This is a genomic window from Siculibacillus lacustris, from assembly GCF_004328075.1.
GTDB classification, from domain to species: Bacteria; Pseudomonadota; Alphaproteobacteria; order Rhizobiales; family Ancalomicrobiaceae; genus Siculibacillus; species Siculibacillus lacustris.
In genome coordinates, this window is record NZ_SJFN01000003.1 from 56,548 (window position 1) to 113,196 (window position 56,649).

The 56,649-nt window shown below is 69.6% G+C and carries 51 protein-coding genes (2 of these 51 cut by a window edge); 21 read left to right on the plus strand and 30 right to left on the minus strand.

The window, feature by feature from the left end; translation table 11 throughout:
* From EYW49_RS02825 to EYW49_RS02845, 5 genes are all read right to left on the minus strand, one after another.
* Positions 1-464, minus strand: partial view of a Gfo/Idh/MocA family protein gene (locus tag EYW49_RS02825; protein WP_131305841.1) — the start only. It extends 721 nt beyond the left edge of the window; only the first 464 of its 1,185 coding nucleotides appear in the window; its start codon is at positions 462-464; the stop codon falls past the left edge of the window.
* Positions 465-476: 12 nt separating this feature from the next.
* A complete protein-coding gene (locus EYW49_RS02830) occupies positions 477-1,532 on the minus strand; it encodes a sugar phosphate isomerase/epimerase family protein (protein ID WP_131305844.1) in 1,056 nt (351 codons plus the stop codon).
* A 188-nt stretch (positions 1,533-1,720) separates the two neighbouring features.
* Complete coding sequence (locus EYW49_RS02835) at positions 1,721-2,671, minus strand: ABC transporter substrate-binding protein (RefSeq protein WP_131306232.1); 951 nt, start codon at positions 2,669-2,671, stop codon at positions 1,721-1,723.
* Between the two features lie 81 nt (positions 2,672-2,752).
* Entirely contained in the window at positions 2,753-3,760 is a 1,008-nt protein-coding gene (locus tag EYW49_RS02840; protein WP_206365365.1) for an ABC transporter permease, read from the minus strand.
* A complete protein-coding gene (locus tag EYW49_RS02845; RefSeq protein ID WP_131305847.1) occupies positions 3,753-5,261 on the minus strand; it encodes a sugar ABC transporter ATP-binding protein in 1,509 nt (502 codons plus the stop codon). The genes EYW49_RS02840 and EYW49_RS02845 overlap by 8 nt, the downstream gene beginning before the upstream one ends.
* Before the next feature lie 534 nt (positions 5,262-5,795).
* On the opposite strand from EYW49_RS02845, the gene EYW49_RS02850 reads away from it, so the two are divergent.
* Positions 5,796-7,019, plus strand: coding sequence for an ROK family transcriptional regulator (locus EYW49_RS02850; protein WP_131305850.1), 1,224 nt, complete (start codon positions 5,796-5,798; stop codon positions 7,017-7,019).
* Positions 7,020-7,057: 38 nt separating this feature from the next.
* Positions 7,058-7,699, plus strand: coding sequence for a ThuA domain-containing protein (locus tag EYW49_RS02855; protein ID WP_131305853.1), 642 nt, complete (start codon positions 7,058-7,060; stop codon positions 7,697-7,699).
* Positions 7,700-7,771: 72 nt separating this feature from the next.
* Here the strand turns inward: EYW49_RS02855 and EYW49_RS02860 are convergent, their stop codons facing one another.
* From EYW49_RS02860 to EYW49_RS02875, 4 genes are all read right to left on the minus strand, one after another.
* Complete coding sequence (locus tag EYW49_RS02860; protein WP_131305856.1) at positions 7,772-9,091, minus strand: short-chain fatty acid transporter; 1,320 nt, start codon at positions 9,089-9,091, stop codon at positions 7,772-7,774.
* Between the two features lie 73 nt (positions 9,092-9,164).
* Complete coding sequence (locus EYW49_RS02865) at positions 9,165-10,109, minus strand: 3-hydroxyacyl-CoA dehydrogenase family protein (protein WP_131305859.1); 945 nt, start codon at positions 10,107-10,109, stop codon at positions 9,165-9,167.
* Positions 10,106-10,936, minus strand: coding sequence for a BKACE family enzyme (locus EYW49_RS02870; protein WP_131305862.1), 831 nt, complete (start codon positions 10,934-10,936; stop codon positions 10,106-10,108). Before EYW49_RS02870 ends, EYW49_RS02865 begins: the two co-directional genes overlap by 4 nt.
* A 107-nt stretch (positions 10,937-11,043) precedes the next feature.
* Positions 11,044-12,681 carry a sigma-54 interaction domain-containing protein gene (locus EYW49_RS02875; protein WP_131305865.1) on the minus strand — a complete coding sequence of 546 codons (1,638 nt, stop codon included), beginning with the start codon at positions 12,679-12,681 and terminating at the stop codon, positions 11,044-11,046.
* A gap of 260 nt (positions 12,682-12,941) precedes the next feature.
* Here EYW49_RS02875 and EYW49_RS02880 point away from each other — a divergent pair, with 260 nt between their 5' ends.
* On the plus strand, positions 12,942-14,639 hold the full coding sequence (locus EYW49_RS02880) for a thiamine pyrophosphate-binding protein (protein WP_131305868.1): 1,698 nt from the start codon (positions 12,942-12,944) through the stop codon (positions 14,637-14,639).
* 13 nt (positions 14,640-14,652) lie between these two features.
* Here EYW49_RS02880 and EYW49_RS02885 read toward each other — a convergent pair whose 3' ends face one another.
* The 4 genes from EYW49_RS02885 to EYW49_RS02900 form a co-directional block, all read right to left on the minus strand.
* Entirely contained in the window at positions 14,653-15,747 is a 1,095-nt protein-coding gene (locus EYW49_RS02885; protein WP_131305871.1) for a sulfate/molybdate ABC transporter ATP-binding protein, read from the minus strand.
* 11 nt (positions 15,748-15,758) lie between these two features.
* Positions 15,759-16,652: a sulfate ABC transporter permease subunit CysW gene (gene cysW, locus EYW49_RS02890; RefSeq protein ID WP_131305874.1), complete on the minus strand. Its 894-nt coding sequence runs from the start codon at positions 16,650-16,652 to the stop codon at positions 15,759-15,761.
* A gap of 1 nt (position 16,653) precedes the next feature.
* Complete coding sequence (gene cysT / locus EYW49_RS02895; protein ID WP_131305877.1) at positions 16,654-17,514, minus strand: sulfate ABC transporter permease subunit CysT; 861 nt, start codon at positions 17,512-17,514, stop codon at positions 16,654-16,656.
* Positions 17,515-17,635: 121 nt separating this feature from the next.
* Positions 17,636-18,721, minus strand: a complete 1,086-nt coding sequence (locus tag EYW49_RS02900; RefSeq protein WP_131305880.1) for a sulfate ABC transporter substrate-binding protein — start codon at positions 18,719-18,721, stop codon at positions 17,636-17,638.
* A 450-nt stretch (positions 18,722-19,171) separates the two neighbouring features.
* Between EYW49_RS02900 and EYW49_RS02905 the strand changes: the two genes are divergently transcribed.
* From EYW49_RS02905 to EYW49_RS02915, 3 genes are read left to right on the plus strand one after another with little or no spacing between them, the layout of a single operon-like run.
* Positions 19,172-20,176, plus strand: a complete 1,005-nt coding sequence (locus EYW49_RS02905; RefSeq protein WP_407695457.1) for an ABC transporter substrate-binding protein — start codon at positions 19,172-19,174, stop codon at positions 20,174-20,176.
* Positions 20,173-20,934, plus strand: a complete 762-nt coding sequence (locus EYW49_RS02910; protein ID WP_228259432.1) for an ABC transporter permease — start codon at positions 20,173-20,175, stop codon at positions 20,932-20,934. The genes EYW49_RS02905 and EYW49_RS02910 overlap by 4 nt, the downstream gene beginning before the upstream one ends.
* Entirely contained in the window at positions 20,922-21,731 is an 810-nt protein-coding gene (locus tag EYW49_RS02915; protein WP_131305886.1) for an ABC transporter ATP-binding protein, read from the plus strand. Before EYW49_RS02910 ends, EYW49_RS02915 begins: the two co-directional genes overlap by 13 nt.
* 69 nt (positions 21,732-21,800) lie before the next feature.
* Here the strand turns inward: EYW49_RS02915 and EYW49_RS02920 are convergent, their stop codons facing one another.
* Complete coding sequence (locus tag EYW49_RS02920) at positions 21,801-22,583, minus strand: SDR family NAD(P)-dependent oxidoreductase (RefSeq protein WP_206365366.1); 783 nt, start codon at positions 22,581-22,583, stop codon at positions 21,801-21,803.
* 493 nt (positions 22,584-23,076) lie between these two features.
* Between EYW49_RS02920 and EYW49_RS02925 the strand changes: the two genes are divergently transcribed.
* The 9 genes from EYW49_RS02925 to EYW49_RS02965 all read left to right on the plus strand — a co-directional run bounded on the left by EYW49_RS02925 (position 23,077) and on the right by EYW49_RS02965 (position 31,802).
* Positions 23,077-24,402, plus strand: coding sequence for an NAD(P)/FAD-dependent oxidoreductase (locus EYW49_RS02925; protein WP_131305889.1), 1,326 nt, complete (start codon positions 23,077-23,079; stop codon positions 24,400-24,402).
* A gap of 41 nt (positions 24,403-24,443) precedes the next feature.
* A complete protein-coding gene (locus EYW49_RS02930) occupies positions 24,444-24,950 on the plus strand; it encodes an L-2-amino-thiazoline-4-carboxylic acid hydrolase (RefSeq protein ID WP_131305892.1) in 507 nt (168 codons plus the stop codon).
* Positions 24,951-25,043: 93 nt separating this feature from the next.
* Positions 25,044-26,162 carry an ABC transporter substrate-binding protein gene (locus EYW49_RS02935; RefSeq protein WP_131305895.1) on the plus strand — a complete coding sequence of 373 codons (1,119 nt, stop codon included), beginning with the start codon at positions 25,044-25,046 and terminating at the stop codon, positions 26,160-26,162.
* Between the two features lie 61 nt (positions 26,163-26,223).
* Positions 26,224-27,153, plus strand: a complete 930-nt coding sequence (locus EYW49_RS02940) for a branched-chain amino acid ABC transporter permease (RefSeq protein WP_228259434.1) — start codon at positions 26,224-26,226, stop codon at positions 27,151-27,153.
* Positions 27,146-28,150, plus strand: coding sequence for a branched-chain amino acid ABC transporter permease (locus EYW49_RS02945; protein WP_228259441.1), 1,005 nt, complete (start codon positions 27,146-27,148; stop codon positions 28,148-28,150). Before EYW49_RS02940 ends, EYW49_RS02945 begins: the two co-directional genes overlap by 8 nt.
* On the plus strand, positions 28,147-28,902 hold the full coding sequence (locus tag EYW49_RS02950) for an ABC transporter ATP-binding protein (protein ID WP_131305898.1): 756 nt from the start codon (positions 28,147-28,149) through the stop codon (positions 28,900-28,902). The genes EYW49_RS02945 and EYW49_RS02950 overlap by 4 nt, the downstream gene beginning before the upstream one ends.
* On the plus strand, positions 28,899-29,609 hold the full coding sequence (locus EYW49_RS02955; RefSeq protein ID WP_131305901.1) for an ABC transporter ATP-binding protein: 711 nt from the start codon (positions 28,899-28,901) through the stop codon (positions 29,607-29,609). Before EYW49_RS02950 ends, EYW49_RS02955 begins: the two co-directional genes overlap by 4 nt.
* Positions 29,610-29,629: 20 nt before the next feature.
* A complete protein-coding gene (locus EYW49_RS02960; protein ID WP_131305904.1) occupies positions 29,630-30,097 on the plus strand; it encodes an L-2-amino-thiazoline-4-carboxylic acid hydrolase in 468 nt (155 codons plus the stop codon).
* A gap of 532 nt (positions 30,098-30,629) precedes the next feature.
* Positions 30,630-31,802, plus strand: a complete 1,173-nt coding sequence (locus tag EYW49_RS02965; protein WP_131305907.1) for a M20 aminoacylase family protein — start codon at positions 30,630-30,632, stop codon at positions 31,800-31,802.
* Positions 31,803-31,818: 16 nt separating this feature from the next.
* On the opposite strand, the gene EYW49_RS02970 is transcribed toward EYW49_RS02965, so the two are convergent.
* From EYW49_RS02970 to EYW49_RS02990, 5 genes are read right to left on the minus strand one after another with little or no spacing between them, the layout of a single operon-like run.
* Positions 31,819-32,229 carry a DUF2177 family protein gene (locus EYW49_RS02970; RefSeq protein ID WP_131305910.1) on the minus strand — a complete coding sequence of 137 codons (411 nt, stop codon included), beginning with the start codon at positions 32,227-32,229 and terminating at the stop codon, positions 31,819-31,821.
* 26 nt (positions 32,230-32,255) lie between these two features.
* Positions 32,256-32,654 (minus strand): DUF2147 domain-containing protein, encoded by a 399-nt coding sequence (locus tag EYW49_RS02975; RefSeq protein ID WP_131305913.1) that lies wholly within the window; start codon positions 32,652-32,654, stop codon positions 32,256-32,258.
* Positions 32,655-32,686: 32 nt separating this feature from the next.
* Complete coding sequence (locus EYW49_RS02980; protein WP_131305916.1) at positions 32,687-33,940, minus strand: SAM-dependent methyltransferase; 1,254 nt, start codon at positions 33,938-33,940, stop codon at positions 32,687-32,689.
* Complete coding sequence (locus EYW49_RS02985) at positions 33,937-34,746, minus strand: DUF1365 domain-containing protein (RefSeq protein WP_131305920.1); 810 nt, start codon at positions 34,744-34,746, stop codon at positions 33,937-33,939. The genes EYW49_RS02980 and EYW49_RS02985 overlap by 4 nt, the downstream gene beginning before the upstream one ends.
* Positions 34,743-36,113 carry an NAD(P)/FAD-dependent oxidoreductase gene (locus EYW49_RS02990; RefSeq protein ID WP_131305923.1) on the minus strand — a complete coding sequence of 457 codons (1,371 nt, stop codon included), beginning with the start codon at positions 36,111-36,113 and terminating at the stop codon, positions 34,743-34,745. Before EYW49_RS02990 ends, EYW49_RS02985 begins: the two co-directional genes overlap by 4 nt.
* 332 nt (positions 36,114-36,445) lie before the next feature.
* On the opposite strand from EYW49_RS02990, the gene EYW49_RS02995 reads away from it, so the two are divergent.
* Together EYW49_RS02995 and EYW49_RS03000 are read left to right on the plus strand one after the other, a co-directional pair.
* Entirely contained in the window at positions 36,446-37,237 is a 792-nt protein-coding gene (locus EYW49_RS02995) for a DUF1295 domain-containing protein (RefSeq protein WP_131305926.1), read from the plus strand.
* 95 nt (positions 37,238-37,332) lie between these two features.
* Positions 37,333-38,586, plus strand: a complete 1,254-nt coding sequence (locus EYW49_RS03000; RefSeq protein ID WP_131305929.1) for a patatin-like phospholipase family protein — start codon at positions 37,333-37,335, stop codon at positions 38,584-38,586.
* Positions 38,587-38,659: 73 nt separating this feature from the next.
* Here EYW49_RS03000 and pyk read toward each other — a convergent pair whose 3' ends face one another.
* On the minus strand, positions 38,660-40,081 hold the full coding sequence (gene pyk / locus EYW49_RS03005) for a pyruvate kinase (protein ID WP_131305931.1): 1,422 nt from the start codon (positions 40,079-40,081) through the stop codon (positions 38,660-38,662).
* A 459-nt stretch (positions 40,082-40,540) separates the two neighbouring features.
* On the opposite strand from pyk, the gene EYW49_RS03010 reads away from it, so the two are divergent.
* Positions 40,541-41,551, plus strand: a complete 1,011-nt coding sequence (locus EYW49_RS03010; RefSeq protein WP_131305934.1) for an aldose epimerase family protein — start codon at positions 40,541-40,543, stop codon at positions 41,549-41,551.
* 37 nt (positions 41,552-41,588) lie between these two features.
* Here the strand turns inward: EYW49_RS03010 and EYW49_RS03015 are convergent, their stop codons facing one another.
* Entirely contained in the window at positions 41,589-42,356 is a 768-nt protein-coding gene (locus tag EYW49_RS03015; RefSeq protein WP_131305937.1) for a sulfite exporter TauE/SafE family protein, read from the minus strand.
* A 463-nt stretch (positions 42,357-42,819) separates the two neighbouring features.
* Between EYW49_RS03015 and EYW49_RS03020 the strand changes: the two genes are divergently transcribed.
* Positions 42,820-44,598, plus strand: a complete 1,779-nt coding sequence (locus EYW49_RS03020) for an ABC transporter ATP-binding protein (protein ID WP_131305939.1) — start codon at positions 42,820-42,822, stop codon at positions 44,596-44,598.
* Positions 44,599-44,903: 305 nt separating this feature from the next.
* On the opposite strand, the gene EYW49_RS03025 is transcribed toward EYW49_RS03020, so the two are convergent.
* The 3 genes from EYW49_RS03025 to EYW49_RS03035 all read right to left on the minus strand — a co-directional run bounded on the left by EYW49_RS03025 (position 44,904) and on the right by EYW49_RS03035 (position 47,891).
* Entirely contained in the window at positions 44,904-45,440 is a 537-nt protein-coding gene (locus EYW49_RS03025) for a TRAP transporter small permease (RefSeq protein WP_165498104.1), read from the minus strand.
* Entirely contained in the window at positions 45,437-46,726 is a 1,290-nt protein-coding gene (locus EYW49_RS03030; RefSeq protein ID WP_131305945.1) for a TRAP transporter large permease, read from the minus strand. The genes EYW49_RS03025 and EYW49_RS03030 overlap by 4 nt, the downstream gene beginning before the upstream one ends.
* A gap of 190 nt (positions 46,727-46,916) precedes the next feature.
* A complete protein-coding gene (locus tag EYW49_RS03035) occupies positions 46,917-47,891 on the minus strand; it encodes a TRAP transporter substrate-binding protein (RefSeq protein WP_131305948.1) in 975 nt (324 codons plus the stop codon).
* Between the two features lie 338 nt (positions 47,892-48,229).
* On the opposite strand from EYW49_RS03035, the gene EYW49_RS03040 reads away from it, so the two are divergent.
* Both EYW49_RS03040 and yccS read left to right on the plus strand, forming a co-directional pair.
* Positions 48,230-49,285: a class I SAM-dependent methyltransferase gene (locus tag EYW49_RS03040; protein ID WP_165498105.1), complete on the plus strand. Its 1,056-nt coding sequence runs from the start codon at positions 48,230-48,232 to the stop codon at positions 49,283-49,285.
* A gap of 209 nt (positions 49,286-49,494) precedes the next feature.
* Positions 49,495-51,690: a YccS family putative transporter gene (gene yccS / locus EYW49_RS03045; protein ID WP_131305954.1), complete on the plus strand. Its 2,196-nt coding sequence runs from the start codon at positions 49,495-49,497 to the stop codon at positions 51,688-51,690.
* 43 nt (positions 51,691-51,733) lie between these two features.
* Here yccS and EYW49_RS03050 read toward each other — a convergent pair whose 3' ends face one another.
* The 6 genes from EYW49_RS03050 to EYW49_RS03075 all read right to left on the minus strand — a co-directional run.
* Entirely contained in the window at positions 51,734-52,432 is a 699-nt protein-coding gene (locus EYW49_RS03050; protein ID WP_131305957.1) for an amino acid ABC transporter permease, read from the minus strand.
* An 11-nt stretch (positions 52,433-52,443) separates the two neighbouring features.
* Positions 52,444-53,199 carry an amino acid ABC transporter ATP-binding protein gene (locus EYW49_RS03055; protein ID WP_131305960.1) on the minus strand — a complete coding sequence of 252 codons (756 nt, stop codon included), beginning with the start codon at positions 53,197-53,199 and terminating at the stop codon, positions 52,444-52,446.
* Positions 53,200-53,511: 312 nt separating this feature from the next.
* Entirely contained in the window at positions 53,512-54,354 is an 843-nt protein-coding gene (locus EYW49_RS03060; RefSeq protein ID WP_228259455.1) for a transporter substrate-binding domain-containing protein, read from the minus strand.
* 5 nt (positions 54,355-54,359) lie between these two features.
* A complete protein-coding gene (locus EYW49_RS03065; protein WP_131305966.1) occupies positions 54,360-55,163 on the minus strand; it encodes an aspartate/glutamate racemase family protein in 804 nt (267 codons plus the stop codon).
* Between the two features lie 105 nt (positions 55,164-55,268).
* On the minus strand, positions 55,269-56,150 hold the full coding sequence (locus EYW49_RS03070; RefSeq protein ID WP_131305969.1) for a polysaccharide deacetylase family protein: 882 nt from the start codon (positions 56,148-56,150) through the stop codon (positions 55,269-55,271).
* Positions 56,151-56,192: 42 nt separating this feature from the next.
* A protein-coding gene (locus EYW49_RS03075; RefSeq protein ID WP_131305971.1) for an amidohydrolase family protein crosses the window boundary here: on the minus strand, positions 56,193-56,649 show its 3' portion. Its footprint extends 1,061 nt past the window's final position; 457 of the gene's 1,518 nt are visible here — the last part of the coding sequence; its start codon lies beyond the right edge, outside the window — the gene reads right to left on this strand; the stop codon is at positions 56,193-56,195.

Here is a 56,649-nt window from a genome sequence, read left to right on the forward strand (position 1 = left end):
TGCCGGACCATCGGATAGCCGGTGTAGTTGTGGGTCAGGACGAAGACCTGGCCGGTCTTGTCGACCAGCGCCGCCAGCGCCTCGGCTTCCGCGACGGTCATGGTCATCGGCTTGTCGCAGATGACGGCGATGCCGGCCTCGAGGAAGGCCTTGGCGGCGGGGAAGTGGACGTTGTTGGGGGTGACGATCGCCACCGCGTCGATGCCGTCGGGCCGCGCGGCTTCGGTCTTCGCCATGACGGCGAAGTCGGTGTAGGCGCGGTCCGGGGCGAGGCGCAGGTCGGCGGCGGAGGCGAGCGCGCGGGCCGGGTCGGCGGAGAGCGCGGCGGCGACCAGTTCGTAGCGATCGTCGATGCGGGCGGCGATGCGATGGACGGCGCCGATGAAGGCGCCGCGGCCGCCGCCGACCATGCCGAGCCGCAGACGGCGGCCGACCGAGGCGTCGGAAGATCCTTCGATGGTCATGGTCGGGTCCTCTCAGGCGATGCCGAGAATGCGGCGATTGGCGGCGAGGTCGGTGCCGGCGCCGGCGAAGTCGTCGAAGGCCTTCTCGGTGACGCGGATGATGTGGTCGTGGATGAAGGGGGCACCTTCGGCGGCGCCCTGTTCGGGATGCTTGAGGCAGCATTCCCACTCCAGCACCGCCCAGCCGTCGAAGCCGTGGCGGGTCAGGCGCGAGAAGATCGCCGCGAAATCGACCTGGCCGTCGCCGAGCGAGCGGAAGCGGCCGGCGCGATCGACCCACGGCTGGTAGCCGGAATAGACGCCCTGGCGGCCGGTCGGATTGAACTCGGCGTCCTTGACGTGGAACATCCGGATGCGCTGGTGATAGATGTCGATGTAGTCGAGATAGTCGAGCTGCTGCAGCACGAAGTGACTGGGATCGTAGAGGATGTTGCAGCGCGGATGATTGCCGACGCGCTCCAGGAACATCTCGAAGGTGCGGCCGTCGAACAGATCCTCGCCGGGGTGGATCTCGTAGCAGACGTCGACGCCGGCCTCGTCGAAGGCGTCGAGGATCGGCCGCCAGCGGCGCGCCAACTCGTCGAAGGCGGTCTCGATCAGGCCGGCGGGACGCTGCGGCCAGGGGTAGAGATAGGGCCAGGCGAGCGAGCCGGAGAAGGTGGCATGCGCCGTCAGCCCGAGGTTCTGCGAGGCCTTGGCGACCTTCATCATCTGGTCGACCGCCCAGGCCTGACGGGCGGCGGGATTGCCGCGCACCGCCGGCGGGGCGAAGCCGTCGTACATCTCGTCATAGGCGGGATGGGCGGCGACCAATTGGCCCTGAAGATGGGTGGCGAGTTCGGTGACGACGAGGCCGGCATCGGCGAGGACGCCGCGGATCTCGTCGCAATAGGTGCGGCTCTCGGCGGCGCGGGCGAGGTCGATCAGGCGTCCGTCCCAGGCGGGGATCTGGATGCCGACGTAACCGAGCTCGGCGGCCCAGGCCGCGATGTTCGGCAGGCTGTCGAACGGTGCGGCGTCTCCCGCGAACTGGGCGAGGAAGATCGCCGGCCCCTTGATGGTCTTCATGGCCGTACTCCGATCGGGAAAGGCGGCGGCGGCTCGCAGCCCGCGACGGGGGAGCCTGCCGGGTGGACGAGGTCGAGCGGCGGGGCGCCGGCGGCGGCCGCCGTCCGCTCGTCGCCGGGCCGGGCGGCCGGCGGCGGCGAGCGGCAGGTCGGGCCGTCCCGCCGCGACGCGGGACGGCGGGGCCGAGATCAGAACGGCGAGTCGGGATAGTAGAACTTCGCGGCATTCTCCGGGGTCACCAGGGTCGCGTCGACGATGTATTCCTTCTTGAGCTGCGCGTTCTCCATCAGCTTGGAGGCGGTCAGCTCCATGGCGTCGGCGATCATCTTCGGGGGATAGAGCACGTCGGCGGGCACGAAGGTGTCCTTGTCCATCACGCGCTTGATCATCTCCTTCATGCCGGCGCCGCCGAGGATCCACATTTCCTTCTCGCGATTGGCCTGCTTGACGGCTTCGATGACGCCGAGGGTGATGTCGTCGTCCTGGGCCCACACCGCGTCGATCTTCGGGAAGCGGGCGAGGAAGTCCTGCATCACCTTGAAGCCGTCGTCACGGTTCCAGTTGGCGTATTTCATGTCGAGGACCTTGATGTCGGTCTTCTTGATGATCTCCATGAAGGCGTCGACGCGCTGGTTGTCGATCACCGTCGGAATGCCGCGCAACACCACGATGTTGCCCTTGCCGCCCAGCTTGTCCTTCATGTAGTTGGCCGAATTGGCGCCCATCTGCGGGTTGTTGCCGGCGACGTAGAGGTCCTGGATCGTCGGATCGGTGAGGCCGCGGTCGACGATGGTCACCCACTTGCCGGCCTTCTTGACCTGGCGCACCGGCTCGGTCAGCGGATCGGACTCGAAGGGCAGGATCACCAGGGCGTCGATGGCGCGGGCGGAGACCAGATCCTCGAGATCGTTGGCCTGGCGGGTGGCGCTGCCGGCGGTGACCAGGGCGATGGTCAGGTCGGGATACTTCTTCTCCAGCGCCGCCTTGGCCTGCTGGGCGTGCCAGTTGAGGCCGCCGGCCCAGCCGTGGGTGGCGGCGGGGATCGAGACGCCCATGGTCTTCTTGGCGGCCGCGTCGGCGGAGCCGGCGAGGCACAGCATGCCGATGGCGAGGGCGGCGATGCCGAGGGTCCACTTCATGGTCTTCACTCCCTGTTCTTCGTTTCTCTATGGGGCGGTTTCGTCGTGTCCCCTCCGCCCGGGGGTGGCCGTCGGGAGAGCTCAGCGCCGCCCCTTGGCGTCACGCTGCACCAGCACCGCGATGATGATGATGCAGCCCTGGATCGCCGCGTTGAGGTAGACGCTGATCGCTCCCGTCAGATTCAGGATGTTGTCGATGAGGGCGAGCATGATCGCCCCGGCGACGGTGCCCCAGATGCGGCCGGCGCCGCCCTTGAGGATGGTGCCGCCGATGATCACCGCGGCGATCGCCTCGAGTTCCCACAGGAGGCCGGTGGTGGCCGAGGCCGAGCCGAGACGCGGCACGTAGAGCACCACGGCGAGCGCCACGCAGGCGCCCTGCAGCGCGTAGGCCGCGAGCTTGATGCGGTCGACCTTGATCGCCGAATAGCGCGCCACTTCCTCGTTCGAGCCGGTGGCGGTGACGTAGCGGCCGTAGCGGGTGCGGTAGAGCACCACCGCGCCGACGGTGGCCACCAGCGCATAGACCAGGATCGGATAGGTCACCCCGAACAGGTCGCCGTAATAGACCGGGCGGTAGAAGCCGCGGGTGCCCATGTTGAGCGACAGGGTGCCGCCGTTGGCGAGATAGGTGACCAGCGAGCGGAAGATGCCCATGGTGCCGAGGGTGACGATGAAGGGCTCGATGCGGCCCTTGGTGACCAGCAGGCCGTTGATGAGGCCCGCGCCGACCCCCAGCGCCAGCGCCGCCACCATGCCGATCGCCACCACCGACAGCGGCGCCATCCCCGCCGGCTGCAGCGCGTTCATCACCATGATCATCACCCCGGCGATGAAGGCGGCGAGCGAGCCGACCGACAGATCGATGCCGCCGGTGGTGATCACGAAGGTGGCGCCGATCGCGATGATCCCGGTGAAGGCGGTGCGGGTCAGCACGTTGACGAGGTTGTTGGGGGTCAGGAACACCGGATTGACCAGCGTGCCGAGGATCACCAGGATTCCCAGGGCGATGAACGGGCCCCAGGTCTTGAGCTCGAAGCGGCGGGTGCGCGACGGGCGAGGGGCGTCGGGGCCGGACGGGTCAGGCATCGGCGTGGGCTCCCTTGAGGCCGGTGGCATGACGGACAACCTCGTTCTCCTCGATGTCGGCGCCGCTGAGGGTGCCGGTGATGCGGCCGTCGCGCATGACGACGACGCGGTGCGCCAGGCCGATCAGTTCCGGCAGTTCGGACGAGATGATCACCACCGAGCCGCCGGCGGCGACGAAGGCGGCGAGGAACAGATAGATCTGGTGCTTGGTGCCGACGTCGATGCCGCGGGTCGGCTCGTCGACGATCAGGATCTTCGGTTCGACCTGCATGGTCTTGGCGATCAACAGCTTCTGCTGGTTGCCGCCGGACAGCGAGGCGACGCGGGCGTCGAGGTCGGCGGTCTTGATGCGGTGCTCGGCGATCGCCGCGACCAGGGCGCGGCGCTCGGCGGCGCGGTCGACGAAGATGCGTCCGTAGCGGGCCAGCGCCAGCAGGGTCAGGTTGGGGGTCAGGGGCTTGTCGACCAGCAGGCCCTTGCCCTTGCGATCCTCGGTCAGGTAGGCGATGCCGGCGGCGACAGCCTGGTCGATGGTGCGGATCGGCTCGGCGACGCCCGTTGCGCGGACCTCGCCCGCGGTGCGGCGGCGCAGGCCCACGAGGCCTTCCATCAGTTCGGTGCGGCCGGCCCCGACCAGCCCGGCGAAGCCGAGGATCTCGCCGCGACGCAGGGTGAACGAGGCGTCGCGGACCCAGCCGGGAATGCTCAGGTGGTCGACCGCGAGGACGGTCGGCGCGTCGTCGGGCGGGGGCAGCCGCGGCGGGTACATGTCGGAGATCTCGCGGCCGACCATCAGCCGGGCGATGTCGTCGGGCGAGAGTTCGGCGGTCGGCCGGGTCTCGACCCAACGGCCGTCGCGCAGCACGGTGACGCGATCGGAGATCGCCTTCACCTCGGTCAGCTTGTGGGAGATGTAGGCGACGCCGACCCCTTGGGCGGTCAGGCGGCGGATCAGGCGGAACAGGATCTCGGTCTCGGCGCCGGTCAGCACCGCGGTCGGTTCGTCCATGATCAGCACGCGGACGTCGCGCGACACCGCCTTGGCGATCTCGACCATCTGCTTTTCGGACACCGACAGGCCGCCGACCCGGGCGTCGGGATCGACCGGGCATTCGAGCTCGGCGAGCACCTTGCGGGTGCCCTCGCGCATGGTGGCGCGGTCGAGGAAACCGTGGCGGACGACTTCGCGGCCGAGATAGATGTTCTCCTCGACGGTCATCGTCTCGGCGAGAGAAAACTCCTGGTGGATCATGACGATGCCGAGGCGCTCGGCGTCGCCGCTGTCGCGCAGCACGGTCGCCGCGCCGTCGACCTCGACGGTGCCGGCGGAGGCCGGCTGGTAGCCGCCGAGGATCTTCATCAGGGTCGACTTGCCGGCGCCGTTCTCGCCCATCAGGGCATGGATCTCGCCGCGACGGATCGCGAAATCGACCCCGAACAGCACCTGGACCTGGCCGAAGCTCTTGGAGATCGCGCGTCCGGCCAGAACGACGTCAGGCATGCGGTCGTCTCCACGGCAGATCCACGGCGTCCCGACGCGCCGCGAGCGGAGCGGGGACGAGGGAGACCGCGGCGAGGCGCGGTCCGGCGGCGGTGACGTCCCGTCCGCGGGGCGCCGATCGACAGGGTCGTGAGGAGGGGGTGCGCCGGTTCCTGGTGGCGAGCGGCGAACGACGGCGGTCCGGGCTCGGGGCACCGGTGCGACGTGGTTCCGCAGGCCGTGCGACGGCGACGAGCGGCGGCGTGACACCCTCCCTGGGTTTCCTTGGCGGCCGCCCCTTCAGCGAGGCGTGCCGATTTCTTTATTTCGTGTCACAAATTAAAGCTGTCACTGCCGCCTTTGATTGTCAAGGGAAAAGGCGTAGGTTACTGGGGGTCTCGCAGCGCCGGAGTCCGGAGCATTTCCGGGTGCATCGCGGCGGGTCCGGTGGGGCCGCGCGCGTCCGACGTCCTCCTTACAGGCGCCGAGGCCGACATTTAAAGTGCAGGATCAAAAAAAAGGCACGTCAACGCCCGTCAGCCGGAGACGTCCGCGATGAAGACCGCCGATCCTGAATTGATGCGGGCCATCAATCGCTTCCACGTGGTCGACGCGATCCGCCGGTTCGGGCCGATCGCCCGGGTCGAGATCTGCGAGCGCACCGAGCTCAGCCCGACCACGGTCTCGGCGATCACCGCCGCGCTGATCGACGATCGGCTGATCATGCCGATCGCCATCGGCGGGGTGCGCGACGAGACCGCGCGCGGCCGGCCGCGGGTGCAGCTGACGCTCAATCCCGATGCGGCCTATGTGGTCGGGGTCAAGCTCGCCCCCGATCAGATCACCGTGGCGACCACCAATTTCCGCGCCGACGTGTTGGAGAGCCTGACCGTGCCGGTGCGGCTCGCGCGTCAATCGGCGGCGGTGATCGCCGATCTGGTCGAGGACGGGGTGCGCCGCTCGGTCGCCGACGCCGGGCTGACCATGGCCCAGGTCGCCGGGGTCTGCGTCGGGCTGCCGGGGATCGTCGCCCGCGACGCCGGGGTGTGTCGGCGCAGCCCGATCTTCGGCGAGCGCGACGTGCCCTTCGCGGCGGCGCTGGCGGCGCGTCTGGCGGTGCCGGTGACCCTCGACAACGACGTCAACCTGGTCACCCTCGCCGAGCACTGGTTCGGCCGCGGCCGCGGCCTCGACGACTTCCTGGTGGTGTCGGTGGAACAGTCGCTGGGCCTCGGGATCATCCATCGCGGCGAGGTGTTCCGCGCCCCCAACGGGCTCGGGCCGGATCTCGGCGACCTCCTGGTCCGGACCCCGACCGGCGCCGACGTGCGGCTCGGCGAGGTCGCTTCGGGCGCGGCGATCCTGGCCGAGATCGCGGCGCGCTCGGAGCCGGAGCGGGCCGAGCTGTTGACCGGATCGGGGCGCGGCATCATCGTGGCCCGCGACCTCGCGGAAGCCGGAGATGCCGACGTGACGGCGGTGCTGGCGCAGGCCGGCGTCGCGCTCGGGCTGGTGGTGGCCAATCTGATCGCCCTGTTCGCGCCGCCGCGGATCATCCTGGTCGGGGCGGTGGTCGACTTCGGGCCGCCGTTCCTCGGGCCCTTGACCCGGACGGTCGAGGCCTGGACGCCGGGCGGGCTCGGCGACGTCACCGAGATCGTCCACCAGCGCTGGGGCGACGACATCTGGGCGCGCGGCGCGGCGGCGATGACGCTGCGCAATCTCTACGGGTCGCCCTGGAACACCACGGGACCGGTCACACGCCGGCCGCCGCGATGAACCGATCGCCGGCGGATCGCCAACAAGGGGAGTACACCATGCGCGAGGCGCTCATCGTCTGGGGCGGTTGGGCCGGCCATCAGCCGGAGGAATGCGCCCGCCTCGTCGCGCAGCGGCTCGAGGCGGAAGGCTTCAAGGTCTATGTCGAGGACACCACCGAGGCCTTCGCCGACCCGGCGATCCGCGACATGAGCCTGATCGTGCCGATGTGCACGATGTGGCGGATCGAGAAGGAGGAACTCGACAATCTGGTCGGCGCGGTGGTCGGCGGGGTCGGGCTCGGCGGGTTCCACGGCGGCATGGGCGACGGGTTCCGCGAGAGCATCGAGTACCAGTTCATGTGCGGCGGTCAGTTGGTCGCCCATCCCGGCGACATGATCGACTACCGGGTGACGATCACCCGCCCGGACGATCCGATCATGGCCGGGCTCGGCGATTTCGATCACCATTCCGAGCAGTATTACATGCACGTCGATCCGGCGGTGGAGGTGCTGGCGACCACCACATTCTCGGGCGCCCACGCGCCGTGGACCAAGGGCGTCGTGATGCCGGTGGTGTGGAAGAAGCGTCACGGCGCGGGCCGGGTGTTCTATTCCTCGCTCGGTCACGACGCCGGCGAGTTGGAGCGGCCGGAGGTGCGGACGATCCTGACCCGCGGGCTGCTGTGGGCGGCGCGCTGACGGCGCGCGACCTTCGCGAGAGACGACGAGGGCCCCGAACGGGGCCCTCGCGCTGTTCGGACGGACGATCGGTCACTGGATGAACCACAGGCACCCGATCGCCACGACGTTGCCGACCAGGAACAGCAGCACCGAGAAGCCGATCAGGTCGCGCAGGCCGACCTTGGCGATGGCCAGCACCGGCAGGGCCCAGAACGGGCAGACGATGTTCCAGATGCTCTCGCCCCAGGCGACGCCCATGGCGACCTTCCACGGCTCGACCCCGAGCTTGGCGGCGGCGGGCAGCATGAAGGGGGCCTGGACCACCCAGTGGCCGCCGGCCGACGGCACGAAGATCGAGATCACCACCGACGACAGGTAGCAGTAGATCTGGAAGGTGCTCGCCGTCGACAGGCTGAGCAGCCAGTCGGAGATGATGAACACCAGACCCGAGCCCTTCATGATGCCCATGATGCCGGCATAGAAGGGGAACTGCAGGATGATGCCGCCGCAGCTCAGCGCCCCCTTGGTCACCGCCTTGGTGTAGCCGAGCAGCGAGCCGTGGGCGATGATCCCGAGGATCAGGAACAGCATGATCAGGATGTTGAGGTTGATCCCCTTTTCCCAGATCTGCATGGCGAGATAGGCGAGGCCGAACAGGCCGAGCGACCATTTGAGGATAACGCTGTCGTCGAGCCTGTCGGCGAGGGTGTTGCTGGTGCGCGGCGTCTCGCGGATCGCCTCTTCCTCCTCGAACACCGAGGGGTCGACCAGCACCATGTTCTCCTTCTTGGGGAACAGCAGGGTGCAGGCGAGCGGGATGATGATCGCCAGCAGGATGGTGAGAGTCAGCGACTGGGCGCCGAAGATGGTCTGCGACAGCGGGACGAGGCCGATCTCCTTCTCCAGGAAGTGACCCTTGGTGGAGATCAGCAGCGGGATCGACGCCGACAGACCGCCGTGGGTGATGATGATGCCGGAGAAGGCGGCGGTGACGATCAGGCGGAAGTCGACGTCCGCATGATGCTTGCCGGCCTCCTTGGCCAGCAGCGCGCCGGCGATCAGGCCGAGGCCCCAGTTGAGGTAGTAGAGGACCATCGACACCAGGGCGATGAACAGCACGGTCTGCACCGGCGTCTTGGGGATCAGGACGATGCGCTTCAGGAACTCGTGCACCGGTCGCGAGACGGCGAGCGCATAGCCGGTGACCACCACCAGCGCCATCTGCATGGCGAAGGACAGGATGTCGAAGAAGCTCTGTCCCCAGTAGTTGATGATCTGGACCGGCGAGGTGTGGGTGATGCCGAGGGCCATCGCCACCACCACCAGCGTGATCAGCCAGGCGATGGTGAAGGGATCGGGCAGGTATTTCTGCATCAGATTGACGAAGAACATCAGGAGCTTGTTGATCATCGGTTCCTCCCGACGCGGACCGCGCGTGGCGCTGGTCGCGTCCTTTGGTGGGTTTCTCGTTGTCGGGGGATCGTCAGACGTAGAAGGCGGAGGCCTTCAACTGGTGGATCAGCTTGCGCATGAACTTGCGGCGCACCGCCGCGGCCTCCTCGGGGGGATAGCGGAAGAAGCCCTCGCCGGACTTCAGTCCGAGCTTGCCCTCGGCCACGGCGGTCCGCAGAACGGGATTGGCCTCCTTGGAATTGTCCATGTCCTTCAGGAGGTTGTCCCCGACCACACACCAGATGTCGAGACCGCCGAAGTCGGCCACCTCGAGCTGGCCGGTGGTGGCGTAGCGGAAGGCGGGGCCGAACTTCAGGGCCTTGTCGATGTCGGCGGGCGAGGCGATGCCGCGCTCGATCAACGAGAACACCTCGCGGGCGACCCCCTGCTGGATGCGGTTGGCGACGAGGCCGGGCACGTCCTTGAGGACCTTGACGGTCTGCTTGCCGACGCGGCCGTAGAGCGCCTCGACCTCGGCATAGAGCTCGGCCGACATGTTGCCGAAGAACGACAGTTCGACGATCGGCATCAGGTGGCCGGGGTTGTACCAGTGGCAGACCATGAAGCGGCTCTTGCGCTCGGGCCCGAACACCGTGGCCATCGCCTCGAGCGGCAGGCTCGAGGTGTTGGAGGCGATGATCGCGTGGGCCGGGGCGAGGGCGTCGAGGCGGGCGAGCAGGTCGTGCTTCAGCTCGATCTTCTCCGGCGCGGCTTCGATCACGTAGTCGCAGTTGGCGACGGTGGCGGCGAGGTCGGTCGAAGTGGCGATGCGGGCGAGCGTCGCGGCGACCCGATCAGGGGCGATGTAGGCCTCGTCGGCGAGCAGTTGCAACTCGTCGGCGATCAGGGCGCGGGCCTTGGCCAGCGCTTCGTCGTTCACGTCGTAGAGGCGGACGTCGAGGCCGGCGAGGGCGAAGGATTCGGCGATGCCGTGACCCATGGTCCCGGCGCCGATGACGGCGATGGTCTGGATCACGACGCGGCCCCCTTCAGCGACAGGATCGACCGGGCGTCGGCGGGGGTGGCCGGCTCGTTGTTGGCTTCGCGGATCAGGCGGGCGGCGCGGGCGACGAATTCGGCGTTGTTGGCGGCCAGACGACCCTTGGCGTAGAAGACGTTGTCCTCCATGCCGACCCGGACGTGACCGCCGAGGCCGATGGTGGCGAACAGGATCGGCAGATGCGCCGCGCCGATGCCGAAGGCCGACCAGATCGCGTCCGGCGGCAGCAGGCTCTTCAGATAGACCAGGTTCTCGACGGTGGCGGCGGTGCCGCCGGGCGCGCCGAGCACGAACTGGAACCAGCCCGGGGCCTTGATCACGCCCTGCTTCATGTAATAGGCGGCGTTGTAATACATGCCGGCGTCGAAGACCTCGATCTCCGGGCGGATGCCGTGCTCGACCATCGTCCGCCCGAGCTTCTCGAGAAACAGCGGATGATTGACGAACAGGGTCGAGTGACCCCAGTTCATCGTGCCGGCGTCATAGGAGGCGAGCTCCGGCTCGATCTCGATGATGTGCGCCATGCGGGTCTCGTCGGTGGCGGCGAGGTCTCCCGAGGTGGTCAGGTTGAGGACGATGTCGCATTTCTCGCGGATGCGGCCGACGGTCTCGACGAAACGGGCCTTGTCCATGGTGCCCTTGCCCTGCGCGTCGCGCATGTGCAGATGGGCGATGGCGGCGCCCGCCTGCCAGCATTCGAAGACGTCGTCGGCGATCTCACGGGGGGTCAGGGGAACTGCCGGATTGTGCTCCTTGGTCGGGAACGCTCCGGTGGTGGCGACGGTGATGATGGTCCTGCTCATGGCGAACTCTCGCTCTTTCGTTTCCTACGCCAGGAAAAGAGCAAGTCGCGTGCCAGTAAAATTCGCTTGAATACGCTCGATTTTACGTGAACGTCCGATGACGGACGTCATCGCAATTCGAGGACCGGCGGTGAAAACGCGGCCGATGCGGCGGAATCGTCGCGATGACGAATTTCATCGGCCTGATGACGAACGTCATCGCAGATCCGGAGGCCGAGGCGCTTGGCCTTCTTGACGATGGTCGACTGATCGATGCCCAGCGCGGTGGCGGCGCGACGGGTCGAGCCGTGGCGTTCCAGGGCGCGGGCGATGGCGCGGCGCTCGAGGTCGTCGACCTGGGTCTTGAGGCTGCGGGCGTCGTCGCTCGGGTCGTCGCCGTCGCGGTCGAGGGCGAGGAGAGGGGCGAGCTGTTCGCGGCCGATGATCGCATAGGGGTCGGAGATCAGGACGATGCGTTCGACGACGTTCTGCAACTCGCGCACGTTGCCCGGCCACGGGTAGTGGGCGAGCAGGTCGAGGCCTTCGCGGCCGATGCGGATCGCCTTGCCGTATTTGCGGTTGTGGGCTTCGAAGCAGTGGCGGGCGAGGACCGCGACGTCGTCGGGGCGGTCGCGCAACGGCGGGATCTCGATCGGGAAGACGTTCAGGCGGTAATAGAGATCCTCGCGGAAACGGCCCTGCTGCAGCGAGCGGCGCAGGTCGCGGTTGGTGGCGGCGAGAATGCGGACGTCGATGCGGATCGGTTTCGAGCCACCGATCCGGGTCATCTCCTTGTGCTGGATGACCCGCAGCAGCTTGCCCTGGAGCTCCAGCGGCATGTCGCCGATCTCGTCGAGCAGGATCGAACCCTTGTCGGCGAGTTCGAACAGCCCGAGCTTGCCGCCCGGCGCGGCACCGGTGAAGGCGCCCTTCTCGTAACCGAACAGTTCGGCCTCCAGCAGGCCGGCCGGCAGGGCGGCGCAGTTGACCTTGACGAAGGGCTTGCCGCGGCGATTGCTGGTGGTGTGGATCTCGTTGGCGACCACTTCCTTGCCGACCCCGGTTTCGCCGGAGATCAGCACGGTGACGTCGAAGTCGGCGACGCGGCGCACCAGTTCCAGGACCTTGTCGATGGCGCTGCTGACTCCGACCAGATCGGCGCCCATCACCTGCTGGCGCAGGTGCTCGACCTCGCGCCGCGCCCGGATCTCGCCGGCCTCGACGGCGTGGATCTTCTCCTGGGTCGCCTCGAGTTCGATCTGCATCTCCAGGAGGTCGGTGATCTCGCGTTCGATCACCGCGACCAGCTTGATCTCGCCGTCGGCGCCGAAGATCGGGTTGCCGGTGATCAGCATCTTGGCGCCGTTGCGCCGGCTGAGCCCGACCGAATTGACCTGTTTCTTCAGCCGCAGAACTTCCGGCGTCACGGCGTTGGTGTAGAGGCCGTCGGCTTCCAGTTCCTGGACGGTGCGGCCGATCACCTCGGCGGCGTCGATGCCGGTGATGCGCTGATAGGACTTGTTGACGTAGAGGGTGCGGCCGGTGCCGTCGGCGACGTAGACGCCGTCGTAGAGGTGGTCGCCGATCTCCTCGAAGTCGAGGACGCGGTCGGCGGCGATGCTGACGCCCGGTCCCGGCTCGCTCGGACCGGGGGCGGCGTCGCCGAACGCATCGCGCGGCTTCTCGGCGATCAGCAGCCCGGGTCCTTCGGGCAGACCATCGAGGCCGGTGGGTCTCTTCGAGGTGACTGTCGTCGCTTCGTGCATCTTCGACGTCCGGACGGGGGCAGGACAGCCTACGCCGTTCCCGGCCGGCGACCAGTCGGGAGTAGCGCGTGGGGACCGGCCCGTAGGAACCGACCGGGCGGGCCGCCGGGGGGAAGAGTTTTGCAGGAAGAGGCCCGATGGCGCCGGGCTGTTCCGCTCTGCGACGATTCCGCGGCGAGATCGGAATGCCGTCACCGGGCGGAGGGGTTAGACTGCGGTCACCGCCCGCCCGTACCCGCTTGCCGCCGAGGACCCTGCCGATGCCGATCTCTCCCATCGTCCCGATCGAGACCGTGGCGGCGCGCCGCGGCGCCGACATCCTGCTCGAGATCCTGAAGAGCGAGGGCGTCGACTACATCTTCGGCAATCCCGGTACCACCGAGCTGCCGCTGATGGACGCCCTGCTGGAGACCCCGGAGATCGCCTACGTCCTGGCGCTGCAGGAGGCGAGCGCGGTGGCGATGGCCGACGGCTATGCCCAGGCGGCGCGCAAGCCGGGGTTCCTCAATCTCCACACCGCCGGCGGTCTCGGCCACGGGCTCGGCAATCTGCTCAACGCCTCGGTGTCGCAGACGCCGCTGGTGGTCACCGCCGGCCAGCAGGACTCGCGGCACACCATCACCGATCCGCTGCTGTTCGGCGACCTCGTCCAGATCGCGCGCCCGGCGGTCAAATGGGCGCAGGAAGTGGTCCACGCGGCGCAGTTGCCGGTGCTGATCCGCCGCGCCTTCAACGACGCCACCGCGGCGCCGAGCGGGCCGGTGTTCCTGTCGCTGCCGATGGACGTGATGGAGGAGATGAGCACGGTGGCGATCGACGAGCCGTCGTTCGTCGACCGGCGGGCGGTCGCCGGTTCGCTCGACGTGCTGGCGGCGCGGCTCGCGGCGATCCCGCCGGGGCGGGTGCTGATCATCGCCGGCGACGAGGTGCGGGCGAGCGACGCGGCGGCGGAAGTGGCGGCGGTCGCCGAGCTGCTCGGCGCGCCGGTCTATGGGGCGTCGTGGCCGTCGTGCATTCCCTTCCCGACCGCCCATCCCTTGTGGAGCGGCAACATGCCGACCAAGGCCAACGAGATCGCCACGCATCTTTCCGACTACGACGCGATCTTCGCGCTCGGCGGCAAGTCGCTGATCACCATCCTCTACAGCGAGGGGCGGCTGATTCCGGCGGGCTGCGCGGTGCTGCAGATCTCCTCCGACGTGCGCGATCTCGGCCGCACCTATCAGACGCCGCTGTCGCTGGTCGGCGACATCAAGGCGTCGCTCGCCGCCCTGATGCCGCTGCTCGCGGCGGCGACCGAGCCGAAGCGGGCGGCCCATGATGCGCTGATCGCGCGGTCGGCGGCCGATCGGGTGGCGCGGCGGACGCAGTGGAGCCGGCGGGCGGCGGACGAATGGGACGCGCCGGTGATCACGCCGCTGGTGGCGGCGCGCGAGACGGCTCGGGCGATCGGCCCGGACGTGGCGATCGTCGACGAAGCGATCGCCACCTACGTCCAGATGCGGGCCTTCCTGAACAGCCCGTCGCCGCGGCAGTATTCGTTCCTGCGTGGCGGCGCGCTCGGTTGGGGCATGCCGGCGGCGGTCGGCTGTTCGCTCGGGCTCGGGCGCGAGCCGGTGGTGTCGCTGGTCGGCGACGGCGCGGCGCTCTATTCGCCGCAGGCGCTGTGGACGGCGGCACACGAGCGGCTGCCGATCACCTTCGTGGTGATGAACAACCGCGAATACAACATCCTGAAGAACTTCATGAAGGGTCAGGCCGGCTATGCCTCGGCGCGGGCCAACCGCTTCATCGCCATGGAAGTTTCCGACCCGTGGGTCGATTTCCAGGCGCTCGCCCGATCGATGGGCGTGCCGGCGCGGCGGATCGAACGGCCGGGCGACATCGCCCCGGCGATCGAGGCGGGCATCGCCTCGCGAATGCCCAATCTGATCGAGATCGTGATCGCGCCGACCTGAGGCCGATGCCGGCTCACGAGGCGGCGACGCGGCCGGGATCGCGCACCGGCGCCACCGCCGCGGCGGCACCGTCGGCGAAGAACAGCCGCCAGCGGGTGGGCAGCAGCGACAGACGATCGCCGGCGGCGACGCGGGTCTCCGGCGGCACGTCGATCTCGACCGCCCGGCCGTCGCCGAGCGTCGTGTCGAGGCGGCGCGAGACGCCGTGACGGCGGGTGCCGGCGACCGTGGCGGCCAGCGCCCCGGGGGCGTCGGGCGCACCGATCGTCCAATGCTGCGGCCGCACGTAGAGGGTCGCGGCACCCTGGCCGAGGACCTCGACGGGGAGCGCGAGGCGCCGTCCGTCGACCACCACGCCGCCGTGCTCGACGGTGACCGGGATGCGGCTGGCGTCGCCGATGAAATCGAACACGAAGGGCGAGGCGGGGGCGTCGTAGATCTCGTCGGGGGTGCCGATCTGTTCGATGCGGCCCTTGTTGAGGACCACGACGCGATCGGCGAGCTCGAGCGCCTCGTCCTGGTCGTGGGTGACGAACACCGTGGTGTAGCCGGTGCGGTCGTGGATCTCGCGCAGCCACTTGCGCAGGTCCTTGCGGACCTGGGCGTCGAGGGCGCCGAAGGGCTCGTCGAGGAACAACACCCGCGGCTCGACGGCGAGGGCCCGGGCGAGGGCGACGCGCTGGCGCTGGCCGCCGGACAGTTGCGACGGGTAACGCCGGGCGAGATCGGGCAGTTGCACCAGATCGAGCAGTTCCTGGACGCGGCGGGCGATCTCGGCGCGGCTCGGCCGCTCGGCCTTCGGCCGCACGGTGAGACCGAAGGCGATGTTGTCGGCGACCGTCATGTGGCGGAACAGGGCGTAGTGCTGGAACACGAAGCCGACGCGGCGCTCGCGCACCGAGGTCGCCGAGGCGTCCTCGTCACCGAAGAACACCCGGCCCCAGGTCGGGGCCTCGAGGCCGGCGAGGATCCGCAACAAGGTGGTCTTGCCCGAGCCGGAGGGCCCGAGCAGCGCGAGCAGCTCGCCGGAGCGGATGTCGAGATCGACGCCGAACAGCGCGGGGAAGTCGCCGAAGTCCTTGGCGAGGTCGCGGATGCGGATCTCCATGGGGGGCTCCTTCAGTGACGACGGTTGGCGGCGAGTTCGTCGCCGAACCGCCATTCGAGGAAGGTTTTCAGGACCAGGGTGATCAGCGCCAGCCCGGCCAGGATCGAGGCCATCGCGAAGGCGCCGACGAAGTCGTATTCGTTGTAGAGGATCTCGACCTGCAGCGGCATGGTGTTGGTCAGGCCGCGGATGTGGCCGGAGACCACCGACACCGCCCCGAACTCGCCCATGGCGCGGGCGTTGCAGAGCAGCACGCCATAGAGCAGGCCCCATTTGATGTTGGGCAGGGTCACCCGGCGGAAGATCGTCCAGCCGGAGGCGCCGAGCGTCAGTGCCGCCTCTTCGTCGGCCGCGCCCTGCGCTTCCATCAGCGGGATCAACTCGCGGGCGACGAAGGGGAAGGTGACGAAGATCGTCGCCAGCACCAGGCCGGGGACGGCGAAGATCACCTTGAGCCCATGGGCGGCGAGGAACGGCCCGAACAGGCCTTGCGCGCCGAACAGCAGCACGAAGACCAGACCCGAGACCACCGGCGACACCGAGAACGGCAGATCGATCAGGGTGATCAGGAGGCTCTTGCCGGGAAAGTCGAACTTGGTGATCGCCCAGGAGGCGGCGACGCCGAACACCAGGTTGGCGGGCACCGAGATCACCGCGACCAGCAGGGTCAACTGGATCGAGGCGAGCGCATCGGGATCGCCGAAGCTCTTGAAATAGGCCCAGATTCCCTTGCGCAGGCCTTCGGTGAAGACCCCGGCGATCGGCAGCACCAGGACCAGGGCGAGGAACAGGCCGGCGATCGCCACCAGGGTCCAGCGCGCCACGACGGTCTCGCCGATCGGCGGCGGCACGGGCAGGGCGCGCGGGCGCGGCGGATCGAGCGGGAAGGTCTGATCGGTCGCCATCTCACGATCTCCGGTTGGCGTGGGCCTGGATCAGATTGATCACCAGGAGCAGCGAGAAGGAGATGGCGAGCATGACGCAGGCGATGCCGGTGGCGCCGACCCAGTCGAACTCCTCGAGTTTGATGACGATCAGCAGCGGCGCGATCTCGGTCAGATAGGGCATGTTGCCGGCGATGAAGACGATCGAGCCGTATTCGCCGACGCCGCGGGCGAAGGCCAGGGTGAAGCCGGTGAGGATCGACGGGACCAGGGGCGGGAGCAGCACCCGGAACACCGTGGTCAGCCGCGAGGCGCCGAGGGTGGCGGCCGCCTCCTCGACCTCGCGATCGAGATCGGCGAGCAGCGGCTGGACGGTGCGCACCACGAAGGGCAGCCCGACGAAGATCAGCGCCACCACCACGCCGAGGCGGGTATAGGCGACCTCGATGCCGAGGGGGGCGAGGAGGCCGCCGATCCAGCCGGTCTTGGCGAACAGGGCGGCCAGCGTGATGCCGGCCACCGCGGTCGGCAGGGCGAAGGGCAGATCGACGGCGGCGTCGATCAGGGCGCGGCCGGGGAAGCGGTAGCGGGTCAGCACCCAGGCGACCAGCACCCCGAAGACGGCGTTGACCAGCGCGGCGATCAGGGCGGCGCCGAAGGACAGTTCGAGGGCGGCCTGGACGCGAGCGTCCTGCAGCAGCTTGACGAAACCGCCGAAGCCGAGACCGGAGGCCTTGACCGCCAGGGCGACCAGCGGGAACAGCACGATCAGCGACAGCCAGACCACGGTCCAGCCCATCGCCAGACCGAAACCGGGCAACACGCCGTGGACGAGGCGACGGCGTCCTGCGCCTCCCCGCCCGCTGCTCGTGGCGATGCTCATGTCCGCTCCTCGTCGATGCCGTCGCGTCGGCCCGACGCGGTCGCCGGCCAGTCTCGCCCTTTTCCCGCCGAGGGAGAAGGGAAGCCGCCGCGCCGCGCCGCCGTCACGCCCCGCTCGGTCATCACTTCGGCTTGTAGAGCTGGTCGAAGGTGCCGCCGTCGCCGAAGTGGAAGGGCTGCGCCTTGGCCCAGCCGCCGAACACCGGATCGTCGATGGTCACCAGTTCGAGCTTGGGGAAGCGGTCGAGCAGCGCCTTGTCGACGCCGGCCGGTTCGGCCGGGCGATAGTGGTGCTTGGCGGCGAGCGTCTGGCCGGCCTTGGAATAGAGGAAGGCGAGATAGGCTTCGGCCTGTTTGCGCGTGCCCTTGGTGTCGACGTTGCCGTCGACCAGCGACACCGGCGGTTCGGCGAGGATCGAATAGGGCGGCACGACGATGTCGAACTTGTCGGCGCCGAATTCGTCGAACACCAGGTAAGCCTCGTTCTCCCAGGCGAGCAGCACGTCGCCCAAGCCGCGCTGGGCGAAGGTGGTGGTGGCGCCGCGGGCGCCGGTGTCGAGGACCGGCACATGCTTGAACAGGTCGGCGATATAGGCGCGGATCTTGGCGTCGTCGCCCTTGTATTCCTTGGCCGCCCAGGCCCAGGCGCCGAGGTAGTTCCAGCGTGCTCCGCCCGAGGTCTTGGGGTTCGGTGTGATCACCTCGACACCGGGCTTGATCAGATCGTCCCAGTTCTTGATACCCTTGGGATTGCCCTTCTTGACCAGGAACAGGATGGTCGAGGTGTAGGGCGAAGAATTGTGGGCGAGGCGCTTCTGCCAGTCGGCGGGGATCTTCTTGGTCTCGCGGGCGATGGCGTCGATGTCGGCGGCCAGCGCCAGGGTCACCACGTCGGCGTCGAGACCGTCGATCACCGAGCGCGCCTGCTTGCCCGAGCCGCCGTGCGAGGCCCGGATCACCACGGTCTCGCCGGTCGCGGCCTTCCACTCGGCGGCGAAGGCCTGATTGACGTCCTTGTAGAACTCGCGGGTCGGATCGTAGCTGACGTTGAGCAGAGCGGTATCGGCGCGGGCCAGCAGGGTCGTGCCGAGGATCGCGCCGAAGGCACCGGCGACCAGAGCGACGTCGCGCAGGCGGACGAACAGGGCCCGGCGCCCGGGACGGGCAGGGGCGGACGGGCGGGCGGCGGCCGACGGGGTCGACGTCATGACGGGCAAGCTCCTTGCTGGGTCGGTCAGTGGGCTTAACCTATAGAAACCATCGACTGGGTCCATTCCATAGTTTGTCGCGTCCGGGAAGTCGATACTCGAGAATGGCGTCGCGGAGGAACGCCTTACTCCCGGAAGCGGTCGGAGGCCGCTCGAACGATGAGTTCGTTGCGCGCGCGGCGGTCGCGCGGAACGCCGGCGAAGCCGCCCGGGGCGGTTGGGCGCAAGTTGCGCGACTTCGCCGGCGACTCTTCGTCACAGGTAGACGCGACCCGGAATGCGGCATCCGACGAAATGAAATTGCGCGCGAGCCCGACAATTTGGATGCGCCTGCCCCGGCGCGCGCCACCGCCGGTCTCTATGATGGCCCGATCGCTCGTCCGCGCTCGCCACCGCCCTCGCAACGCCTTCGGAGGAACCGCCTTGGTCCGAACCGTCCCCCGCCGTGCCCTGATCGCCGCCCTGTCGCTCGCCGTCGTCCTGCCGGGGATCGGCGGACGGGTCGCCGCCGCCGAACCGGTGATCGGGCGGGTCGGCACCATTCCGGTGATCGGGGCGGCGCCGATCTTCGTCGCCGACCGCGAGGGGCGGCTGGAGAAGGCCGGGCTGAAGCTCACCTACACCACCTTCGAATCCGGCCCCAACGCCATCCAGGCGCTGGCCTCGGGCACCATCGACATCTATGTCGCCGGCGTCGCGCCGCTCGCCGTGGCGCGCTCCAAGGGCATCGACATCCGGGTGGTGGCGGCGACCGCGGTGGCCGAGAACGTGTTCGTGGCCGGGCCGAAGCTCGCCGCCGAGTTCCGCGCGGGGGTGGCACCGGCCGCGGCTTTCGCCGCCTTCCGCAAGGCGACCGGCAAGGCGGCGCGGCTCGCCACCCAGCCGGCCGGCTCGGTGCCCAACACCACGCTGCAGCATTGGCTGTGGAAGGTCGCGGCGGTCGCCAAGGACGACGTCGAGGTGGTGCCGCTCGGCATCGACGCGACTCAGCAGGCGCTGCTCGCCGGCGCCGTCGACGGAGCGATCGTGCGCGAACCGGCGCTGACCATCGTGCGCGACCGCAATCCGGGCGTGAAGCTGATCGCCACCGGCGACGAATTGTTCCCCGGCCAGCCGGGAACCGTGGTGGCGGTGACCGGCGCCTTCCTGGAGAAAAACCCGCAAGCCGTGCAGACTCTGGTCGCGGGGCTGGTCGAGGCCGGCCGGCTGCTGACCGAGACCCCCGACGCGGCGGTGCCGTGGGTCGGCGCGGCGCTCGGCAAGGGCCTGGTCGATCCGGCGCTGATCGCCGCGGCGCTGAAGTCGCCGGCGACCCGGTTCCAGATCGATCCGCGGGCGATCGTCGCGCCGGCCCGGGCGATGCAGGCCTATCAGGTCGAACTCGGCTCGCTCGACAAGGAACTGCCCTTCGACGGGTTGTTCGAACCGCGCTTCTTCGAAGCGGTGAAGAAGTGAGCTCGTCGCCGCGGCTGCGCGGCGTCGCGCTGGCGGCGATCGGTCTCGTCGCCTTTCTCGCCCTGTGGGAAGCGGTGCCGCGGCTCGGGCTGGTCAATCCGGCGATGCTGCCGGGACCGAGCGCCGTGCCGGTGGCCTTCCTCAAGGAACTGCGCGCCGGCGTGTGGCCGGCGGCGGTGGCCTCCAGCCTCGGCCACTATGCCCTCGGGCTGGCGGTCGGCGCGGTGCTCGGGGTGGCGCTCGGCGTCGCCTGCGGGCTGTTGCCGGTGGTCGACGCCCTGACCTCCGGCGTGGTGCGGCTGCTCCGGCCGATCCCCGGCCTCGCCTGGGTGCCCTTCGCGATCATCTGGTTCGGCGTCGACCTGCGCGCCGCGGTGTTCATCATCGCCACGGGGGTGTTCTGGATCGTGTTCTTCGCGGCGCACGGCGCGGTGCGCGGGGTCGACCGCGATCTGATCGAGGTGGCGCAGGCCTTCGGCTATCGCTCGGCCTGGGCGCGGCTCGGCAAGATCGTGTTGCCGGCGGCCTCGCCGGGCATCCTGGTCGGACTCCGGACCGCCCTCGGTCAGGCCTGGATGGCGGTGGTGGCGGCCGAACTGTTCGGCGTGCCGGGGCTCGGGCAGCGCATGATGCAGGCCTCGAGCCTGCTCGCGACCGACGTGGTGGTGGTCTACATGCTGACCATGGCGGCGCTCTACGGCCTGTTCGACAGCGGTTTCGTGGCCCTGCAGGGATGGATGCTCAGATGGCGGGGGTGAACGGGACCGGCTCCGGCCCGGCGGCGATCGAGACCGGCCGGGATCGTGCGGCGATCGAGATCGCCGGGCTGACCCTCGCCTTCGGGCAGGACGAGAACCGCGTGACGGTGCTCGACCGACTCGATCTCACCGTCGCGGTGGGCGAGTTCGTGGCGGTGGTCGGTCCCTCCGGGGTCGGCAAGTCGACGCTGCTCAGGGTGATCGCCGGGCTCGCCCGGGCCGATGCCGGGGAGGTACGGGTCGCGGCGCGCGCCGACGGCGGGCCGCCGGTGGCGATGGTGTTCCAGGACGCGCGGTTGCTGCCGTGGCGACGGGTGATCGACAACGTCGCCTTCGGGCTCGAGCGGCTGCGGCTGCCGGCTGCGGAGCGGCGGCGGCGGGCGGCGGCGGCGCTCGATCTGGTCGGGCTCTCGACATTGGCAGCCCGCTGGCCGCGCGAATTGTCGGGCGGTCAGCGCCAGCGGGTGGCGCTCGCCCGGGCGCTGGCGGTCGAGCCGGACATCCTGCTGATGGACGAGCCGTTCTCGGCGCTCGACGCGGTCACCCGCGAGGGTCTGCAGGCGGAGCTGATCCGGATCCGCGCGGCGACCGGCAAGACCGTGGTGTTCGTCACCCACGACATCGAAGAGGCGACCTTCCTCGCCGATCGGGTGGTGGTGCTGGCCGGGTCGCCCGGTCGCATATCGGTCGAACGCCGGATCGACGAGCCGCATCCGCGCGTCCGCCGCAGTCGCGACCGCGCCGCGACCAACGACGCGTTGCGCTCCGATCTGGTCTCGGACGGCGAGGCGATCTGAGCGGCGCGAGTGTCGCGCCGCCGCACGTCGACGATCCTAGCGGCGGGTGTCCCGCCGCGTGGCGCCGCGTCACGGCATGAACTGGCCGCCGTCGACCTCGAGGATCTGGCCGGTGACGTAGCCGCTCGCCGCGTTGGAGGCGAGGTAGAGGAAGGTGCCGGCGCAGTCCTCGGCGCGGCCGAGCCGGCCCATCGGGATGCCGGCGGCGATCTTGGCCTTGGCCTCGGCATCCTTCTCGGCGTGGAAGGCGGTGTCGATGGTGCCCGGCGACAGGGTGTTGAAGCGGATGCGGTCGCGGCCGTGGGCATTGACCCAATTCTTCTGGACGTTGTGCAGCCAGGCCTTGGCGGCGCCGTAGAGGCCGCCGCCGGGACCGCCGCCGCGCCAACCGGCGATCGAGCCGACCAGGATCACGCCGGCCGGCTGGCCGCTGGCTTCCGCCGAGGCGGCGAGATGCGGCAACGCCGCCTTGGTCATCATCGTCGCCGAGCGGGCGTTGAGATCGATCACCGCGGCGAAGAAGGCGTCGTCGACCTCGTCGAGCGGCTTGCGGGCGACGAGGCCGCCGGCGTTGTTGATCAGCACGTCGAGGCCGCCGAAACGGGCGACGAACTCGGCGACCAGACGGCCGCAGGCGGCGGTGTCGGTGACGTCGGCTGTGAAGAAGGCGGCCTCGCCGCCGGCGGCGCGCATCGCCGCGAGGCGGGCGTCGAGGTCGGCGGGGGCGGTGCGCGCCGCCAGCCCGACCCGGGCACCCTGGGCGGCGAAGGCTTCCGCCGCGGCCAGGCCGATGCCGCGGCTGGCGCCGGTGATCAGGACGCGGCGGCCGCGCAGATCGTCGAACAAGGCCATGGGATGACACTCCTCGGGGCGCGGCCGTCGGAGGACGGCGCGGGCGCAGGCCCGACCTTCGGGGCGGGCGGTGGGACGACCTTCGTCTAGATCCGCGCCGGGTAGGGGTCAAGCGCACGCCGCCGATCGCCGCCGCCGGAGTGATCGCCCGAGGGTACGTTCGTTCCTTCGCGAACGACGGTCCGGCAGCGGCGCAACGAAGATGTCGTCTGCGCAAGGATCGGGCGAAGATGGTTCCGAAACCGGCACGATCTGCGAAACATTCGACCTCGACGCCGCGCGGGCTCGGGCGCAGGATCGCCGGACCTCGAACGCCGCCGCCGGCGTGGACCCGACACCCGTCGGCGCCGCGGTGCGTCGCGTGACGCCTTCATTCGGAGATTTTCGACATCATGCAGCGGACGAGCGGAGCGCGGCGAGACGCGGCGACGGCCTGGGCAACGGCATCGGCGCCGCGCCGCGCGGATCGGACCCCCTCGACCGGAGCGGTCCGATGAGCGGCGACGCAGCCGCCGGCGGCGCCACGATCCCGGATTTTCCGCCGTCGCTGTGGGCGGCGGTGACGCCGCCGCGGGCGGTCACCACGTCGCTCGCCGGCGAGGTGCGCGCCGACGTGGCGGTGATCGGCGCCGGCTTCACCGGGCTGACCACGGCGCTGCGCCTCGCCGAGCGCGGCCGGTCGGTGGTGATCGTCGAAGCGGCGGCGGTCGGTTGGGGCGCCTCGGGGCGCAACAACGGTCAGGTCATCCCGACCATGACCGGGGCCGAGCCCGACGCCATGGCGCGACGCTTCGGCGCGGTCGGCGAACGCTTCGCGCAGCTCGTCGCCGACAGCGCGCAAGGCCTGTTCGATCTGATCCGCGAGAAGGGCATCGCCTGTGAGGCGGTGCAGAACGGTTGGTTCCAGCCGGCGCATTCGCCCGGCCGGGTGAAATTGTCGGCGATGCGGGTCGAGGCCTGGGCGCGACGTGGCGCGCCGGTGCGGCTCCTCGACAAGGCCGAGACCGCGACGCTGATCGGCTCGACCGACTGGTACGGCGGCATGCTCAATGCCTCGGGCGGCCACGTCAATCCGCTGGCGTTGGCCCGCGGGCTCGCCGATGCGGCGGTGGCGGCCGGCGCCCGTCTCTACGAGGCGACGCCGGCGACCGGGATCGAACGCACGTCCGCCGGTTGGGTGGTCACGACGCCGCAGGGTCGGGTGATCGTCGATCAGGTGATGCTCGCCTCGAACGGCTACACCGATGCCTTCGTGCCCGATCTCCAGCCGCGCATCGCCCATTCGCTGGTGCCGGTGACCTCGTGGCAGATGGCGACCGCGCCACAGCCCGAAGCGATCCGCGCGACGGTTCTGCCCGGTCGGCAGGCGCTGTCCGACACCCACGGCGATCTGCGCTTCTTCCGCTGGGACGCGCGCGGGCGGCTGGTCACCGGCGGGGCGCTGATGGTCCCCTTCGACGGCGCGGCGCGGCTGCAGAAGCTGGTCGGCGAGCGCCTTGCGAAGATCTTCCCGCAGATGGGCGTGCCGACCTTCGACTACGTGTGGAACGGCCGCATCGGCATGACCGCCGATCGCATGCCGCGCTTCCATGCTGTCGCGCCGGGGCTGTGGGCGTGGTGCGCCTGCAACGGCCGCGGCGTCGCCCTGTCGGTGGCGCTCGGGCAGGTGTTCGCCGACGCGATCGCCGGCACGGCGCCGGCCGATCTGGCGGTGCCGTTGACCGCGGTGCGGCCTTTGCCGTTCCATGGCATCGGCACTCGGGTGGCGCCCCTGATGCTCGGCTGGTACCGCTTCAAGGACAGCCGCGAACTCGCCTGACCGTTCAACCGACTTCCCATCGACGAAGGACCCGTGATCCCATGTCCGAGACCACCGACGCCGGCCGTTTGGTTCCGATCGAATGGCTGCAGGGCGCCTTCACCATGCGGGCGGCGGCCTACGCCAACATGTTCGACGTGCTGCGCGAGGCCTTCGGCACCGAGCGCGCGGTCGAACTGGTCGGCGAGGCGACGCGGCGGATGGGCGTGACCATGGGGGCGAAGTTCGCCGACCTCGGTCCGGCCAATCTCGCCGGCCTCAAGGATCGCTTCCTCGGCGGCATTCCGGCCGGCGAGGTGATCTTCCAGCCGGAAATCCGGCAATGCGACGATGAGCGCCTGGAGATCAAGTTCCACCGCTGTCCGCTCAAGGAAGCGTGGCAGGCGATGGGGCGCTCCGACGAAGATCTCGAGCTCCTGTGCAAGGCCGGCGGCGCCATCGACGGTGGCCTGTTCAAGGCGGCGGGCTTCGTCTTCAAGGGCGAGACCTGGAAGCCCGGCGACGAGGGCTGTTGCCGGCTGATCGTCGAGCCCGGAGCACCGGCCTGAGCGGCGCTCCGCCTTCGGAACACCCGCATTCGTCGATCCCCGACCGATCCCTACGCCTTCGGCCGTGCGCGGCCTCGCCAGGAGACCCTACCCATGACCCTCATCCGTCGGACGTTCATCGGCCTCGCGCTGGCCGCCCCCGTCCTCTTCGTCGCCTCGGCCGACGCCGCCGATGCGATCCGCCTCGGCTACCAGCTGCCGCTGACCGGCAACACCGCCCAGTACGGCCAGGACTTCAAGACCGCCGCCGAGATCGCCCTCGACCGCTTCAACGCCTCGGGCCGACTGCCGGTCAAGGTCGAGATCGTCTATGAGGACAGCCGCTCGGACGCCAAGGAAGGCGTGGCGATCGCCCGCAAGTTCGTCGACGACGAGAAGATCGTCGGCGTGCTCGGCGACTTCACCTCGGGCGTGTCGATCGCCGCGGCCCAGGTCTACAAGGAGGCCGGCATGCCGCAGCTGTCGCAGACGGCGTCGCATCCCGACTTCACCAAGATCTCGGAATGGCAGTTCCGCAACATCACCACCCAGGCCGGCGAAGGTCCCTACAACGCCAACTGGATCCTGTCGAAGGGCTACAAGAAGGTCGCGGTGATCGCCGAGCAGACCGATTGGGGCCAGAGCGTCGTCCAGTATTTCGCCGCCGAACTCGCCGCCAAGGGCGGCACGGTGGTGTTCACCGAGTTCTTCAATCGCGGCCTGCCCGACTTCCGCGCGCTGATCACCAAGATCCAGCGCGACAAGCCCGATGCCATCTACACCGGCTTCTTCTACGAGGACGGGGCCAATTTCCTCAAGCAGGCCAAGCAGCTCGGCGTCACCACGCCGATCTTCTCGACGTCCGCCGCCCACAATCAGAAGATCGTCGAACTGGCCGGCGCCGATGCCGAAGGCCTGAGCCTGACCACCAACTTCCTGCCCAACAGCCCGCGCCCCGAGGTCAAGAACTTCGTCGACGCCTGGGTCAAGGCGCGCGGCGCCGAGCCGGGCCAGTTCCCGGCGCAGGCCTTCGACGCGGTCAACATCATGCTCGACGCGGTGGTGAAGACCTACCCGAAGACCACCCGCGCCTCGGTGCGCGAGGCGCTCGCCGCCACCAAGGACTTCCCCGGCGTGACCGGGCTGACCACCTTCGACGCCAATCGCGAGCCGCAGAAGCAGCTCTCCAAGGCGCGGGTGATCGGCGGCCAGTTCACCGCGGTCAGCGAGTGAGAGGGTTCGATCGGCCGGGGGGCGACGCCCGGCCGATCGCGCCACGACGACGTCCGGGGGCGTGAAGGGGCAGACGGTGTTCGATCCCTATTATCTGCAGCAATTGGCGATCGGTCTGTCGCAAGGGGTGATCTATGCCCTGATGGCGATCGGCTTCACGCTGATCTTCGGCGTGCTCAACGTCGTCAACTTCGCTCACGGCGAGATCTACACGCTCGGCGCCTTCGTCGGGCTCTTGGTAATCACTGCGCTCGCGCCGCCGCTGCTCGTGGTGGTACTGGTGGTGGCGGCGGTCGGAGCGGCCTTCGGCGTCGGGCTGGAGCGGATCGCCTTCAAGCCGTTCCGCCGCTTCTCCGACGAGGCCTCGCTGAAGTCGCGGGCGATGCGCGAATCGACGCTGATGTCGTCGCTCGCGGTGTCGATCGTGGCGCGCGAGGGCCTCGAACTGGCCTTCGGCTCGCAGATGCAGACCCTGCCTTTCGATCAGTTGATCAACAAACCGATCGCGCTGGGGCCGATCACCATCGTCACCGGCGACGTGATCATCTTCGCCGTCGCCGCGGTGATGCTGATCGGCCTGCAGTGGCTGCTCACCCGCACCCGAGTGGGGCTGGCCATCCGCGCCGTCTCGGCCAATCCGCTCGGGGCCAAATACGTCGGGATCGACACCGACCGGACGATCATCCTGACCTTCGCCATCGGCTCGATGATGGGGGCGGCGGCGGGCGTGCTGGTCGGGCTCTATTACGGGGCGATCTTCCCGGCGATGGGCTTCGTGCCGGGGATCAAGGCCTTCGTGGCGATGGTGATGGGCGGGCTGTCGTCGATTCCGGGCGCGGTGATCTGCGCGCTGCTGCTGGGGCTGTCGGAAGGCCTCGCCACCACCTTCATCTCCTCGAACTGGGCCGACATGGTCGCCTACGGCTTCCTGATCGTCACCCTGATCTTCTTCCCGCAGGGACTCTTCGGAGCGGGGAGGGAACGTGTCTGAGATCCGCCGCCTGATCCGTCCGGTGCCGATTCTCCTCGCGCTGGTGATCTTCGTCGCCGTGCCGCTCGGGCTCGCCCAGTTCGGCAAGGGCTATTTCTTCCAGATCGCCAATCTGGTGCTGATCTTCGCGCTGCTCGCTGCGTCGCTGCATCTGGTCGCCGGCGTCGCCGGGCTGCTGCACCTCGGCCACGCCGCCTTCTACGGCATCGGCGCCTATGTCGCGGCGCTGCTCGGCACCGAACTGAAGCTCGGCTTCCTGTGGGGCCTGCCGGCCGGGGGGCTCGCCGCGGCGGTGTTGGCGCTGATCGTGGCGCTGCCGACCATGCGGCTGGTGTCGATCTATTTCGCGGTGGCGACCCTGGCGATCGGCCAGATGATCCACACCGTGCTGCTCAACTGGGTGAGCCTCACCAAGGGGCCGAACGGCGTGCTGCTGTTCTCGGGCATCAAGCTGTTCGGCTGGGCGGCCAAGACGCCGGTGGCGATCTATTTCGTTGTGGCGGTGGTGGTCGCGGCGTCGATCTTCGCCATCCACCGGCTCGGGCATTCCTATTACGGCAATGCGCTGCGGTCGCTGCGCGAGGACGACCAGTGCGCCGACGCCATGGGCATCGATACGGTGCGGCTGAAGATCGAGGTGTTCACGCTGTCGGCCTTCTTCGCCGGCATCGCCGGGGCGCTGTGGGCCTATACCACCGGCTACGTCTCGCCGACCGATTTCAACTTCTCCAACTCGATCCTGGTGCTGGCGATGGTGGTGGTCGGCGGGCTCGGGTCGCTGCCCGGCGCGATCATCGGGGCCTTCCTGCTGATCCTGCTGCCCGAAGTGCTGCGCGGCTTCGGCGACGTGCGCAACGTGCTGGTCGGCCTCGTCATGTTCTTCTCGATCCTGTTCCTGCCGAAGGGCCTGTTCGGCGAAGTCTCGGCGCTGACCTTCGTGCGCCGCCATTTCGGCCGGAGTCAAAATCGCGTCCCGGGCGGGGAGGTCGGCTGGTGAGCGCGCTGATCGAGATCGACCATCTCACCCGACGGTTCGGCGGCCTGTTGGCGGTCGACGACGTCTCGACGGCGGTGGCGCCCGGCGAATTGGTCGGGCTGATCGGCCCGAACGGCGCCGGCAAGACCACGCTGTTCAACCTGATCTCCGGCTTCACGCCGCCGACCAGCGGCACGGTGCGCTTCAAGGGCGAGGCGATCCGCGGGCTCAAACCCCATCAGATCGCCGGCCGCGGTCTCTCCCGCACCTTCCAGAACCTGCGGATCTTCCCCAACATGTCGGTGTTCGACAACGTCTCGGTCGGCGCAGTCGGGGCGATGGGCCAGTCGGCCCTCGGGGCGGTGTTCGGCGGACGGCGACGGTCGGATGCGATCACCGCGCGGACCTTCGAGGCGCTCGAGCGCGTCGGGCTGACCGCGCAGGCCCACGAGTTGGCGGCGAACCTCTCCTATGGGCGGCGGAAATATCTGGAGATCGCCCGCGCCCTGGCGATGAAGCCGGATCTGCTGATCCTCGACGAACCGGCGGCCGGGCTCGACGATTCCGAGACCGCCGAGCTCGCCCGCTTCATCCGCACCCTCAACGGCGAGGGCCTGGCGATCATGCTGGTCGAGCACGACATGAACCTGGTCATGGGGATCTGTTCGCGGGTGGTGGTGCTGGCCTCGGGCCGCAAGATCGCCGATGCGGCGCCGGCCGAGGTGCGCGCCGATCCGGCGGTACTCGAAGCCTATCTGGGGGTCGAGGCATGAACCTGCTCGAGGTGCGCGGCGTCACCGTGACCATGGGCGTGCAGGAGATTCTGCACGGCGTCGACCTCGACGTGCCGGCGAACGGCATCGTCGCGGTGCTCGGCTCGAACGGCGTCGGCAAGACCACATTGATGCGGACCATCTCCGGGGTCTATCGCGCCAAGTCCGGGACCATCCGGCTGGCCGGCGAGGACATCACGGGATTGAAGAGCCACGCCATCGTGGCGCGCGGCCTGTCCCAGGCGCCGGAAGGGCGGCAGATCTTCGCGCCGATGTCGGTGCGCGAGAATCTGGTGATCGGCGGCGGTCGCCACGGGCTCGCCGAGCTCGACCGGGTGCTGGCGCTGTTCCCCAAGCTCGGCGAGAGGATGGGCCAGATCGCCGGCTCGCTGTCGGGCGGCGAGCAGCAGATGCTGTGCATCGCCCGCGCCCTGATGGCCAAGCCGAAGATCCTGCTGCTCGACGAGCCGTCGCTGGGGCTTGCCCCGAAGCTGGTCAAGACCATCTTCGATCTGGTCGCGGCGATCCGCGCCGAGGGGATCTCGATCCTGATCGTCGAGCAGAACGCCCGCGCCGCGCTGCGCATCGCCGACCGCGCGGCGGTGATGGAGGGCGGCCGCATCGGCCTCGAGGGTCCGGCGGCGACCATCGCCGAAGATCCGCGGGTGGTCGAAGCCTATCTCGGCGGCCATGGGACGGCCGCCTGACGCCAACCTGGGAGACGACCGTGGTGCAGCCGATCATCGAACGCCGCCGGATCGAAGCGGAAATCCTCAAACACGTCTACGACGTGCTGAGCGCCGGCCACGGCGAAGCGGTGGCGAAGGCGACGATCGACGCGGCGGTGTCGCGTTCGGCGGTGGCGCAAGGGGCGAAGTTCCGCGCCGAGCTCGGCCGTGACCCGGATCTCGCCGATTTCGCGGCGATCCTGCCGGCGTGGACCGCCAACGACGCGCTGGTGATCGAGGTGCACGAGGCGACTCCCGAGACCCTGTCGTTCGACGTCACCCGCTGCCGCTATGCCGAGATGTATCGCGACATGGGGCTCGGGGCGATCGGGCATCTGTTGTCGTGCAATCGTGACGGCGAATTCTGCACCGGCTACAATCCGGCGATGAAGCTCGAGCGCAGCGAGACGCTGATGCAGGGTGGCAAGCGCTGCGACTTCCGCTATCGGATGGAACCGACGGGCTGAGGGGTGGCAATCCTGCGATTTCCGGCGCGGTGGGACCGCGACGAGCAGCGGTCCGGACGCCGCGACGATCACCGATGCCGTTGGATCGACGAGCCTTTCCGCACCGTCCTCTCCCCCCTCGAGGGGGAGAGACAGAGAGGGGGGCAGGGCTTCTCCACTGCGACGACATCGAGGGACACGACCGCCGAGCCCCCCTCCCTGTCCCTCCCCCTCGAGGGGGGAGGGGACGAAGTGGATGGGGTGATCGGACCTCGAAGAGCCAACGCGCGGCAACGGCCGAGCCGTGATGATCCGAAGGTCATCGCCACAGGGTCCTCTCCCCCCTCGAGGGGGAGAGACAGGGAGGGGGGGGCAGGGCTTCTCCACTGCGACGACATCGAGGAACACGACGGCCGAGCCCCCCCTCCCTGTCCCTCCCCCTCGAGGGGGGAGGGGACGACATCACCGACCTCGGACCAGAACACGCCGGGGTGACGATCCCTTCCCCAACCCTCTTCGCCGCCGACCACCCAGCCACCCTTCCGGAGCCGCCATGACCGACACCTCGCCGACGCTCACCCCGAACGAGATCGAAGACGCCGTGGCCTGGCGCCATGCGCTCCATGCGGCGCCGGAACTGGCCTTCGAGGAACACGCCACCGCCGCCTTCGTCGCCGAGCGGCTGGCGTCGTTCGGGCTGGCGGTGCGAACCGGGATCGGCGGGACGGGCGTGGTCGGGACGCTGACCCGCGGCACGTCGCGACGGGCGATCGGGCTCAGGGCCGACATGGATGCGCTGCCGATCCAGGAGGCGACCGGCCTCGCCTACGCGTCCGGCGTGCCGGGCAAGATGCACGCCTGCGGCCACGACGGCCACACCGCGACCCTGCTCGCCGCGGCGCGGCGGCTGGCGCGCGATCCGGATCTCGACGGCACCGTCCATTTCGTGTTCCAGCCGGCCGAGGAGAACGAGGGCGGTGCCGAGCGGATGGTCACCGACGGGTTGTTCCGCGACTTTCCGGTCGAGGCGATCTTCGGCCTGCACAATTGGCCGGCGCTGCCGGTCGGGCAGGCGGGGCTCACCCTCGGCCCGATGATGGCGGCGTTCGGTGTCTTCGACATCACCGTGACCGGGCGCGGCGCGCACGGGGCGATGCCGCATCAGGGCGCCGATCCGGTCGCCGCCGCCTTCCAGATCGGTTCGGCGCTGCAGACCATCGTCGCCCGCAACGTCTCGCCGGTCGAGACCGCGGTGGTGTCGGTGACCACGGTGCACGGCGGCGACGCCTGGAACGTGATCCCCGACACCTGCCGGCTGACCGGGACGATCCGCTGGTTCGCCCCCGCCGTCGGCGATCTGATCGAGACGCGGATGCGGGCCATCGTCGGCGGGATCGCCGCGGCGATGGACTGCTCGGCGGAGATCCGCATCGAGCGGCGCTATCCGGCGACGATCAACGACGCAGCGGAAGCGCGCTTCGTCCAGGACGTGGTGCGCGGATTGGGATCGAGCCTGACCCTCGCCGAGGATCTGCAGCCGAGCATGGGGGCGGAGGACTTCGCCTTCATGCTGGCCGAACGGCCCGGCGCCTATGTGTGGATCGGCGCGGCGCGCGACGGCGCCAATCCGGGCCTGCATTCGCCGCGCTACGACTTCAACGATGCGGCGCTGCCGCTCGGCGCGGCGCTGTGGACGGCGCTGGCCAAGCGGCGGCTGGCGGCGTGAAGTCGCCCGCCGCCGCTCAGCCGAATCGCGCCGCGGCGGCGGTGGCGAAATGGCCGGCGGTGGCGGCGAGGCCGGAGAGGACCGTGCCCCAGGCGAGGTCGATCAGCGTCAGGGTGGTCGACCAGTGGCGCAGGGTCGCCTGGTTGGTGAGGTCGTAGGTGGCATAGGCGACGAAGCCGAGCACGGCGCCGTTGAGCGCCGCGGTGGTCCAGTCGCCGACCGCCAGACTCGGGCGGACGGCGAAGAACACCAGACCGCCGACGAAGATCGCGTAGAAGATCAAAGCCGGCAGCGGCAGGAAGTCGGGCCGCAGCAGATCGCCGAGGATCGGCCGATAGAGCACCTCGCCCATCCGCGACAGCCATACGAAGTCGATGGCGAGAAACGCCGCGAGGGTGGCGACATAGGCGATCAGCAGCGTCTTCATGGTGGTCTCCGGGAGGGGGCGTTCGGTCAGTTGGCCGCGGCGTTCTCGGTGCGGGTCCAGGCCATGTCGGCGCAGAGCAGGCCGGCGAGGACGCAGCCGCTGGTGGTCATGCGTCCTTCGGCGATTTCCAGCTTCATCTTGTAGCTGCGGTCGCGCTGCGGATCGAAGGCGGTGCCCGACCAGTGGGTGGCGTCGACCGGGGTGACGTTCATCACCAGCTTGTCGCCGACCTTCTCTTCGGGCGTGCCTTCCTTGATCCAGGTGTTGATGGCGCAGATCGCCGCGCCACAGGGTTCGATGCGGACCTTGGCGCGGCCGTCGCCGCGGGCCCACAGGCCGAGCGGCGAGGGGCCGGCGGCTTCGGCAGCGGTGCCGCCCAGGGTGAGGGCGAGGAGCAGCGGACCGGCGATGGACATCATCTTCATGGGTTCGTCTCCGGTGTGGCGCGCGGGCGAGATCAGCTCGCCGGCGCCGATTCGAGGGTGTAGAGGCCGACGTCGATCGCCGCCTCGCGGAACCCGGCCTCGCAATAGGCCAGGTAGTAGTCCCACAGCCGACGGAAGCGGTCGTCGAAGCCGAGCGGGGCGATCTCCGCCCAGGCGGCGTGGAAGCGCCGCCGCCACTCGGCCAGCGTCTCGGCATAGGACAGGCCGAAGTGTTCGACCGCGGTGAGGCGCAGGCCGGCCGCGGCGATCACCGTCGCCAGCGCCGTCTTCGAAGGCAGGAAGCCGCCGGGGAAGACGTGCTTCTGAATGAAGTCGGTATCCCGCCGATAAGTTTCATAGCGATCTTCGGCGATGGTGATGATCTGCAGCACGGCGCGCCCGCCGGGGGCGAGGCAGCGCTGCAGCGTGGCGAAATAGACCGGCCACCAGGCTTCGCCGACCGCCTCGAACATTTCGATCGAGACGATGCGGTCGAAGCGGCCGGTGACGTCGCGATAGTCCTGGAGGCGCAGGTCGACGCGGTCGGCGTGGCCGCGGGCTTCGACTACCGTGCGGGCATGGGCGAGCTGCGACGGCGACAGGGTCAGGCCGGTGACGCGGACGCCCTCGGTTTCGGCGAGATGGGCGGCGAGCGCGCCCCAGCCGCAGCCGATCTCCAGCACGTCGTCGCCGGGGGCGAGGCCGAGCAGTTCACCGATGCGGGCGAGCTTGCGGGCCTGGGCGCCCTCGAGGCTGGTCACGCCGGCGTCCCACAGGCCGGACGAGTACAGCATCGAACCGTCGAGCCAGCGGCGGTAGAAGTCGTTGCCGAGGTCGTAGTGGGCCTCGATGTTGCGGCGGCTGCCGCGCCGCGAATTGCCGTTGAGGACGTGGCGCAGGCGGTCGAGGCTGCGCAGCAGCACCGAGCCGCGGATCGCCTTGGCCAGCACCTCGGTGTTGCGGGCGGCGAAGCGGATCACCGAGACGAGGTCGGGGCTGGTCCAGTCGCCGTCGATCCAGGCCTCGGCGAAGCCGATGTCGCCGCCGGTGATCAGCCGCCGCAAGGTGCGCCAGCGGTGGAGAACCAGCGTCGCCTCGGGGCCGGGCTCGCTGCCGATCCGCTCCAGGGCGCGGCCGTCGGGCAGAACCACGCGCAGCCGACCGTAGCGCGGCCGCGACAGCAGGCGGTCGAGCAGGCGGACGCGCAGGCCCGACAGCGAGGCGCGGGCGGCGTCGGCGACGTCGGCGACGGCGGGCGTGCGCGAAGTCTCGTCGGGGTGACTCATGGGGCGTGAACCTCTCGGGAACGGAACTCGGGAGAAACCAGGGTGACGGGCTCGGTCGGGGCGGCGGGACGCGGCCGCAGACGCAGACCCTTCACGAACAGACGCAGCGCCTGCCAATGGATCGCAGCGACCACGCCGAGCGCCTGGAACGGCATCGCCAGGGCGGCGGCGAGGAGGGCGCGGTCGGAGAGTTCGACCCGGCGGGCGAGATGGCGGGCGGTGAACAGCGGGCCCTCGGCGTCGGCGAGCTCGATCACCACCGACAGGGTGGTGCCGGGCGGGCGCACTCGGAAGGCATAGGTGAGATCCATGTCCATGAACGGCGAGACATAGAAGCGCTTGTCGCAGTGCTGGCGGATCTCGCCGTCGTCGAGGCCTTCGACCGGGATCATGTAGGCGTGGCGCTCGCCGAAGGTGTTGTCGACCTCCCACAGGATCGCCGCCAGCGACTCGTCGCGGCGGTGGCAGAAGAACACCGACAGCGGATTGAAGGCCCAGCCGAGCACGCGCGGCATGGTCAGGACGCGGATCGGCCCGCCGTCCGGCACGACGCCCACCGCGGTCATCGCCGCCTCGATCTGGACGCGCAACGGGCGACCCGAGCGGTCGCCGCGATCGGCGGGCTGGAAGGAAAAGAGGTTGAACCGGCCGACCGAGAACAGGCGGAGCCGCCGATCGAGCGCCTCGAGCTCGTCGAGGTCGATCAGCATCGAGACGATGCGATAGGCGAGGCGGTGCTCGTGGGGACGTCGGCGCAGGTGGGTGACTTGGCCCGGAAAGAGGGCCGAGGCGAGGGGAGGGGTCACGCGACGTCCTCCGTGCGCGGCGTCGCGTCGGGGCGGGCGACCGGGCGGCGGGCGATGCGGGCACTATCGTCGGCGACCTGCCACGGGCGCGGGTGACCGCCGAGATCCTCGGCCACCGCCAGGCCGGCCTGGAGGCCGTCCTCGTGGAAGCCGGCGCCGAAATGGGCGCCGCAGAACCAGGTGTTGCGCACCCCCTGCAGCGACCACAGCTCGGCCTGGGCGCGGCCGGTGGTGACGTCGAACAGCGGGTGGTCGTAGACCTCGCTGCGGATCACCGAGCCGGGCTGCGGCGGGCGCAGGGGATTGAGAGTGACGAACAGATCGGGCGCCGGCCCGAGCGGCTGGAGGCGGTTCATCCAATAGGTCACCGACAGGCGTCGGTCGCGGCCGCGGCCGGCGGAGAGATAGTTCCAGCTCGACCACGCGGCGCGGCGCTGGGGCATCAGGCTCGCGTCGGAATGCAGCACCGCGGTGTTGGCGGCGTAGCGGAAGGCGCCGAGCAGGCGGCGTTCGTCGGCGGAGGGGTCGCCGAGCAGCGCCAGGGCGCGATCGGCGTGGGTGGCGACGACGACGTGATCGAAGCGACGGGTGGTGCCGCCGGCATCGGTCACCGACACGCCGCGAGGGTCGCGGCGGATCGCCACCACCGGCGTCGCGGTGAGGATGCGGTCGGCGAAGGGGCGGATCAGGCGCTCGACGTAATTCCGGCTGCCACCGACCACGGTGCGCCACTGCGGCCGATTGGTCAGTTGCAGCAGGCCGTGGTTGTCGCAGAAGCGCACGAAGGCGGCGGCCGGATGGGCGCCGACGTCGATCGACGGGGTCGACCAGATCGCCGCGGCCATCGGATAGAGATGGTCCTCGCGGAAGGCGCGACCGTAGCCGCCGCGATCGAGATACTGGTCGAGCGTCATCTCGCCCATGGTCGGCAGATCGTGGCGGGCGCGGCGGTAGAAGCGCAGCAGATCGAAGATCATCGACCAGAAGCGCGGCCGCAGCAGGTTCGACGGCTGGGCGAACAGGCCGGCGAGATCCTTGCCGGCATATTCCAGGGTGCCGGCATCGAGCGACACCGCGAAGGACATGTCGGTCGCCGCGGTCTCGACGCCGAGGTGGTCGAACAGCGCGGTGAGATTGGGATAGCAGGGCTGGTTGTAGACGATGAAGCCGGTGTCGACGGCGATCGTGCGGCCGCCGGCTTCGATCTCTTGCGTGTGGGAATGGCCGCCGATCCGCGCCGCCGCCTCGTAGACGGTGACGGAATGATGCTGCGACAGGAGCCAGGCGGCGCCGAGGCCGGAAATGCCGGTGCCGATCACCGCCACGTCGAGAGGGCGATCCCCCTCGCTTCGAACCGTGCTGCCCATGTCGTCCATCCTCTGCTGCGGAATCGCCGAACTTCGGCGAGCGTGCCGGGAAGCCCCCGGGCGACCCGCTTCGCATCAACTACGTAAGCCGAGCCGATTGGGTTTCATGAATTCATCGTGTGGATGCAGAATGTTTGTCGATCGGGGGTCGAGGAAGGCCGTCGCGGCACGCCGAAGTGGCCTGCCGGCTGCGGAATTCGCCGATCACGAATATTCGGGGGGTCCGCCCGACTTTTTCGGCGCGCGGTCGAAACCGAAGAGGCCCCCACGCCGTCTGAGGTCCGGGGACAGGTCGTGCGGCCGCGCCGCGCGCTGCCCCGGAGGATACGTGCATGACTCTCCTGACCTCGGTCGCCCTCGCTCTCGGCGCGTCGCTGGCCATGGCCGCGGCCTGGGGCGTGCAGCGCCTCACCGGGCGCAGCGGCTGGATCGACACGATCTGGTCGGCGGCGGTGGGGCTCGGCGGGCTGGCGGCGGTGGCGCTCGCCGACGGCGGCGATCCCGGGCGGCGGGTGGCGGTCGGGGTGGTCGCCGCGGCGTGGTCGGTGCGGCTTGCGCTGCACATCGGCGCGCGCACCCGTGGCAGCGGTGAGGATCCCCGCTACGCCGCGCTGGCCGCCGAGTGGGGGCCGGCCTTTCCGCTGCGGCTGTTCCTGTTCCTCCAGGTCCAGGCGGCCTGCGCCTGGGTGCTGATCCTGGCGATCGCGCTTGCCGCGGCCGATCCGGCGCCGTTTCCGCGGCTCCTCGACGGGCTCGCCGGGCTGGTGGCGCTGGTCGCGCTGATCGGCGAGGCGATGGCCGACGCGCAGCTCGCCCGCTTCCGGCGCGACGGCGCATCCGGCGGGATCTGCGAGGTCGGCCTCTGGCGCTGGTCGCGCCATCCCAATTATTTCTTCGAATGGCTCGGGTGGTGCGCCTGGCCGCTCGCCGCGATCGACCCCATGGGTGGCCATCCCTGGGGCTGGGCGGCGCTGGCCGCACCGGTGCTGATGTATGTGCTGCTGGTCCATGCCTCGGGAATCCCGCCGCTCGAGGCGCACATGGCGGCGACCCGCGGCGAGGCCTTCCGGTCGCTGCAGCGGCGGGTCAACGCCTTCTTCCCCGGGCCGCGGCGCGCGGGGTGAGGCGGGCCGCCTTGTTGCCGTCGCAGGGCGATGGGATCTTGGGCCTTCGTCCCCGGGTTGCCGGGGCTCCCGCTTCCCCCGACGAAGGTGACCTCATGACCCGCCGACCCTCCGCCGCCGCCGCGACCGCCGCCCCGGCCGCGATCGCCGCGGCCGCCGATCTCGCTGCCGCCACGCCGGTCGCCGCCACCGGCCCGTTCGCCGAGCAACTCGCGGCCTACGACCGGGTGGCCCTGCTGCTGCAGGGCGGCGGCGCGCTCGGGGCCTATCACGTCGGGGTGTGGGAGGCGCTCGAGGACGCGGCGATCGAGCCGACCTGGATCTCCGGCGTGTCGATCGGGGCGATCAACGCGGCGATCATCGCCGGCAATCCGCCGGAGACGCGCCGCGAGAAGCTCGAAGCCTTCTGGGCGACGATCACCCGCGATCCCGGCATCGACCTGCTCGGTCCCTGGTCGGCCTTCCACCCGTTCCGGGCGCTGCAGAACCAGTGGAGCGCGCTCGGGGCGATGGCGCTGGGGCGACCCGGCTTCTTCGCCCCGCGGTCGATCAATCCGTGGCTGCTGCCGGCCGGAACCGACGGCTCCGACAGTTTCTACGACACCGCGCCCCTGGCGAAGACGCTGGCCGGGCTGATCGACTTCGACCGGCTCAACGACGGGCCGATGCGCTTCTCGGTCGGGGCGGTCGACGTGGAGAACGGCAATTTCGTGTGGTTCGACACCCGCGAGCCCGGTCCCGACGGGAAGCGGCGGCGGCTCGATCTGCGCCATGTGATGGCCAGCGGCGCCCTGCCGCCGGCGCTGCCGGCGGTGGAGATCGACGGGCGGCACTATTGGGACGGCGGCATCGTCTCCAACACGCCGCTCGAACATCTGCTCGATCAGGACGGCGACGTCAGTTCGCTGGTGTTCCAGGTCGACCTGTTCCCGGCCGAGGGCAAGAGGCCGCGGTCGATGGCCGAGGTGATGGCGCGTCAGAAGGACATCACCTATTCGAGCCGCACCCGGGCGGGGACCACCCGCTTCGCTCAGAAATACGGGTTGCAGCGGCAATTGCTGGCGGCGCTCGAGCGGATTCCCGCGGATCTGCGCACCGCCGAGGAACGCGCCCTGCTCGACGACCTGCGCCAGCCGGGGGTCGTCAACATCCTGCAGCTGGTCTACCGCACCCGCAATTGGGAGAGCGACAACAAGGATTACGAGTTCTCGGCCCGGTCGGCCCGCGATCACCGCGCGGCGGGGCGGCGCGATGCGGGCGCGCTGTTGGCGCGGCGCGAGTGGCTGGTGCCGCCCGATGCGGCGGCCGGGGTGGTGGTGCGCGATCTCCATCGCGACGGCCGGCGCTGACGAATCGGCGGCCGGCCCGCGCGCGCGGCGGAGCCGGTCCCGAAGGACCGGCTCGCAGGTCGTGTGGCGTCGATCAGGGGTTGCCGGCCTGGACGACGCGCAGGTTGTTGGTGGTGCCGGCCTGCCCGAAGGGGATGCCGGAACACACGACGATGTACTGGCTCGGCTCGGCGAGACCCTCGGCGAGGGCCGAACCGGCGGCGCGGCGGACCATCGCGTCGTAGGTGTCGGCGACTTCCGAGCGCAGCGAGTGGACGCCCCACAAGAGACGCATGCGGCGGGCGATGCGCTCGTCGGGGGTCAGCGCCAGGATCGGCAGCGGCGGCCGCTTGCGGGCGATGCGCGCGGCGGTGGCGCCGGACGAGGTGTAGGTGACGATCACCGGGGCGCCGATGGCTTCGGCGAGGTCGGCGGAGGCCGCGGCGATGGCGTGGGCCGGGGTGTGCTCGACGTCGGGCTCGGAGGCCTTGACGATCGAGCGGTAGAGCTTGTGGCTCTCGGTCGACTTGATGATGCGGTCCATCATCTCGACGGTCTCGATCGGGTAGAGGCCGGTCGCCGATTCGGCCGAGAGCATCACCGCGTCGGCGCCGTCGTAGATGGCGGTGGCGACGTCGGAGGCTTCGGCGCGGGTCGGGGTCGGCGCGGCGACCATCGAATCGAGCATCTGGGTGGCGACGATCACCGGCTTGACCGCATGGCGGCAGGCCCGCACCAGTTCCTTCTGGCGGCCGGGGACGTCCTCGTGGGGAATCTCGACGCCGAGATCGCCGCGGGCGACCATGATCGCGTCGGACAGCGCGATGATCTCGTCGATCGATTCCAGCGCCGAGGGCTTCTCGATCTTGGAGACCAGACCGGCGCGGTCGCCGATCAGGCTGCGCGCCTCGATCACGTCGGAGGGCTTCTGGACGAAGGACAGCGCCACCCAGTCGACGCCGAGCTCGAGCCCGAAGGCGAGGTCCTTGCGATCCTTGGCCGTGAGCGGCGACACGTCGAGCACGGTGCCCGGCAGGTTCACGCCCTTGCGGTTGGAGATGACGCCGCCGTTGATCACCTGGGCATCGATCGCCTTGTCGGACACGCCGGTGACGCGGACGCGGACGCGGCCGTCGTCGATCAGCAGGTCGTGGCCGGGGGAGACCGCGGCGAAGATCTCGGGATGAGCGAGCGGGATGGACATGGCTTCGCCGTCGGTGCCCTCGGGCACGAAGCGGATGCGCTCGCCGGCGGTGACGGTGATCTTGCCGTCGCGGATCGTGCCGACACGGATCTTCGGTCCCTGGAGGTCCTGGAGGATGCCGATCGGGCTGCCGATTTCGCGCTCGAGCGCGCGCAGGGCGGCAAAGACCTTGGCGTGGTCCTCATGGGTGCCGTGGCTGAAGTTGAGCCGGAAGGTGTCGACGCCCGCGAAATGCAGGGCCTTCAACATCTCGGGGGAACTACTGGCGGGGCCGACGGTGGCGACGATCTTGGCGCGGCGGTTGCGACGCATGTTCTACGAGTCCTCGTGGTTCGTCGCCGTCGGGCGTGGAGGGCGGATGACAGAGACGGCGCGTATGAAGTCGACGTCAGATGACGTCGGTCCGCGGACGGACGCGAACCCTATACCATCTATCTACGTCTAAGGGATAAGTGCGAAGATATGATAACCAGCCATGCATTCGGCGCACGTGTCATGATGCCGCGGGCGCGGGGCTCCGGCAAGCCTCTCGTCGTGCCGGAGCGGCGACCGTCCGTCGGCCCGTGACGCTGCCGTCGCCGCATCCGGTTTGAAAGGGATTGTGCGACGGCGCGTCCGGTGTCACGCACGGGGCCGAGCGCACGCGGTTTTCGATCGCGAGCGCCGCGACGGCGTTCGGGGGCGGACGGCACCGTCGATGCCCCCTCGAGCGCGCGTGCCGATCTCGGCGCGCCGCGGCACCAGAGCGACCTCCGGTCGCGGGAGACATCCATGAGCCTACATCCCTTCGGGACCCTCGACGACGGGACCGACATCCAGGAAATCCGCCTCCAAAATGCCGCCGGCGCGCGGGCCTCGATCCTGACCATCGGTGCGGTGCTGCGCGATCTGCAGATTCCGCGGGCCGACGGCAGCCTACAACGGGTGGTGCTCGGCTACGAGACGCTGGAGGGCTACAAGGCCAATCCGGCGCGGGTCGGGGCGACCGTCGGGCGCAACGCCAACCGCATCGCCGACGGCCGCTTCGAGCTCGACGGCAGGGCCTACGAGTTGCCGATCAACGGCGCCGGCAACGTCCATCTGCACGGCGGCCCGGTCGGCTTCGCGCTGAAGCCCTGGACGATCGTCGAGCACGGCGACAGCTTCGTGGTGCTGTCGCTGACGTCCGAGGACGGCGATCAGGGTTGGCCGGGCCGGGTGGCGGTGACCTGCCGCTACGATCTCCTGGAGCCGGCGACCCTGACCATCGCGATGAGCGGCACCACCGATGCGCCGACCATCCTCAATCTCACCAACCACTCCTACTTCACGCTGAACGACGCCGCCGACTGCCGCGACCACGTGCTCCACATTCCCTCGGAGTTCTACACCCCGGCCGCCGCCAATCTGATTCCGACCGGGGCGGTGGCGCCGGTGGCCGGAACCGCCTTCGATTTCCGCGAGCCGATCCGGATCGGCGACCGCGGTCCCGACTGCGACGTCAACTTCGTGATCGCCGGGCCGATCGGCGCGATGGTCCCTGCCGGCCGTCTGGCCTCGCCGGACCGCCGTCTGGCGGTCGACGTGGTGACCAATCAGGCGGGGCTGCTGATCTACACCGCCGGCGGCTTCAAGGCGACGGCGCCGGGCATCGACGGTCAGGTCCACGGGCCGCACACCGGCGTGTGTCTCGAGACCCAGGCCTTCGTCGACGCTCCGAACAAGCGGCACTTCCCGCCGACGGTGCTGCGTCCGGGCCAGACCTACGATCACCGCGTCGAGTACCGCTTCTCGCGGTCGTGAATCTCCGCGGGCGGCGATCCGTCGCCGCCCGTCTCCCTCACAGGCCGGCGAGGGTCTCCCAGCTCAGTTTGGCGAGCAGGGTCACGGCCAGGACCAGGAACAGCCGGCGGATCCAGACGTTGCCGCCGCGCATCACCAGACGCGCGCCGATCAGGCCGCCGAGCGCCGCCGCCAGTCCCATCGGGATGCCGAGCGGCCAGATCACCGCCCCGGCGGGGATCAGGAACACCAGGGCGGCACTGTCGCCGGCGAGATTGACCACCTTGGCGCAGGCGGTGGCGCGCAGGAAGTCGAAGCGGAACACCCGCACGAACAGGAACACCAGGAAACTGCCGGTGCCGGGGCCGAAGAAGCCGTCGTAGAAGCCGATCGCGAAGCCCAGGGCGATGCCCAGTGCCCGGTCGCGGGGCGTCGACGGCCGACCGCCGTCGACGGTGCCGAAGTTCGGGCGCAGCCAGGTGTAGACCAGCATCACCGCCAGGAGGACGATCACCAAGGGCCGCATCATCGACGGCGCGAAGGCGTAGACGGCGCGCGCGCCGAGGTAGGAGCCGACGAAGGCCGAGGCCGAAGCGATCGCCAGCAGGCGCCAGGGCAGGGCGAGGCGCAGGGCATATTGGCGCATGGCGCTGACATGCCCGAAGATCGACGACAGTTTGTCGGTGCCGAGCAGGGTCGCGGGCAGAGTGGTGGGCAGCACCGCGAACAGGCCGGGGACGGTGATCAGGCCGCCGCCGCCGACCGCGGCATTGACCGCACCGGCGGCGAAGGCCAGCGGCAACAGGATCAGATATTCGTGGAACATGGAACCTCGTCGGGCGCGAAGGCCAGCGGCAGACCGGGATCGGAACACCGGGCCGAGACTTCGGCCGCGGGGGCAGGACCCGGAGCGCCGCCACGCTCCGAGGACGGACGACACCGCCGTCCGCGCGGCGCCGGGCACCGCGATTCGCCCCGAGTGTGGCCCGGTGAAATTCTGGAATCAAACGATCGGATCTGCTGGATCCGATCATCGGGGGTGATCGTGCCGGCGGAGTGACACCCTTTGCGGCCGGTTTCGCTGCGGCGCGCGGCCGCGGCCACTCTTCGAAAACCGCCGTCCCCGTGATAGGAGAGGCGCGCCGACGGATGCTCCGAGGGAGCGGGCCGGCGGTTCGCGGCGGCCCGGGAGGGCGGCCGTCGCCCCCGCGCCGCCGCTGGTGGCCGGGCTCCACCGGGCGGTCGCCGCGCGCGACGCCGCCCCCGACGTCCGCTGACACAGGTTGCCGATGGCCCTTCCCGCGCTCCAGACGATCCTCGACGGGCACAACGTCGCCCTGATCCGGCGCCTCGTCGGCGAACAGGGACGACGCCACCGCACCGGCTACGTCGTCGCCGTCCTGTGCATGGTGGCGACCGCGGTGACCACGTCGCTGTCGGCGTGGATCATGAAGGACGTCATCAACGAGGTGTTCATCGGCAAGAACGGCAGCGCGGTGTTCCTGGTCGCCGGCGCGGTGATGGCGATCTACATGGTCAAGGGCGCCGCCACCTACGGCCAGCAGGTGGTGCTGTCGCGGATCGCCAACGCGATCATCGCCGACGTGCAGCGCCGGCTGTTCGGCCATCTGCTCGAGATGGACGTCGCCTATGTGCTGGCGCGCCACACCTCGGAATTCGTCGCGCGCCAATCGTTCATCGCCAATGCCTGCGGCACGATCCTCAACACCGTGGTGACGGCGATCGGCCGCGATCTCCTGTCGGTGATCGGCCTGCTGGTGGTGATGGTGATCCAGGATCCGATGCTGTCGGTGCTGGGGCTCGGGCTGATGCCGCTGTCGGTGTTCGGAGTCCAGAAGCTGGTCAAGCGCGCCAAGAAGGCGATGCTCGCCGGCTATTCCGGCGGCATGGCGGTGGTCGAGAACATCCAGGAGACCATCCTCGGCTTCCGGCAGGTCAAGGCCTTCGCGCTCGAGGACCACATGCGCGGCCGCGTCGATCGGGCGATCCTCGACGTCGAGCGCGCCGCCAACAAGCTCGCCAACGTCGGCGCCCGCACCTCGCCGATGATGGAGACGCTCGGCGGTCTGGCGGTGGCGGCGGTGATCCTCTACGGCGGTTGGCGGGTGACCTCGGCCGGGGCGACGCCGGGCACCTTCTTCTCGTTCATCACCGCGCTGCTGCTGATCTACGAACCGGCCAAGCGTCTCGCGCGGGTCCACGTCGATCTGTCGAGCAATCTGGTCGGGGTGAACATCTTCTACGACTTCATGGACGAGCCGGCGCGCGAACGCGACGAGGGCCCGCGCCCGCCGCTGGCGGTGGACGGCGGTCGGATCGAATTCCGCGACGTGCGCTTCGCCTATCGGCCGGAGGAGGAGGTGCTGAGGGGCCTCGACCTGACCGCGGAAGCGGGCAAGACGACGGCGCTGGTCGGCCCCTCGGGCGGCGGCAAGTCGACGATCCTGGCGTTGCTGTTGCGCTTCTGGGAGCCGAGCGCCGGCACCATCACCATCGACGGCCAGTCGATCGACGCGGTCGAGCGCCGGTCGCTGCGCCGGCACATCGCGCTGGTCAGCCAGGACGCCTTCCTGTTCAAGGGCACGGTGTTCGAGAACATCACCCTCGGCCGGCCCGGGGCGAGCCGCGACGAGGTGATCGCGGCGGCGCAAGCGGCGGCGGCCCACGACTTCATCACGGGTTTCCAGAACGGCTACGACACCGAGATCGGCGAGAACGGCACGCAGCTGTCGGGCGGCCAGCGCCAGCGTCTGGCGATCGCCCGGGCGATCCTCAAGGACGCGCCGATCCTGCTGCTCGACGAGGCCACCGCGGCGCTCGACACGGAAAGCGAGCAGGCGATCCAGAAGGCTCTCGACCGGCTGTCGCGCGGGCGCACCACCCTGGTGATCGCCCATCGTCTGCAGACCATCCAGCGCGCCGACACGATCTGCGTGATCGAGGGCGGCCGGGTGGTCGAATCGGGCCGGCACGACGAGCTCTTGGCCCTCGACGGTCGCTATCGCCGGCTGCACGACGTGCAGTTCGGGGGCGGCGAGGCTCACTGAGGCGAGACGTCGCTTCGGGCGGGCGGTCTAACGACCGCCTTCCGGTTACTTGCGATGCCGAAGCCCCATCGTCCCCTCCCCCCTTGTGGGGGAGGGACAGGGAGGGGGGTGAGCGGCGTCCGATCCTCGATGGGCGCACGAGGGGAGCGTCCGTGACCCCCCTCTCTGTCTCTCCCCCACAAGGGGGGAGAGGACCCTTTCAGGAGCGCCCGTCGAAGATCGGCGGTGCATCGCCGACCGATCTCGGCGCCCGACTTCCAGCCGTCATTTCTGCCGGAACGGACGACCCGCCCCCGCCTCATCTCTCAGTGGTTGAGGTTCTCCGCCGCGGCGGCGAGCGCCGATTCCGGGCGCAGGACCGCCGCCAGTTCGATGTACATGTTCTTCAGCGAATAGATCACCATGATGCCGCCGGTGATCGGCATGCACGCATAGAGCCAGGCTTTGGACATGGCGAAGGCGGTGGTCTGTTCCGTGGTCTGCATCGTCAGGTCGAGCGAGTACTTGAAGAAGATCGCGATGAAGATCAGCGAGCACGATTCGACCAGAAGCCGATAGACGAAGCGGGCGCGCACGCCGGGCAGGAACTTCGACAGCCAGTCGCCGATGCTGAAGTGGGCATGCCCCACCCACACCGCCGCGGCGCCGTAGAACACCAGCGCCCCGTAGAGCATCTCCAGGATCTCGTCGAACCAGTGCATCGACATCACGGGGAAGAAGCGCACGACGATGTTGAGCGTCAGGATCGCCGTGATCGCCGCGAACAGCACGATGCAGATCGTCTCGAGGACGAGCAGCAGGGCGCGGTCGAGGCGGGCGAGCAGCGCGAGGGCGGCGGTCATGGCACGGCTCCCATCATGAGGTTCGGCAGCCACAGGGCGATGCCCGGCACGAAGGCGCAGAGGATGGTCACCGCGAGAATGGCGATCAGATAGGGCAGGCATTCGGCGGCGAGTGGCCAGATGCCGACCTTGGCGAAACTCTCCACGGCGAACAGACACATGCCGACCGGCGGCGTGAGGTTGCCGATCATGATCAGGAGGGTCATCACGACTCCGAAGTTGACCATGTCGATGGAGAACAGCGGGCAGATCTTCATGAAGATCGGCAAGGTGATCAGGAAGATCGCATTGCCGTCGAGGAAGCAGCCGAGCACCAGCACGATGGCGATGACGATCCACAGGAAGTCCGACTGCGAGGTACCCATCGCGGTCAGCTGCATGATCATCTCGTCGGGGATGCGCTGGAAGATCGTGAACCAGCCGAAGAAGTTGGCGGTGGCGATGATGAACATCAGGCCGCAGGTCTGCTTCAGGGACACGAACAGGATCGGCGGCAGGTTGCGGATCTTCAGATCGCCATAGGCGAAGCCGAGCGCCGCGGCATAGAGCGCGGCGATCACCGAGGCTTCGGTCGCGGTGAAGAAGCCGGTGGTGATGCCGCCGATGATCAGCACCGGGGTCAGCAGCGGCCAGAAGGCGGCGCGGAAGGTGCGCAGGATCTCGCGGAAGCTCGCCTTTTCGTCCTTGGGCAGGCCGCGCGGGCCGGCCATCAGGCCGATGGCGATCATCATCGCAATCCCCATGGCGACCCCGGGGATGGCGCCGGCGAGGAACAGCCGGGCGACCGAGACGCTGGTGATCGCGCCATAGAGCACGAAGGGGATCGACGGCGGGATGACCGGGCCGATGGTCGAGGCGGAGGCGACGATCGCCGCCGAGATGGTCGGCTTGTAGCCGCCGTCGACCATCGCCTTGTGCTGGATCTGGCCGAGGCCGGCGGCGTCGGCGACCGCCGAACCGGACATGCCGGAGAAGATCATCGAGGACACCACCGCGACGTGACCGAGGCCGCCGGAGATGTGGCCGACCAGCGCCCGGGCGAAGCCGAAGATGCGCTGGGTGACGCCGCCGGTGTTCATCAGATTGCCGGCCAGGATGAAGAAGGGGATGGCCAGCAGGGTGAAGCCGGTGGTGCCGAAATACATGCGTTGCGGCAACATCGCCAGAAAGTCGACCTGGCCTTGGCCGACGAAGAAGATGACGGCGGTCAGGCCGATCGCCACGGCGATCGGCACGTCGAGCATCAGCATGGCGAGAAGAACGCCGAAGATCTCCAGTGTCAGCATGACGGAGGCACTCCCTGGGGGGACGGGCGGTCGCGGGCGGAACGCGCCCGTCGCGTCGCGGCGACGGCGACGAGGCGGGAACGGAGCCGCGCGGTCGGAGGGGACGGCCGCCGGAGGGTGCCTCGCGGCGCCGGCGGCCGGCCGACGGATCCGGCGAGACGGCCGCAGGGGCCGCCCGCCGGACGATCCGTCACTTGGCCGCGTCGACCATGGCCATGAAGCGGGCGAAGTTGTCGGCGCCGACGCGCGCCTTGACCTTCTCCCAGGCCGGCCCCATGGCGTCCTTCCACGGCTTCAGGTCGGGCTTGGCCACGACCATGCCCTTGGTCGCCTGGAGATCGGCGAGTTGCTTGTCCTCGTCGTCGCGCAGCAGCTTGCGGGCGAGCTTGGCCGAATTGGCGGATTCCTCGGCGAGGATCTGCTGCTGTTCGGGGGTCAGCTTGTCCCAGCTCTTCTTGTTGACCAGATGGACCATCGAACTATAGGTGTAGTTGACGATGGTCATGTACTTCTGGGTCTCGTAGAGCTTCAGCGCATAGATCGTGCCGATCGGGTTCTCCTGACCGTCGACCACGCCCTGCTTCATCGCCATCACCAGTTCGGCGAAGGCGATGGTGACGGCATTGCCGCCGGCCGCCTCGACGAAGGCCTGATAGGCGAAGGCCGGCGGGGTGCGGATCTTCATGCCCTTCATGTCGGCCGGGGTGTTGACCGGCTGCTTGGAATTGGTCAACTGGCGGAAGCCCCATTCCCAATCCGACAGATGCACCAGATTCTTCTTGGCCAGTTCCGGATCGGCCCAGGCCTTGAACGGGCCGTCGATGACCTTGTCGGCGGTGGCGTAGTCCTTGAACGCGAAGGGCGTCGAGATGACGTCGTAGAACGGCAGATGCTTGGCGATCTGATCCTGTCCCGACAGGCTCATGTCGACGGCGCCGAGCAGGACCTGTTCGAGCACTTCCGGCGGCGAGCCGAGCGCGTTGTTGCCGAACAGGTTGATCTTGACCGCACCGGCGGTGCGCTTCTCGACGTTGTCCTTGAACTGTTTGGCGGCGACATCGCAGGGATGGCCGTCGGCGGCGAAGTGGCCGAGCTTCAGATCGACCGCGCCCGCCGCGCAGGTCGAACCGAGCATCATCGCCACCAGAATTGCGAGCGTCCTCATCCTACCCTCTTGTGTTGGGTGCCTGTGCCGGCACCTGCCCCGTCCGCGCGTGTCTCCGCCCGGACGCCACAGATTTGACGCCGTTCCCGAGCGGACGCAAGTCGGTAGGAGGAACGAGGCAGCGCCGCGGCGGCGGCGGATTCCGCCGATTTCGGGCGGTCCGCGACGGGGTGCGACGTCGAGGTATGGTAGGCGTGCCGAGCAATGGCCCTGCCGTCGAGGAACCGAAGTGTCCGGTTGAAATTGAGCGGGCTTTCGGCAACATCGTGCCGGTCGATCCGGCCGGCCGTTCCTGGCGCGGACGGCGTGTCTTCCTCCCGGGATCTTCGGAGTTCCAGATGCCTGATCGTGACATCGAGACCGAACGCGACATCTTCGCCCGACGTCAGGCGGAGATGACCGCAAACTGGTATTCGGGTGTGCAGAAAAAAGCGGGGGATCTCGACGCCTTCATCGGTCGGCGGCAGGTGGCCTATCTCGATCGCTGGGGGGAGGCGGCGCGCTTCATCCCCGAAGGCGCGACGGTGCTCGACGTCGGCGGCGGCAACACCTATGTCGACCTTCTGAAGTTTCTGAAGAGCCGGGCCTACGACTATTTCTATCTCGACGTCGATCCGGGCGCTGCTGCGGCATCGGCAGCGTTGGCGGCCGGGTTCGGTTTCGATCCGTCGCAGTTCCGCGTCGGGTTCAACGATCGGCTCGACTTCGCGGACGAGCAGTTCGACGCGGTATTCTCGTCCCACTGCATCGAACATTCCTTCGATCTGCCGACGACCTTCCGAGAGCTCAATCGGGTTCTGAAGCCGGACGGCAATCTGTTGATGGCGGTTCCCTTCGGTTGGGAGAGCAATCCCGAACATCCCTATTTCTTCGACGCCGACGACTGGCAGGCGCTGGTCGACGACGCCGGGTTCGAGGTGCGGGTGCTGCAGGTCGGGCGGGAATATGCCGAGGCCGGATTCGATCTGTTCGTGGCGGCCCGCAAGGTCGGCGCACCGCGCCCGGCGTTCCGCGTCGATCCGGCAGTGCGGCGCAAGACCGCCCATACCCATGTCGACCGGCTCGACGGGTCGATCACGCTCACCGGCACCGTCGACCGGCGCGACGACCACGTCATCCTCGGCGGGCCGGACTGGGCGATCGACATCGCGGTGCCGGCGGGGGCCCGCGAGATCCGGCCGATCTTTGCCCGTCACGACTGGTCGGGCATCGTGGCGATGCGCCAGGGGGCGCGCGAGCTCCAGATCGATCTCTACAGCTGGTATTCGTACGCTCAGCCGGCGCTCTACGTGCTCGATCCGAGCGCCCCGCCGCGGCTCGAGATCCGCCCCTCCGGCCGCAATCCGGCGGCCCGCGACGGCCAGGTGGTGCTCTACGGCTACATGTGGCGGTGACGTCGAAGCGCCGGCGGACCGGCGCGGCGCCCGAACCGATCGTCGGCCGCGGTGGTCGAGCCCTCGGAGCGATCCGGGAAACACTGCCTCTCGTCGGCCGGCCCCCCCTCATCCGCCGCCGGGGAGACCCGCCCCCTGCGGCGTTTCCCTCGGGCGTGCGCCGCGCTACCCTGTCGGGCTCGACATCGACCCGAGAGGCGCCGCGCGGGATGACTCCATCGCAGACCCATCGTCCCGTGCCGTCACCGGTGCGATCCTTCCGGCAGCTGCGTTCGCTCGATCAGTTCTCCTACAGTCTGCGCGTCTTCGTCGCCCTGGCGGGCGTGATGGCGGGGTGTTCGATCTTCGGTGCGCTCGATCTGGTGATCCCGCTGTTCCTCGGGGTGATCGCCGGCGCGCTGGCCGAGACCGACGACAGCTGGTGGGGGCGAGCCAAGGCGGTGGCGATCACGCTGGCCTTGTTCGCGGTGTCGGCCTTCTGCGTCGGGCTGTTCGCGCCCACCCCCTGGCTGTTCGTCGCGGCGATGATCGCCTCGACCTTCACCCTGTCGATGTCGGGGGCGCTCGGGGCCCGCTACACCACCATCGCCCATGCGACGCTGACCCTCGCGGTCTATGCGATGCTCGGCCTGGAGCAGGTCGGCGCCACCCCCGATCTGTGGCGGGCGCCGCTGCTGCTCACGCTCGGGGCGGCGTGGTACGGCCTGCTCTCGGTGGTGTGGCAGGCGCTGTTGCCGTTCGAGCCGGTGACCCTGGGGCTGGCCGGGCTGTTCGACGAGGTCGGCGCCTATCTCGAGGAGAAATCGGCGCTGTTCGAGCCGCGCCGGCATCCCGACATCGAGGGCGCGCGGGTGCTGCTGGCGCGGCGCAACGGCGGCGTGGTGATCGCCCTCAACCGGGTCAAGGAGTTGATCCGCCGCCGCGTCGCGACGGATCGCGACGATCCGCGGGTCGAGCGCTGCCTCGCGCTGTTCTTCACCGCCCAGGACATCCACGAGCGCGCCAGTTCCTCGCACATTGCTTACGAGGACTTCACCCGTGCGTTCTTCCACAGCGACGTGATGTTCCGCTGCCGGCGGCTGTTGCAGGCCCAGGGCCGAGCCTGCCGGGCGCTGGCGCGGCGCCTGCGCGGTGGTCCGGCCGTCGACACCGCCGAGAGCGGTCAGGCGCTCGAGGACCTGCACGCCTCGATGGCGTTCCTGAAGGCCCGCGATCTGCCGGACCAGCGCCCGCTGATGCCGTCGCTCGGCGATCTGGTCGCCAACCTCGAGGCGCTGCAGAGCGATCTCGAGCGGACCGAGGCGCCCGCCGATCCCGCCGCCGCTCACCCCGACACCAGTCTGTTCGACGATTCGCCGGGCTCCCTCGCCGAGGCCGGGCGGCGGGTGATGAGCCATCTGACGCCGGCCTCGCCGGTGTTCCGCCATGCCCTGCGGCTGACGCTGGCGCTCGGCGTCGGCTATTGCCTCAAGATCCTGGTGCATCCGGCGCAGGGCTATTGGATCCTGCTCACCGCGCTGTTCGTGTGCCTGCCCAACTATGCCTCGACCCGCCGGCGCCTGTGGCAGCGAATCGCCGGCACGGTCCTCGGCCTGCTCGCCGGCTGGGCGCTGATCACCCTGTTTCCGGCGCGCGAGATTCAGCAGTCGATCGCCGTGGTGGCGGGCGTCGCCTTCTTCGTCTGGCGCACCGGGCGCTACACGCTGGCGACCGGGGCGATCACGCTGATGGTGCTGTGCTGCTTCAATCAGGTGGTCGACGGCTACAGCATCATCTGGCCGCGGCTGATCGATACCCTCATCGGCAGCGCCATCTCCGGGCTGGTGGTGGTGTTCGTGCTGCCTGACTGGCAGGGGCGGCAGCTGCACAAAGGGGTGGCGGCGACGCTCACCGGCGCCAGCGGCTATCTCAGGGCGCTGATCCGCCAATACGGGTCGAGCAAGAGCGACGATCTCGCCTACCGCGTCGCCCGCCGCACCGCGCAGGAGGCCGACGCCGCGCTGTCGACGACCCTGTCGAACATGCTGCAGGAGCCGGAGCGCCACCGGCGCGACGCCGACGCCTGCATGCGGCATCTCGTCCTGTCGCACACCCTGCTGTCCTACCTGTCGGCGCTCGGGGCGCATCGCGACGCCCTGCCGGCGCTGGCCCCGGACCGGCCGCTCGGCCGCGCCGCCCTGCGACTCGCCGGCGCGCTCGACGACCTCGCCGCCGATCTCGCGGCGCGGCGGGCGGTGGCGCTCGACGACGGCACGGACGACGCCATCGCCCGAGATCTCGCCGACGTCGCCGGGCCGATCGACGATCGCGAGCGATTGGTGCGCACCCAACTCGCCCTGATCTGCCGTCAGCTCGCGCCGATCCGGCGATCGGCGCAGCAGATCCAGGCGACCATCGGCACGTGAGAGCGGACGCGCGGCGCGAATTTTCGCGCGCGCCGACGCCCCGTCACACCCCGACGTCCTGCAGCGAGCGCATCGCCTCGCCGCGGGCGCCGGCGCCGGAGCGGTGTTCGAGCACGCGGACGAGGTTCGACAGGGCGAGGTTGATCGCCAGATAGAGCAGCGCCACCACCAGATAGATCTCCAGCGGCGCGAAGGTGATCGACACGGCGATCTGGCCGGAGCGGAGCAATTCGCCGATCGAGATGGTCGAGATCAGCGAGGTCGATTTGACCAGGCTGATCATCTCGTTGGCCATCGGCGGCAGGACCAGCCCGACCGCCTGCGGCAGCTCGATCCGCCAGAAGGTCTGGCGCGAACTCATGCCGAGCGAGCGGGCCGCGTGGACGTGCTGGCGCGGCACCGCCTCGATGCCGGCGCGGAAGATCTCGGCGAGATAGGCGCCGGCGTTGATGCCGAGCCCGAGGATGCCGGCGACCGGCGCCGACAGTTTCAGGCCGATCGACGGCATGGCGTAGTAGAGGATGAACAGCTGCAGCAGGAGCGGCGTGCCGCGCACCGCATCGACGAAGGCGCGGGCGACGATGCGCACCAGTCCGTGCCGCGACAGGGCCATCACCGCCACGGCGACGCCGATCACCAGCCCGAGCGCCAGCCCGCCGAGTGTGAACAGGATCGTCACGCCGAGGCCCTGGAGCAGCAGCGGGGCCCATTCGACGATCACCTTCCAGTCGAATCCGTTCATCGGTCCGGCCCTCACAGCACCTTGTCGAGGAAGGCGCGGGCGCGGGGATGCGCCGGCGCGGCGAAGAACTGCGCGGGGGGCGCCGCCTCGAGGATGCGGCCGTCGTCCATGAAGACGATGCGGTCGGCGACCTCGCGGGCGAAGGCCATCTCGTGGGTGACCAGCAGCATGGTCATGCCCTCCTTCGCCAATCCGGCGATGACGTCGAGCACTTCGCGCACCGTCTCGGGATCGAGCGCCGAGGTCACTTCGTCGAGCAGCATCACCTTCGGCTTCATCGCCAGCGAGCGGGCGATGGCGACGCGCTGCTGCTGGCCGCCGCTCAGCGTGGTCGGCCGGGCGTCCGCCTTGTGCCCCAGCCCGACGCGGTCGAGCAGGGCGCGGGCGATCGCCACCGCCTCGTCGCGCGGCGTGCCGCGCACCAGGATCGGCGCCTCGATGATGTTCTCCAGCACCGTCTTGTGCGGCCACAGATTGAACTGCTGGAACACCATGCCGATCTCGGCGCGTTGACGATTGAGATCGGCCTCGGGCAGGCGTCGGCGGTCGCCCGACGGGGTTTCGACATAGCCGAGCAGGCGGCCGTCGACGCGGATGTCGCCGGCGGTCGGGGCCTCGAGGAAGTTGAGGCAGCGCAACACCGTCGACTTGCCCGAGCCGCTCGGCCCGATGATCGCCACCACTTCGTTGGCGGCGATCTCGAGATCGACCCCCTTGAGGATCTCGGTGTCGCCGAAGCGCTTGTGGAGATTGCGGATCGAGATCATCGGCGCCTCCGGGCAATCAAATCTGGGTCTGCGATCGAAGGGGGCGGCTCGTGTGCGGCTTCGAGAAGCCCCCGTCTTCCTTGCCCCCTCGTGGGGGAAGGTGCCCCGGAGGGGCGGATGAGGGGGCGCCGCGAAGCGGCAACCGGGCCTGATACACGCGCGCCGAGGCATGAGGAGAGGTCCAGCCCCCTCATCCGCCCTTCGGGCACCTTCTCCCGCAGGGGGGAGAAGGGCACCCTGGGGCGCGGTCGGAGCCGAGCGACGGGCGCCACCCTTTCGAGCGAAGATCCAGCCACCCGCGCCGGCTCGGCGTCACTTCAGATCGAGAACCGCCGGGATGCCCTCGGTCGGCTTGCCGAGCCACTTGGTCTGCAGCGCGGCGAGCGTGCCGTCGGCCTTGGCGGCGTCGAGGGCGGCGTTGACGGCGGCGAGGAGGGTGGGGTCGTCCTTGCGGACGGCGGCGGCGAACCACGACTTGTCGCCGAGGCCGTCGATCAGCCGGAACTGGCCGGGGCGCTTGGCGAGATAGCCGCCGATGATCGGCGCCGGCAGCATCAGGGCGTCGATGTTGCCGTTGGCCATCTCGACCAACATCGCCGGGATGTCGTCGTAGGTCTTGATGGTCAGGCCCTTCTTGCCGGCGGCCTCCAGGGTGGCACCGTATTTCTTGGCGAATTCGTGGGTGTTGGTGCCGAGCAGCACGCCGATGGTCTTGCCCGGTAGGTCGGCGGCCGAGGTCATCGCGGCGTTGGCGGTCATCGCCGCGGCGACCAGCGAGGCGTCGCCATAGGGCACCGAGAAGGCGACCTTCTCGGCGCGCGCCTTGGTCGCGGTCATGCCGCTCAGGATCAGGTCGAAGCGGCTCGACAGCAGCGCCGGGATGATCCCCGGCCAGGCGGTCGGCACCATCTCGAGCTCGACGCCGAGCTTCTTCGCCACATAGTCGCTCAGTTCGGCATCGAGGCCGACGATCTTGCCGTCGGGTTGCTGCGAGATGATCGCGCCGGTGCCGCCGGCTTCGACGCCGACCACCAGTTTGTGGCGCGCCGCGACGTCGGCGAGGGTGTCGGCGGCGGCCGGGGCGACGGCCAGCCCGAGGGCGAAGGCGGCCAGGGCGAGGCGCCGGGTGAAACCGGTGTTGCGAGCGTTCGGCATGGCGGTCACGGCTGTACCTTTCCTTCGGGGGGAGACGGGGGCGGATTGCGCGTCGGATCGGGCCGCCCGCGGGCGATCAGGGCGGCGAGTGCCGGATCGACGCCGGTCATCGCGGCGAGCACCGGCGGGGGAACATGCGGATCGCGCGGCGCCGCGGCGCGGCGAAGCGCGGCGGCGACCGCGGGGGCGGCACCGTCGAAGACGGGCACGGCGGCGCGGGGCGCGATGCGACGGGCGATGCCGACGATCGCGGCGCCGCAGACGACGACCGCGCCGGCGCGTTGCGCGGCGAGGCGGGTGACGGCGGCGAGGACCGCGTCGTCGTGGGCGTCGGGGGCGAGATAGCCGGCGACGCCGTCGATCTCGACCACCTCGAGGCCGCAGATCCGTGAGCCCCAGCCGTAGCTCGCGACGAGATCCTCGTAGAGCGGGCGGCTCGCCGCCCCGAACAGCACCAGCCCGACCGGCTGATCGCCGGCGGCGGCGAAGGCGGATTCGAGCGCCGCGCGAGTGATCGCCACCACCGGGATCGGCACGATCTCGTCGGCCGCCGCCCAACCGCTGTCGAAGGAAATGGCGAGGATCACCGCGTCGTAAGTGGCGTGATGGCGGGCCGCAAGCTCGAGGGCGGCATGGGCGGCGAGGACGTTCTCCGCGCGGGTGGTGACCACCGCCGCGCCGAAACGGCCGGTCACGCCGTCGATGGTCACGCCGCATGGTGCGACCGCGCGGGCTTCGGCGACGAAGCGGTCGGTGACGGCAGTCGTGGTGTTGGGGTTGATCACCAGGATGTTCATGTCGGCAACCATAACAATGATTGTCGACAATCGAAGATCAAGATGTGGACATCGATGCCCTAGTTTTGAGCATGGGCCGAGCCTGGGCAGTTTCGGCCGGGCGCGGCGCCCGGCCGCTCATACCGCGCGGCTCGGGTCGGCCTCGACGAAGGCGGCGATCTCGCCGGGGGTGGCGAACCACACCTCGTCGCCGGCCGCGGCGAGGTGGCGCAGCGCGCGGGTCAGGGCCCGCAGCCGGAACGGCTGGCCGGAGATGAAGGAATGGACGACGAGGCTCATCACCAGCGGCCGGTCGCGGGCGGCGAGCCGCATCTCGTCGAATTCGTCGACGATCATCCGCTCGAACTCGCTCGCCGATGTCTGGCGCCCGATCATCGTGGTGCTGTCGTTGAGCTCGAGGGCGTAGGGCAGGGCGAGGATCCGATCGTCACCGGCGGCGAGCCACACCGGGCGGTCGTCGAGGCGCAGATCGAGCAGGTAGCGGTAGCCGTGGGCCCGCAGCGACACCAGCGTGGACGAGGTCTGGGCGAGCCAGGGGCTCGACCAGCCGCCGGGCGCCGCGCCTTCTTCCGCGGCGATCCGCGCCGCGACCGCGCCGACATAGGCCTCCTCGTCGGAGGCCGAGCGACCGGCCAGCGTATGGGAATTGCTGAGCCCGTGGCCGACGATCTCGGCGCCGGCGCGGCGGGCGTGACTCATCAGCTCCGGTGCGGTGTCGTAGACGTCGGTGTTGAGCAGGATCGCCGGGCGGATGCCGAACTCGGCGAAGCGATCGATCAGCCGAAAGGCGCCGACCCGGTTGCCGTAGTCGCGCCACGAGCGGTTGACCCAATCGGGGGCCGAGGCGCCGGGCAGGATGTCTTCGGTCAGGCCTTCGCCGAAGGCGTAGTCCTCGATGCCGAGACAGACATAGATCGCGAGATTGGCGCCGTTCGGCCATCGGAACGACGGCGATCGGGTGATCGGGGTATAGCCGTAACGGTCGTTGGTCGGGGGCATGGCGGCCTCGTCGGAATCGGGAAAGGGCGTGCGGCGGGCGGGTCAGCCACGCCCGAGCCGACGGTGGAAGCCGACGTCGGTCGCCTCCGCCGCGGCGAGCATCGCCCGGTAGTGGGGGAGCCAGCGGTCGGCGGCGCGGGCGGCCTCCTCGAGGGGCTCCCGGCGCTCGGCGAACAGCGCCCGCGCCTCGGCCCGGAGCGCCGCGGCGTCCACGGTGGTCAGCCGGCCGTCCTCGCAGACGATTTTCCCTGCGACCATGGTGAGGCGGACCGACGAGCCGTTCTCGCAATAGACCAGTTGGCGCGGCAGGTGGTTGAGCGGCGTGAAGGCGAGGGTGTCGAGATCGACCAGGATCAGGTCGGCGAGCTGACCGGGAGCGATGCGGCCGAGGCGATCGCCGAGGCCCATGGCGCGGGCGCCGCCGCCGATCAGGCAGTCGAGGATCTCCTCCGCCCGCGGCCAGGTGTCGTAATCGGCGCTCTCCAGATTGTGGATCAGC

Bases quoted from the DNA above. Each gene is read 5' to 3' on its own strand.
- EYW49_RS02835 (WP_131306232.1), bottom strand. From the start codon at position 2,671: ATGAAGTGGACCCTCGGCATCGCCGCCCTCGCCATCGGCATGCTGTGC.
- EYW49_RS03010 (WP_131305934.1), top strand. From the start codon at position 40,541: ATGAGCCTACATCCCTTCGGGACCCTCGACGACGGGACCGACATCCAG.
- yccS (WP_131305954.1), top strand. From the start codon at position 49,495: ATGACTCCATCGCAGACCCATCGTCCCGTGCCGTCACCGGTGCGATCC.
- EYW49_RS02920 (WP_206365366.1), bottom strand. From the start codon at position 22,583: ATGGCCTTGTTCGACGATCTGCGCGGCCGCCGCGTCCTGATCACCGGC.
- cysW (WP_131305874.1), bottom strand. From the start codon at position 16,652: ATGGCGACCGATCAGACCTTCCCGCTCGATCCGCCGCGCCCGCGCGCC.
- EYW49_RS03070 (WP_131305969.1), bottom strand. From the start codon at position 56,150: ATGCCCCCGACCAACGACCGTTACGGCTATACCCCGATCACCCGATCG.
- EYW49_RS02965 (WP_131305907.1), top strand. From the start codon at position 30,630: ATGACCGACACCTCGCCGACGCTCACCCCGAACGAGATCGAAGACGCC.
- EYW49_RS02970 (WP_131305910.1), bottom strand. From the start codon at position 32,229: ATGAAGACGCTGCTGATCGCCTATGTCGCCACCCTCGCGGCGTTTCTC.
- EYW49_RS03055 (WP_131305960.1), bottom strand. From the start codon at position 53,199: ATGATCTCGATCCGCAATCTCCACAAGCGCTTCGGCGACACCGAGATC.
- EYW49_RS02930 (WP_131305892.1), top strand. From the start codon at position 24,444: ATGTCCGAGACCACCGACGCCGGCCGTTTGGTTCCGATCGAATGGCTG.
- EYW49_RS03025 (WP_165498104.1), bottom strand. From the start codon at position 45,440: ATGACCGCCGCCCTCGCGCTGCTCGCCCGCCTCGACCGCGCCCTGCTG.
- EYW49_RS02990 (WP_131305923.1), bottom strand. From the start codon at position 36,113: ATGGGCAGCACGGTTCGAAGCGAGGGGGATCGCCCTCTCGACGTGGCG.
- EYW49_RS02955 (WP_131305901.1), top strand. From the start codon at position 28,899: ATGAACCTGCTCGAGGTGCGCGGCGTCACCGTGACCATGGGCGTGCAG.
- EYW49_RS03000 (WP_131305929.1), top strand. From the start codon at position 37,333: ATGACCCGCCGACCCTCCGCCGCCGCCGCGACCGCCGCCCCGGCCGCG.
- EYW49_RS02925 (WP_131305889.1), top strand. From the start codon at position 23,077: ATGAGCGGCGACGCAGCCGCCGGCGGCGCCACGATCCCGGATTTTCCG.
- EYW49_RS02860 (WP_131305856.1), bottom strand. From the start codon at position 9,091: ATGATCAACAAGCTCCTGATGTTCTTCGTCAATCTGATGCAGAAATAC.
- EYW49_RS02840 (WP_206365365.1), bottom strand. From the start codon at position 3,760: ATGCCTGACCCGTCCGGCCCCGACGCCCCTCGCCCGTCGCGCACCCGC.
- pyk (WP_131305931.1), bottom strand. From the start codon at position 40,081: ATGCGTCGCAACCGCCGCGCCAAGATCGTCGCCACCGTCGGCCCCGCC.
- EYW49_RS02855 (WP_131305853.1), top strand. From the start codon at position 7,058: ATGCGCGAGGCGCTCATCGTCTGGGGCGGTTGGGCCGGCCATCAGCCG.
- EYW49_RS02850 (WP_131305850.1), top strand. From the start codon at position 5,796: ATGAAGACCGCCGATCCTGAATTGATGCGGGCCATCAATCGCTTCCAC.
- EYW49_RS02935 (WP_131305895.1), top strand. From the start codon at position 25,044: ATGACCCTCATCCGTCGGACGTTCATCGGCCTCGCGCTGGCCGCCCCC.
- EYW49_RS02900 (WP_131305880.1), bottom strand. From the start codon at position 18,721: ATGACGTCGACCCCGTCGGCCGCCGCCCGCCCGTCCGCCCCTGCCCGT.
- EYW49_RS03035 (WP_131305948.1), bottom strand. From the start codon at position 47,891: ATGAGGACGCTCGCAATTCTGGTGGCGATGATGCTCGGTTCGACCTGC.
- EYW49_RS02830 (WP_131305844.1), bottom strand. From the start codon at position 1,532: ATGAAGACCATCAAGGGGCCGGCGATCTTCCTCGCCCAGTTCGCGGGA.
- EYW49_RS02845 (WP_131305847.1), bottom strand. From the start codon at position 5,261: ATGCCTGACGTCGTTCTGGCCGGACGCGCGATCTCCAAGAGCTTCGGC.
- EYW49_RS02975 (WP_131305913.1), bottom strand. From the start codon at position 32,654: ATGAAGATGATGTCCATCGCCGGTCCGCTGCTCCTCGCCCTCACCCTG.
- EYW49_RS03015 (WP_131305937.1), bottom strand. From the start codon at position 42,356: ATGTTCCACGAATATCTGATCCTGTTGCCGCTGGCCTTCGCCGCCGGT.
- EYW49_RS02915 (WP_131305886.1), top strand. From the start codon at position 20,922: ATGGCGGGGGTGAACGGGACCGGCTCCGGCCCGGCGGCGATCGAGACC.
- EYW49_RS03020 (WP_131305939.1), top strand. From the start codon at position 42,820: ATGGCCCTTCCCGCGCTCCAGACGATCCTCGACGGGCACAACGTCGCC.
- EYW49_RS02885 (WP_131305871.1), bottom strand. From the start codon at position 15,747: ATGGAGATCCGCATCCGCGACCTCGCCAAGGACTTCGGCGACTTCCCC.
- EYW49_RS03030 (WP_131305945.1), bottom strand. From the start codon at position 46,726: ATGCTGACACTGGAGATCTTCGGCGTTCTTCTCGCCATGCTGATGCTC.
- EYW49_RS03060 (WP_228259455.1), bottom strand. From the start codon at position 54,354: ATGCCGAACGCTCGCAACACCGGTTTCACCCGGCGCCTCGCCCTGGCC.
- EYW49_RS03065 (WP_131305966.1), bottom strand. From the start codon at position 55,163: ATGGTTGCCGACATGAACATCCTGGTGATCAACCCCAACACCACGACT.
- EYW49_RS02870 (WP_131305862.1), bottom strand. From the start codon at position 10,936: ATGAGCAGGACCATCATCACCGTCGCCACCACCGGAGCGTTCCCGACC.
- EYW49_RS02880 (WP_131305868.1), top strand. From the start codon at position 12,942: ATGCCGATCTCTCCCATCGTCCCGATCGAGACCGTGGCGGCGCGCCGC.
- EYW49_RS02980 (WP_131305916.1), bottom strand. From the start codon at position 33,940: ATGAGTCACCCCGACGAGACTTCGCGCACGCCCGCCGTCGCCGACGTC.
- EYW49_RS02995 (WP_131305926.1), top strand. From the start codon at position 36,446: ATGACTCTCCTGACCTCGGTCGCCCTCGCTCTCGGCGCGTCGCTGGCC.
- EYW49_RS03050 (WP_131305957.1), bottom strand. From the start codon at position 52,432: ATGAACGGATTCGACTGGAAGGTGATCGTCGAATGGGCCCCGCTGCTG.
- EYW49_RS03040 (WP_165498105.1), top strand. From the start codon at position 48,230: ATGCCTGATCGTGACATCGAGACCGAACGCGACATCTTCGCCCGACGT.
- EYW49_RS02875 (WP_131305865.1), bottom strand. From the start codon at position 12,681: ATGCACGAAGCGACGACAGTCACCTCGAAGAGACCCACCGGCCTCGAT.
- cysT (WP_131305877.1), bottom strand. From the start codon at position 17,514: ATGAGCATCGCCACGAGCAGCGGGCGGGGAGGCGCAGGACGCCGTCGC.